The sequence below is a fragment of the Enterobacter sp. UPMP2052 genome (assembly GCF_053709675.1).
This window is the reverse complement of sequence record NZ_JBSKJR010000001.1, coordinates 692,060-748,763: the sequence shown is the minus strand read 5'-3', so window position 1 is coordinate 748,763 and position 56,704 is coordinate 692,060. Positions and strand designations below refer to the sequence as shown.

At 55.8% G+C, this 56,704-nt stretch carries 56 protein-coding genes and 1 riboswitch (2 of these 57 cut by a window edge); of the genes, 26 read left to right on the top strand and 30 right to left on the bottom strand.

Annotated features, from left to right (window positions below):
• Positions 1–1,415: the 3' portion of an alpha,alpha-trehalase gene (locus ACWKX3_RS03415; protein WP_454541268.1), read on the top strand. Its footprint begins 268 nt before the window's first position; the window shows 1,415 of its 1,683 coding nt (coding positions 269–1,683); its start codon lies beyond the left edge, outside the window; the stop codon is at positions 1,413–1,415.
• A gap of 88 nt (positions 1,416–1,503) precedes the next feature.
• Here the strand turns inward: ACWKX3_RS03415 and ACWKX3_RS03410 are convergent, their stop codons facing one another.
• A complete protein-coding gene (locus ACWKX3_RS03410; RefSeq protein WP_454541267.1) occupies positions 1,504–3,606 on the bottom strand; it encodes a TonB-dependent siderophore receptor in 2,103 nt (700 codons plus the stop codon).
• Between the two features lie 114 nt (positions 3,607–3,720).
• Positions 3,721–3,975 carry a GlsB/YeaQ/YmgE family stress response membrane protein gene (locus tag ACWKX3_RS03405; protein ID WP_454541266.1) on the bottom strand — a complete coding sequence of 85 codons (255 nt, stop codon included), beginning with the start codon at positions 3,973–3,975 and terminating at the stop codon, positions 3,721–3,723.
• A 206-nt stretch (positions 3,976–4,181) separates the two neighbouring features.
• Here ACWKX3_RS03405 and ycgR point away from each other — a divergent pair, with 206 nt between their 5' ends.
• Positions 4,182–4,913: a flagellar brake protein YcgR gene (gene ycgR / locus ACWKX3_RS03400; RefSeq protein ID WP_058610225.1), complete on the top strand. Its 732-nt coding sequence runs from the start codon at positions 4,182–4,184 to the stop codon at positions 4,911–4,913.
• Between the two features lie 35 nt (positions 4,914–4,948).
• Here the strand turns inward: ycgR and emtA are convergent, their stop codons facing one another.
• The gene (gene emtA / locus ACWKX3_RS03395) at positions 4,949–5,560 is read right to left on the bottom strand and encodes a membrane-bound lytic murein transglycosylase EmtA (protein ID WP_042320010.1); all 612 of its coding nucleotides are present in this window, start codon (positions 5,558–5,560) and stop codon (positions 4,949–4,951) included.
• 108 nt (positions 5,561–5,668) lie between these two features.
• On the opposite strand from emtA, the gene ldcA reads away from it, so the two are divergent.
• Both ldcA and ACWKX3_RS03385 read left to right on the top strand, forming a co-directional pair.
• Entirely contained in the window at positions 5,669–6,583 is a 915-nt protein-coding gene (gene ldcA / locus ACWKX3_RS03390; protein ID WP_454541265.1) for a muramoyltetrapeptide carboxypeptidase, read from the top strand.
• A 97-nt stretch (positions 6,584–6,680) separates the two neighbouring features.
• A complete protein-coding gene (locus tag ACWKX3_RS03385; protein ID WP_101737491.1) occupies positions 6,681–8,414 on the top strand; it encodes a potassium/proton antiporter in 1,734 nt (577 codons plus the stop codon).
• Between the two features lie 52 nt (positions 8,415–8,466).
• On the opposite strand, the gene dadX is transcribed toward ACWKX3_RS03385, so the two are convergent.
• The gene (gene dadX, locus ACWKX3_RS03380; protein ID WP_454541264.1) at positions 8,467–9,537 is read right to left on the bottom strand and encodes a catabolic alanine racemase DadX; all 1,071 of its coding nucleotides are present in this window, start codon (positions 9,535–9,537) and stop codon (positions 8,467–8,469) included.
• Positions 9,538–9,546: 9 nt separating this feature from the next.
• On the bottom strand, positions 9,547–10,845 hold the full coding sequence (locus ACWKX3_RS03375; protein ID WP_101737490.1) for a D-amino acid dehydrogenase: 1,299 nt from the start codon (positions 10,843–10,845) through the stop codon (positions 9,547–9,549).
• A gap of 321 nt (positions 10,846–11,166) precedes the next feature.
• Between ACWKX3_RS03375 and ACWKX3_RS03370 the strand changes: the two genes are divergently transcribed.
• Positions 11,167–12,699, top strand: coding sequence for a SpoVR family protein (locus ACWKX3_RS03370; protein WP_006175940.1), 1,533 nt, complete (start codon positions 11,167–11,169; stop codon positions 12,697–12,699).
• Between the two features lie 114 nt (positions 12,700–12,813).
• Here ACWKX3_RS03370 and fadR read toward each other — a convergent pair whose 3' ends face one another.
• Positions 12,814–13,533, bottom strand: a complete 720-nt coding sequence (fadR, locus tag ACWKX3_RS03365; RefSeq protein WP_006175945.1) for a fatty acid metabolism transcriptional regulator FadR — start codon at positions 13,531–13,533, stop codon at positions 12,814–12,816.
• Positions 13,534–13,734: 201 nt separating this feature from the next.
• Between fadR and nhaB the strand changes: the two genes are divergently transcribed.
• The gene (nhaB, locus tag ACWKX3_RS03360) at positions 13,735–15,273 is read left to right on the top strand and encodes a Na(+)/H(+) antiporter NhaB (protein WP_454541263.1); all 1,539 of its coding nucleotides are present in this window, start codon (positions 13,735–13,737) and stop codon (positions 15,271–15,273) included.
• Between the two features lie 143 nt (positions 15,274–15,416).
• The gene (gene dsbB / locus ACWKX3_RS03355) at positions 15,417–15,947 is read left to right on the top strand and encodes a disulfide bond formation protein DsbB (RefSeq protein WP_088208285.1); all 531 of its coding nucleotides are present in this window, start codon (positions 15,417–15,419) and stop codon (positions 15,945–15,947) included.
• Between the two features lie 115 nt (positions 15,948–16,062).
• On the opposite strand, the gene ACWKX3_RS03350 is transcribed toward dsbB, so the two are convergent.
• From ACWKX3_RS03350 to ACWKX3_RS03340, 3 genes are all read right to left on the bottom strand, one after another.
• Complete coding sequence (locus ACWKX3_RS03350; RefSeq protein ID WP_454541262.1) at positions 16,063–16,503, bottom strand: YcgN family cysteine cluster protein; 441 nt, start codon at positions 16,501–16,503, stop codon at positions 16,063–16,065.
• Between the two features lie 93 nt (positions 16,504–16,596).
• The gene (locus tag ACWKX3_RS03345) at positions 16,597–17,256 is read right to left on the bottom strand and encodes a fumarylacetoacetate hydrolase family protein (RefSeq protein WP_058610221.1); all 660 of its coding nucleotides are present in this window, start codon (positions 17,254–17,256) and stop codon (positions 16,597–16,599) included.
• A gap of 47 nt (positions 17,257–17,303) precedes the next feature.
• Positions 17,304–17,579: a YcgL domain-containing protein gene (locus ACWKX3_RS03340; protein ID WP_058610254.1), complete on the bottom strand. Its 276-nt coding sequence runs from the start codon at positions 17,577–17,579 to the stop codon at positions 17,304–17,306.
• 124 nt (positions 17,580–17,703) lie between these two features.
• Here ACWKX3_RS03340 and minC point away from each other — a divergent pair, with 124 nt between their 5' ends.
• The 3 genes from minC to minE are packed head-to-tail and all read left to right on the top strand — an operon-like array spanning position 17,704 to position 19,517.
• Entirely contained in the window at positions 17,704–18,411 is a 708-nt protein-coding gene (minC, locus tag ACWKX3_RS03335) for a septum site-determining protein MinC (protein WP_058610220.1), read from the top strand.
• Between the two features lie 23 nt (positions 18,412–18,434).
• On the top strand, positions 18,435–19,247 hold the full coding sequence (minD, locus tag ACWKX3_RS03330) for a septum site-determining protein MinD (protein ID WP_006175954.1): 813 nt from the start codon (positions 18,435–18,437) through the stop codon (positions 19,245–19,247).
• Between the two features lie 3 nt (positions 19,248–19,250).
• Complete coding sequence (minE, locus tag ACWKX3_RS03325; RefSeq protein ID WP_003859937.1) at positions 19,251–19,517, top strand: cell division topological specificity factor MinE; 267 nt, start codon at positions 19,251–19,253, stop codon at positions 19,515–19,517.
• 85 nt (positions 19,518–19,602) lie between these two features.
• Here the strand turns inward: minE and rnd are convergent, their stop codons facing one another.
• The 5 genes from rnd to ACWKX3_RS03300 form a co-directional block, all read right to left on the bottom strand.
• Positions 19,603–20,730, bottom strand: a complete 1,128-nt coding sequence (gene rnd, locus ACWKX3_RS03320; RefSeq protein WP_337285225.1) for a ribonuclease D — start codon at positions 20,728–20,730, stop codon at positions 19,603–19,605.
• A gap of 71 nt (positions 20,731–20,801) precedes the next feature.
• Complete coding sequence (gene fadD, locus ACWKX3_RS03315; protein ID WP_042320022.1) at positions 20,802–22,487, bottom strand: long-chain-fatty-acid--CoA ligase FadD; 1,686 nt, start codon at positions 22,485–22,487, stop codon at positions 20,802–20,804.
• A 203-nt stretch (positions 22,488–22,690) separates the two neighbouring features.
• Complete coding sequence (locus ACWKX3_RS03310; RefSeq protein WP_454541261.1) at positions 22,691–23,272, bottom strand: Slp/YeaY family lipoprotein; 582 nt, start codon at positions 23,270–23,272, stop codon at positions 22,691–22,693.
• A 38-nt stretch (positions 23,273–23,310) separates the two neighbouring features.
• Positions 23,311–24,006 carry a tRNA (adenosine(37)-N6)-threonylcarbamoyltransferase complex dimerization subunit type 1 TsaB gene (gene tsaB, locus ACWKX3_RS03305; protein WP_006175962.1) on the bottom strand — a complete coding sequence of 232 codons (696 nt, stop codon included), beginning with the start codon at positions 24,004–24,006 and terminating at the stop codon, positions 23,311–23,313.
• 66 nt (positions 24,007–24,072) lie between these two features.
• Positions 24,073–25,983 carry an ATP-dependent DNA helicase gene (locus ACWKX3_RS03300; RefSeq protein ID WP_006175964.1) on the bottom strand — a complete coding sequence of 637 codons (1,911 nt, stop codon included), beginning with the start codon at positions 25,981–25,983 and terminating at the stop codon, positions 24,073–24,075.
• Between the two features lie 132 nt (positions 25,984–26,115).
• Here ACWKX3_RS03300 and ACWKX3_RS03295 point away from each other — a divergent pair, with 132 nt between their 5' ends.
• A complete protein-coding gene (locus ACWKX3_RS03295) occupies positions 26,116–26,460 on the top strand; it encodes a RidA family protein (protein WP_042320579.1) in 345 nt (114 codons plus the stop codon).
• A gap of 6 nt (positions 26,461–26,466) precedes the next feature.
• On the opposite strand, the gene ACWKX3_RS03290 is transcribed toward ACWKX3_RS03295, so the two are convergent.
• Positions 26,467–26,649 (bottom strand): YoaH family protein, encoded by a 183-nt coding sequence (locus tag ACWKX3_RS03290; RefSeq protein WP_003859925.1) that lies wholly within the window; start codon positions 26,647–26,649, stop codon positions 26,467–26,469.
• Between the two features lie 60 nt (positions 26,650–26,709).
• Here ACWKX3_RS03290 and pabB point away from each other — a divergent pair, with 60 nt between their 5' ends.
• The 4 genes from pabB (at position 26,710) to ACWKX3_RS03270 (ending at position 31,918) form a co-directional block, all read left to right on the top strand.
• A complete protein-coding gene (pabB, locus tag ACWKX3_RS03285) occupies positions 26,710–28,059 on the top strand; it encodes an aminodeoxychorismate synthase component 1 (protein WP_454541260.1) in 1,350 nt (449 codons plus the stop codon).
• A 3-nt stretch (positions 28,060–28,062) separates the two neighbouring features.
• Positions 28,063–28,641 carry a CoA pyrophosphatase gene (locus tag ACWKX3_RS03280; protein WP_058610213.1) on the top strand — a complete coding sequence of 193 codons (579 nt, stop codon included), beginning with the start codon at positions 28,063–28,065 and terminating at the stop codon, positions 28,639–28,641.
• A gap of 183 nt (positions 28,642–28,824) precedes the next feature.
• Entirely contained in the window at positions 28,825–30,189 is a 1,365-nt protein-coding gene (gene sdaA / locus ACWKX3_RS03275) for an L-serine ammonia-lyase (RefSeq protein ID WP_042320025.1), read from the top strand.
• 130 nt (positions 30,190–30,319) lie between these two features.
• Complete coding sequence (locus ACWKX3_RS03270; RefSeq protein ID WP_102890700.1) at positions 30,320–31,918, top strand: EAL domain-containing protein; 1,599 nt, start codon at positions 30,320–30,322, stop codon at positions 31,916–31,918.
• 6 nt (positions 31,919–31,924) lie between these two features.
• Here ACWKX3_RS03270 and yoaE read toward each other — a convergent pair whose 3' ends face one another.
• Together yoaE and ACWKX3_RS03260 are read right to left on the bottom strand one after the other, a co-directional pair.
• Positions 31,925–33,484: a CNNM family cation transport protein YoaE gene (gene yoaE / locus ACWKX3_RS03265; protein ID WP_006175974.1), complete on the bottom strand. Its 1,560-nt coding sequence runs from the start codon at positions 33,482–33,484 to the stop codon at positions 31,925–31,927.
• Positions 33,472–33,630 (bottom strand): protein YoaL, encoded by a 159-nt coding sequence (locus ACWKX3_RS03260; protein ID WP_407027200.1) that lies wholly within the window; start codon positions 33,628–33,630, stop codon positions 33,472–33,474. The genes yoaE and ACWKX3_RS03260 overlap by 13 nt, the downstream gene beginning before the upstream one ends.
• Positions 33,631–33,946: 316 nt before the next feature.
• On the opposite strand from ACWKX3_RS03260, the gene manX reads away from it, so the two are divergent.
• The 5 genes from manX to mntP all read left to right on the top strand — a co-directional run bounded on the left by manX (position 33,947) and on the right by mntP (position 38,092).
• A complete protein-coding gene (manX, locus tag ACWKX3_RS03255; RefSeq protein WP_454541259.1) occupies positions 33,947–34,909 on the top strand; it encodes a PTS mannose transporter subunit IIAB in 963 nt (320 codons plus the stop codon).
• Between the two features lie 46 nt (positions 34,910–34,955).
• Positions 34,956–35,756 carry a PTS mannose transporter subunit IIC gene (gene manY / locus ACWKX3_RS03250; protein ID WP_006175977.1) on the top strand — a complete coding sequence of 267 codons (801 nt, stop codon included), beginning with the start codon at positions 34,956–34,958 and terminating at the stop codon, positions 35,754–35,756.
• A 12-nt stretch (positions 35,757–35,768) separates the two neighbouring features.
• Positions 35,769–36,620, top strand: a complete 852-nt coding sequence (locus tag ACWKX3_RS03245; RefSeq protein ID WP_006175979.1) for a PTS mannose transporter subunit IID — start codon at positions 35,769–35,771, stop codon at positions 36,618–36,620.
• Between the two features lie 52 nt (positions 36,621–36,672).
• Positions 36,673–37,131: a DUF986 family protein gene (locus ACWKX3_RS03240; protein ID WP_006175981.1), complete on the top strand. Its 459-nt coding sequence runs from the start codon at positions 36,673–36,675 to the stop codon at positions 37,129–37,131.
• A 197-nt stretch (positions 37,132–37,328) separates the two neighbouring features.
• Positions 37,329–37,518, top strand: a riboswitch (yybP-ykoY riboswitch).
• Positions 37,519–37,528: 10 nt separating this feature from the next.
• On the top strand, positions 37,529–38,092 hold the full coding sequence (gene mntP, locus ACWKX3_RS03235; RefSeq protein ID WP_042320580.1) for a manganese efflux pump MntP: 564 nt from the start codon (positions 37,529–37,531) through the stop codon (positions 38,090–38,092).
• On the opposite strand, the gene rlmA is transcribed toward mntP, so the two are convergent.
• The 7 genes from rlmA to mgrB form a co-directional block, all read right to left on the bottom strand.
• Complete coding sequence (gene rlmA, locus ACWKX3_RS03230) at positions 38,089–38,904, bottom strand: 23S rRNA (guanine(745)-N(1))-methyltransferase (RefSeq protein ID WP_153688209.1); 816 nt, start codon at positions 38,902–38,904, stop codon at positions 38,089–38,091. The genes mntP and rlmA overlap by 4 nt on opposite strands.
• A gap of 70 nt (positions 38,905–38,974) precedes the next feature.
• Positions 38,975–40,675, bottom strand: a complete 1,701-nt coding sequence (gene ftsI, locus ACWKX3_RS03225; protein ID WP_454541677.1) for a peptidoglycan glycosyltransferase FtsI — start codon at positions 40,673–40,675, stop codon at positions 38,975–38,977.
• Between the two features lie 236 nt (positions 40,676–40,911).
• Positions 40,912–41,121: a transcription antiterminator/RNA stability regulator CspE gene (gene cspE / locus ACWKX3_RS03220; RefSeq protein WP_001062678.1), complete on the bottom strand. Its 210-nt coding sequence runs from the start codon at positions 41,119–41,121 to the stop codon at positions 40,912–40,914.
• A 39-nt stretch (positions 41,122–41,160) separates the two neighbouring features.
• The gene (locus ACWKX3_RS03215; RefSeq protein ID WP_042320041.1) at positions 41,161–41,277 is read right to left on the bottom strand and encodes a DUF2627 domain-containing protein; all 117 of its coding nucleotides are present in this window, start codon (positions 41,275–41,277) and stop codon (positions 41,161–41,163) included.
• Between the two features lie 525 nt (positions 41,278–41,802).
• The gene (locus ACWKX3_RS03210) at positions 41,803–42,792 is read right to left on the bottom strand and encodes an MBL fold metallo-hydrolase (RefSeq protein ID WP_454541258.1); all 990 of its coding nucleotides are present in this window, start codon (positions 42,790–42,792) and stop codon (positions 41,803–41,805) included.
• A gap of 22 nt (positions 42,793–42,814) precedes the next feature.
• A complete protein-coding gene (locus tag ACWKX3_RS03205; protein WP_454541257.1) occupies positions 42,815–43,105 on the bottom strand; it encodes a YebO family protein in 291 nt (96 codons plus the stop codon).
• Between the two features lie 74 nt (positions 43,106–43,179).
• A complete protein-coding gene (gene mgrB / locus ACWKX3_RS03200; RefSeq protein WP_006175995.1) occupies positions 43,180–43,323 on the bottom strand; it encodes a PhoP/PhoQ regulator MgrB in 144 nt (47 codons plus the stop codon).
• Positions 43,324–43,482: 159 nt separating this feature from the next.
• On the opposite strand from mgrB, the gene ACWKX3_RS03195 reads away from it, so the two are divergent.
• A complete protein-coding gene (locus tag ACWKX3_RS03195; RefSeq protein WP_042320581.1) occupies positions 43,483–43,722 on the top strand; it encodes a YobH family protein in 240 nt (79 codons plus the stop codon).
• A gap of 60 nt (positions 43,723–43,782) precedes the next feature.
• Here ACWKX3_RS03195 and kdgR read toward each other — a convergent pair whose 3' ends face one another.
• Entirely contained in the window at positions 43,783–44,574 is a 792-nt protein-coding gene (gene kdgR, locus ACWKX3_RS03190; RefSeq protein ID WP_006175999.1) for a DNA-binding transcriptional regulator KdgR, read from the bottom strand.
• A gap of 178 nt (positions 44,575–44,752) precedes the next feature.
• On the opposite strand from kdgR, the gene ACWKX3_RS03185 reads away from it, so the two are divergent.
• Positions 44,753–46,126, top strand: a complete 1,374-nt coding sequence (locus ACWKX3_RS03185; protein WP_454541256.1) for an MFS transporter — start codon at positions 44,753–44,755, stop codon at positions 46,124–46,126.
• A gap of 51 nt (positions 46,127–46,177) precedes the next feature.
• Here the strand turns inward: ACWKX3_RS03185 and htpX are convergent, their stop codons facing one another.
• From htpX to ACWKX3_RS03165, 4 genes are all read right to left on the bottom strand, one after another.
• Positions 46,178–47,059, bottom strand: a complete 882-nt coding sequence (htpX, locus tag ACWKX3_RS03180; RefSeq protein ID WP_006176001.1) for a protease HtpX — start codon at positions 47,057–47,059, stop codon at positions 46,178–46,180.
• Between the two features lie 193 nt (positions 47,060–47,252).
• A complete protein-coding gene (gene prc / locus ACWKX3_RS03175; RefSeq protein WP_102890696.1) occupies positions 47,253–49,301 on the bottom strand; it encodes a carboxy terminal-processing peptidase in 2,049 nt (682 codons plus the stop codon).
• A gap of 19 nt (positions 49,302–49,320) precedes the next feature.
• The gene (gene proQ / locus ACWKX3_RS03170; protein WP_014170612.1) at positions 49,321–50,007 is read right to left on the bottom strand and encodes an RNA chaperone ProQ; all 687 of its coding nucleotides are present in this window, start codon (positions 50,005–50,007) and stop codon (positions 49,321–49,323) included.
• Between the two features lie 96 nt (positions 50,008–50,103).
• Positions 50,104–50,601 carry a GAF domain-containing protein gene (locus tag ACWKX3_RS03165; RefSeq protein ID WP_454541255.1) on the bottom strand — a complete coding sequence of 166 codons (498 nt, stop codon included), beginning with the start codon at positions 50,599–50,601 and terminating at the stop codon, positions 50,104–50,106.
• Positions 50,602–50,733: 132 nt separating this feature from the next.
• Here ACWKX3_RS03165 and yebS point away from each other — a divergent pair, with 132 nt between their 5' ends.
• The 4 genes from yebS to ACWKX3_RS03145 all read left to right on the top strand — a co-directional run bounded on the left by yebS (position 50,734) and on the right by ACWKX3_RS03145 (position 56,483).
• Entirely contained in the window at positions 50,734–52,017 is a 1,284-nt protein-coding gene (gene yebS / locus ACWKX3_RS03160; protein WP_454541254.1) for a membrane integrity lipid transport subunit YebS, read from the top strand.
• Complete coding sequence (locus tag ACWKX3_RS03155) at positions 51,986–54,619, top strand: MlaD family protein (protein WP_454541253.1); 2,634 nt, start codon at positions 51,986–51,988, stop codon at positions 54,617–54,619. Before yebS ends, ACWKX3_RS03155 begins: the two co-directional genes overlap by 32 nt.
• Before the next feature lie 56 nt (positions 54,620–54,675).
• Positions 54,676–56,139: a 16S rRNA (cytosine(1407)-C(5))-methyltransferase RsmF gene (gene rsmF / locus ACWKX3_RS03150; protein ID WP_454541252.1), complete on the top strand. Its 1,464-nt coding sequence runs from the start codon at positions 54,676–54,678 to the stop codon at positions 56,137–56,139.
• 104 nt (positions 56,140–56,243) lie between these two features.
• On the top strand, positions 56,244–56,483 hold the full coding sequence (locus tag ACWKX3_RS03145; RefSeq protein ID WP_006176013.1) for a YebV family protein: 240 nt from the start codon (positions 56,244–56,246) through the stop codon (positions 56,481–56,483).
• Between the two features lie 34 nt (positions 56,484–56,517).
• On the opposite strand, the gene pphA is transcribed toward ACWKX3_RS03145, so the two are convergent.
• Positions 56,518–56,704, bottom strand: the 3' portion of a protein-coding gene (gene pphA, locus ACWKX3_RS03140) for a protein-serine/threonine phosphatase (protein ID WP_454541251.1). It continues 458 nt past the right edge of the window; 187 of the gene's 645 nt are visible here — the last part of the coding sequence; its start codon lies beyond the right edge, outside the window; the stop codon is at positions 56,518–56,520.

Below are 56,704 nucleotides of genomic sequence, written 5' to 3'. Positions count from 1 at the left end.
TGCGCCACTTTGTGGAGATGAACTTTACCCTGCCGAAGGAAGGTGAAAAGTATGTTCCGCCTGCTGGTCAAAATTTACGTGAGCATATTGATGGCCTGTGGTCGGTGCTGACCCGCACCACCGATAAGGCCAGTCAATGGGATTCCCTTCTCCCGCTGCCAAAGCCCTACGTCGTGCCCGGCGGACGTTTCCGTGAGGTTTACTACTGGGACAGCTATTTCACCATGCTTGGCCTGGCGGAGAGCGGCCACTGGGACAAAATCAGCGACATGGTGGACAATTTCGCTTACGAAATCGACACATGGGGCCATATCCCGAACGGCAACCGCAGCTACTATCTGAGCCGCTCCCAGCCGCCCTTCTTCTCACTGATGGTTGAACTCCTGGCGACCCATGACAGCGACGCGCTGAAGAAGTATCGCCCACAGATGGAAAAAGAGTATGCCTACTGGATGGAGGGGGTGGATGCCCTGCAACCGGGCAGCGCCAACAAGCGGGTAGTAAAACTGGATGATGGGGCGATCCTCAACCGCTACTGGGACGATAACGATACGCCACGCCCGGAATCCTGGCTGGATGACGTGACCACCGCCAAAAACAATCCTGACCGCCCGGCCACCGAGATCTACCGCGATCTGCGTTCCGCCGCTGCCTCAGGCTGGGATTTCAGCTCCCGCTGGATGGACGATCCGAAAAAACTTGGCACGATCCGTACCACCAGCATTGTGCCGGTTGACCTGAACGCACTGATGTTCAAAATGGAAAAACTGCTGGCCCGGGCAAGCCAGGAGGACGGCGATACCGCCGGCGCCAGCAAATATGACGCCCTGGCTAACGCCCGGCAAAAAGCGATGGAAAGCCACCTCTGGAATGAAAAAGAGGGGTGGTACGCGGATTACGATCTGAAAACCAAAAAGGTCCGTAATCAGCTGACGGCGGCAGCGCTCTTCCCGCTGTATGTTAAAGCCGCAGCACAGGATCGCGCCGACAAGGTTGCAGCAGCGGCCTCATCGCGCCTGCTGAAACCGGGCGGTATCTCCACCACCACCATCAACAGCGGCCAGCAGTGGGACGCGCCGAACGGCTGGGCGCCGCTCCAGTGGGTTGCCGTTGAGGGTTTACAGAACTACGGTCAGGATAAGGTGGCGATGGACGTGACCTGGCGCTTCCTGAAAAACGTGCAGCACACCTACGATCGTGAGCAGAAGCTGGTCGAGAAATATGATGTCTCCTCTACCGGCACGGGCGGCGGCGGCGGGGAATATCCGCTGCAGGATGGCTTTGGCTGGAGCAACGGCGTGACGCTGAAGATGCTGGATCTGGTGTGCCCGAAAGAGAAGCCTTGCGATAGCGTGCCGGAGAATCGCCCTGCGGCAAATGATGATGTGACGCCGGTGAAGGCGTCCGCACAGTAAGTGAGCATTGCCGGGTGGCGGCTACGCCTGACCCGGCTTTCGTTGAATCTGTTGGCCCGGGAAGCGCCCTCGCGCCACCGGGCTTTTTTCAGAAGCTGTAGCTCGCCCCTACCTGCCAGGTACGGTCACGGCCAATCCAGCAGTTGGTCGCGTCGTAGCAGGTTAAGGTCTCTTTATTGGTAATGTTCTGCGCGCTGGCTTTCAGGGTTAACCCCGCCAGCGACGGAAACGCCTCACCCATGCGATACGACGCGGCAAGATCGTACTGCGTGGTGCCCCCCAGTTTGCCCGCATCGTTACTTTGGGAGATTTCCATCGGTCCGGTATAGCGTGCCCCGGCCCCCAGCGTCAGCCCTCTCAGCGGCGAACTGTCGAGGGTATAATCACCCCACAGATTGAACGCATTCTCCGGAACCTGCGTCGGGCGTTTGCCCTGGAATTTATCATCTTCGGTATTGATGGCATGGGTGTAGGCATAGTTGGCAATCAGCGTCAGGTTATCCGTCGGACGGCTGATGGCGGAAAGCTCCGCCCCCTTCGATTCCACTTCACCGGTCTGGCGATAGTTCAGGAAGCCCGGATCGCTGGTGACGACATTTTTCTGACGGATGTTAAACACCGAGGCAGTAAAGGTGGTGGCATATTCTGCCAGAAGGTATTTCACCCCACCTTCCACCTGCTTACTGGTGGTCGGCTTAACGTCTTTGGCCAGGAGCGTGCCCTGCGGCGACACCGGCGCAAAGCCTTCCGAATAGCTGATGAACGGCGAGAGACCGTTTTCAAAGGCGTAGAGCGCGCCCAGACGTTTGGTCACACGGTCCTGAGATACCCAGGCCTTGTCGCCGTTTTGCATGTAGTTGGTATTGACCGACCGGTAGTCGTCATAGCGCAGGCTGCCGAGCAGATTTAACCCGCCAAATTCCACCTGGTCCTGCAGGTAATAGCCGTTCTGCTGATAGCTCAGGCGGTTTTTCTGCGCGGTATACAGCCCCAGCGCATCCTTACCGATCTGCGCATAGTCAGGGTTGCGCATGTCGATGCCCGGCGTGGCCGAGGCGTAACGATAGTGGAAGTGTGAGTTCAGCTTCTGGTAGTCAAAGCCCGCCAGCAGGTGATGTTTCCACTCGCCAAGGGCAACGGTTTTGGTTACCTGGTTGTCGATGTTAACACTTTGCAGATCTTCGTCCGTGGTATAGGCGAAGCGGTTGAGTTGATAAACTTCGCTGCCGGTGCCCGTGGCGTAGACGCTGCGCTGATGGGTGTCGACGTCAAAGTAGCGGGCTTTCTGGTTGACCCCCCAGCCGCTATCAAACTCATGTTCGAAACTGTAGCCCAGCATCCACTGGCGCTGTTTGAATCCCGCCCATTCATCACCCGCATAGGCCCGGCGATCGGCGTATTTCGAGCGCAGGAACGACAGCGGTAGCGGGTTAGAAGGTGAGAGGCTCGGGGTATTTTGCGCGATCGCATCCAGCGTAAGGCGCGTTTTGCTGTCGGGCTGCCAGGTGACGGAAGGGGCGACCAGATAGTTTTCATAGCGCGTGGTGTGCGGCTGGTCATCGTTTTCCGTGGCTTTGCCCAGCAGACGGTAGTTCCAGTCGCTGTCGGCGATTTGCCCGGTCGAGTCAAGGTAGCTCTCTTTCAGGTTGCGGTTTCCGGTGTTGAAACCCAGCTCGGTTTTCGCCGCTTTCTGCGGTTTTTTGCTCTGGATATTCACCAGCCCACCTGGCGATCCGCCGCCGTAAAGCACGGATGAGGGGCCTTTGAGAATGTCGACACTCTCAATCAACAGGGGGTCGATGCGTGCCTTGGTATTCCCGGTCACGTTGTATGGCAGCTGCAGGCCATTATAAAACTCCTGCTCAACCGTAAAGCCGCGGATCTTGTATTCGCTCATGTACGAGGTGTTTCCGCGCACTTCAGTCGACACGCCCGGGGCATAGCGCAGGATTTCGTTTACCGAGTTGGCATGACGCTGCGCGATCTCCTCGGCGGAAAGGGTGTTAATCACCTGCGGCGTTTTGCTTTCAGCGACCGCAGATTTGGTCGCACTGTTGGTCCAGGCCGGAAGGGAACTTCCCTCTTCTGTCCCGGTCACGACTATCGTTGACTCTTCGGCAAATGCCGGTCCCTGCAATGCCAGCGCTACGGCTCCTGCCAACGCACAAAACGCGAAACGTGAGGTGTTCATAGTGTCTTCATTATTATAAATGTTATTAGGAACGACAATTATTATCATTTCAATTCGCAAATCAAGATGACCGCAAAAAAAACGGCCCTCCGAAGAGAGCCGTGTTTAACAGGATTATGCCCGTCTGAGCAATCTGAAGACCACGAGCACGACAATGGTGCCCACGACGGCCACCAGGAAACTGTGCAGGTTAAAACCGCTGATGCTGCCACCCAGGCCAAACATCGTCGCCAGCCAGCCGCCCACAACCGCGCCGATGACCCCGAGCACGCAGGTCAGAATAAAGCCGCCACCATCGTTACCCGGCATGAGCAGCTTAGCGATTGCACCAGCAATAAGACCAAAAATAATCCAGGCGATGATACCCATAGCGATACCCTCTTTCAGGTTTAACGCACGCGCAGAAAACCCTCCGCGCAGCTATCCTGATTATAGGTCACCGTCATAAAACCGTTTTCATCTCACCGACTTAAATTGCCCTTACAGTGAAAAAATCTCATCGGTTTGTATTAAGTTTCACCCCAGGCTGCCGATAACCCACAGACAGTCTGTCACACATCGAGGAGCCATCTGGCGTGAGTAATTACAGTGAGCAGTTCCTGAAACAAAATCCGCTGGCTGTGTTAGGGATATTACGCGACCTGCAAAAAGGAAAGGTGCCGCTGCGCATCAGTTGGCCTTCCGGTCAGTTCATTAGCAATATTCTGGACGCGTCGGCAGAACGCCTGGTGGTCGATCTGGGCAGCCAGGAGTACGAGAACCGTGCCGCACTGCGCGCGGAAAAGGTCTCGGTGCTGGCTGAAACCCAGGGCGCGAAGGTGGAGTTTGTTTTACCGCGTCTTGAGCTGAGCGAGTATCAGGGCCTGCCCGCGTTTGTCTCTTCGATTCCGGATAACCTCTGGTTTGTGCAGCGCCGGGAATACTTTCGTATCCACGCCCCGCTCCATCCCGCCTATTTTTGCAAAGCCAAAATGCCGGACAAAAAAGAGTTCCGCTTCCGTCTGTTCGATCTGTCACTGGGCGGCATGGGCGCGTTGATGGATACCCCTGCGCCTGACGGGCTGGTCGAAGGGATGCGTTTCTCTCAGATTGAGCTGGATATGGGCGGCTGGGGCCGTTTCTGGTTTGATGCACAGTTAATTGCGATCGGCGAGCGGACGGTGGTGGACAGTAAAAACGAAACCGTGAGCACGCCGCGTCTTAGCTTTCGCTTTCTCAACGTTGGCCCGGGGGCGGAACGTGAATTGCAGCGCATTATCTTCTCCCTGGAGCGCGAAGCGCGGGAGCGGGCAAATAAAGTGTTGTAACACGCGTCGGGCAGCAGCGCCGCCCGACACTCGTCTTACATGGCATCCATCGCTTTCTGAACTTTCCAGATATAACGCGGCGCCTGCGGGGCCGGATGGTTTTTCACCACATGTTCAAAGAACTCGTCTTTGTCCATGTCGTTGATCTCTTCAATGGCTTCTTTGCGATCGGAGGAGAAGGTTCTCAGCAGCGCGCCCGCGCCGTTAACGTACGACACCACCAGCGCATACTGCATCACTTCCGGATCCTCGATACCTTTCAGTATGCCGTGTTCCAGAATGCTCAGATAAGCTGTCCCCATGGAGATATTGCGCTCCGGGTTTTTCAGCTCGCTGGTTGATGGCTGACCGCTCCAGCCCATATAGCGATACACTTCTCGCCCGGCCGTAGAGGCCTTCAGCTGCATCAGCCCAACCGCATTTGATTTACTGACCAGCGTCGGGTTCCCGCCGGATTCCACTGCAATAATCGCCGTGACCAGGCGCGGGCTGACGCCCCATGCCTTACCGGCTTGTTCGCTGATCGGCATCCACTGCATCGCCCGTTTCACGGGCACTTCAGGGTTCCAGGGTGGATTTTGATAGTCATGTTTTGAACTACAGCCAGCAAGCAACACAATCAAAAAAGCAAACCATCTCAATTTCACGTCTTCTATCCTTATAGCCGGTCTTCGCGGATACGCTGCCCCTTGAAGCGGGCAGCGGATAAGCGGCATCATATAGACAATTAGCGTCTCATTCAGCAAGGAATTGCCATGCCACAGTTTCATCTCATTGCCCCTTCCGGCTACTGCATCAACCAGGACGCGGCACAGCGCGGGGTTCAGCGCTTACTGGAATCCGGCTATCGGGTAGAAAATCAGACAATTATCCCCCGTCGGTCGCAGCGTTTCGCCGGCACCGAGGCGCAAAGGCTGAACGATATCAACGGCCTGGTGAACCTGCATGGCAGCAATAACATCGTGCTGGCGGTGCGCGGCGGTTACGGTGCGAGCCGGTTGCTGGAGAGCCTCGACTGGGCGGGGCTGGCCAAACGCCAGCAGCAGGATCCGCTGCTGATTTGCGGACACAGCGATTTCACGGCGATCCAGCTTGGCCTGCTTGCCCTGCATAACGTCGTCACCTTCAGCGGCCCGATGCTGGCCGGTAATTTTGGCGCGCCGGAACTCGATGCTTACACCCAGGAACACTTCTGGCGGGCGCTGGAAAACCCCACCTTCAGCGTGGAGTGGCAGGGTAACGGGCCGCACTGGTCGTGCGAGGGTCAGCTGTGGGGCGGCAACCTGGCCATGCTAGTGTCGCTGATTGGCACCCCGTGGCTGCCGCAGATCGAAGATGGCATTCTGGTGCTGGAGGATATTAACGAGCATCCGTTCCGCGTCGAGCGCATGTTATTGCAGCTTTATCATGCCGGAATTCTTGCCCGCCAGTCCGCTATCGTGTTGGGCAGTTTTAGCGGCGCACAGCCCAATGATTACGATGCGGGCTATACGCTTGAAACCATGGTCGACTTTATCCGTTCGCGGCTGGATATTCCGGTGATCACAGGTCTTCCGTTCGGCCACGAACAGCAGACGGTCACCCTGCCGCTGGGGGCGCATGCGCAGCTGATTCATGGAGATTCGGGCAGTCAGTTAACAATGGGCGGCCATCCGGTTATAAAAGCATAAAAAAGCGGTGATACCGCCTTAATTAAACGTTGTCTCTGCCGTTAATATGTTAGGGTTTTAACAGAGACAACAACATTGAGGTGGGAGTAAGAGAACATTGGATGCCACAGCGATAATCAGCCTTTTCATTCTGGGTTCGGTCCTTGTAACCTGCAGTATTTTATTGAGTTCATTTTCATCGCGTCTTGGCATACCTATTCTTGTTATTTTTCTTGCCATCGGCATGCTGGCTGGCATCGATGGCATCGGCGGTATTCCATTCGATAACTACCCTTTCGCCTACATGGTGAGCAACCTGGCCCTGGCGGTGATCCTGCTTGACGGCGGGATGCGTACCCAGGCCAGTTCGTTTCGCGTTGCATTAGGCCCGGCGCTGTCGCTGGCGACCGTTGGCGTGCTGATCACCTCCGGCTTAACCGGGATGATGGCGGCATGGCTGTTTCACCTGAATATGATGGAAGGGCTGCTGATCGGCGCCATTGTCGGTTCCACCGATGCGGCAGCCGTATTTTCGCTGCTCGGCGGCAAGGGGCTTAACGAACGCGTCGGCTCCACGCTTGAGATTGAATCCGGCAGCAACGACCCGATGGCGGTGTTTCTCACCATCACGCTGATTGAGATGATCCAGCAGCATGAGAGCAGCCTGAGCTGGATGTTTGCCTGGCATATCATTCAGCAGTTCGGTCTTGGGATCATCCTCGGCCTGGCCGGTGGTTATCTCCTGCAGCAGATGATTAACCGGATTTCGCTCCCGGCGGGCCTTTACCCGCTGCTGGCGCTGAGCGGCGGCATTCTGATTTTTGCCGTGACGACGGCGCTGGACGGAAGCGGGATCCTCGCCGTTTACCTGTGCGGCTTTTTACTCGGCAACCGCCCCATCCGCAACCGCTATGCCATTTTGCAGAACTTTGACGGTCTGGCGTGGCTGGCGCAAATCGGCATGTTCCTGGTGCTTGGTCTGCTGGTGACGCCGTCGGACCTGCTGCCGATTGCCGTTCCGGCCCTGCTCCTGTCGGCCTGGATGATTTTCTTTGCCCGCCCGCTGTCAGTGTTTGCCGGCCTGCTGCCGTTTCGCGGGTTTAACCTGCGCGAGCGGATCTTTATCAGTTGGGTCGGTTTGCGCGGCGCGGTGCCGATTATCCTCGCCGTGTTCCCGATGATGGCAGGCCTGGATAACGCGCGGCTGTTCTTCAACGTCGCCTTCTTCGTCGTGCTGGTGTCGCTGTTGTTCCAGGGTACCTCGCTGGGATGGGCGGCGAAAAGGGCCAAAGTGGTGGTGCCGCCGGTCGGCTGGCCGGTATCCCGCGTCGGGCTGGATCTTCACCCGGAAAATCCGTGGGAGCAGTTTGTCTACCAGCTCAGCGCCGACAAATGGTGCGTCGGGGCATCGCTGCGCGATCTGCATATGCCCTCCGAAACGCGCATTGCCGCCATGTTCCGCGACAATGTCCTGCTCCACCCCACGGGCAGCACGCGCCTGCGTGAAGGCGATATTCTCTGCGTGATTGGTCGCGAGCGCGATCTCCCCGCTCTCGGCAAGCTGTTTAGCCAGTCGCCGCCCGTTGCGCTCGACCAGCGCTTCTTCGGCGATTTTATTCTTGAAGCCAGCGCCCGGTTTGCCGATGTTGCGCTGATTTACGGCCTGGAAGACGGGCTGGAAAATCGCGACAACCAGCAGACGCTCGGGGACATTATCCAGAAACTGCTGGGCGCAGCGCCAGTGGTCGGTGACCAGGTGGAATTCGCCGGCATGATCTGGACGGTGGCTGAGAAAGAGGATAACGCGGTACGCAAGGTCGGCGTCAGGCCGATGGAAGAAGAATCGGAGTAAGGATTTGCCGGGTGATGCCTTCACCTCACCCGGCCTGTTACAGCGTGGAAGGTTACAGCGTCACGACCGGTACGCGCGGCGCTAACGCACACATCAGCTCATAGCCCACGGTGCCCGCCGCAGAGGCAACATCGTCGATTTTGACCTCGTTACCCCACAGCTCAACCGGGGTTCCAATGCCTGCCTGCGGGCAAGGCATTAAGTCAATCGCCATCATATCCATCGAGACCGTGCCAACGGTTCCGGTGCGCACGCCATCCACCCACACGGGCGTACCGCTGGGGGCAATGCGCGGGTAACCGTCGGCATAGCCGCACGCGACAATCCCGATACGCTGCTCCCCCGTCGCACGGTATCGGCTGCCGTAGCCTACGGTATCGCCCGCTTTCAGCGTCTGGACACCGATGATTTCACTGCGCAGCGTCATGACCGGCTTAAGGCCACTGTTGGCAATATCCTGCCACTGGCCGGACGGTGAGGCACCGTAGAGGATAATGCCCGGGCGAACCCAGTCGAAATGCGCTTCAGGATGCCAGAGCGTCGCCGCCGAGTTTGACAGGGAGCGCGGGCAATCCAGCCCTTCCGCCGCCTGCTCAACGCGCACCATCGCATCAGCAATGCCGTCCGGTTTTTCGGCGTCGGCAAAGTGCGCCATCAGCGTCATTTCGCCAACGTTTTTCAGATTACGCAGCTGCTGCCAGACCGTGTGTACGCGCTCAGGCTGGAAGCCCAGGCGGTTCATGCCGCTGTTTACCTTAAGATAGATATCCAGCGGAGCATGCAGCTTCGCATCCTGCAGGGCTTTGATCTGCCAGTTGCTGTGGAGACTGGTGGTCAGGCGGTATTTATCCAGCAGGGGCAGATCGTCGGCGTGGAAAAAACCTTCCAGCAGTAAAATTGGCCCCTTCCAGCCGCGTTCGCGAAGAAGAATGGCCTCATCAAGGTTCAGTAAGGCAAAGCCGTCGGTCGCGCCAAGCGCGCCCCAGATACGGTCAATACCGTGCCCGTAGGCGTTCGCTTTGACAACCGACCAGACGCGTGAACCCGGCGCAGCACGACGGACAATTTGCAGGTTATCCTTCAGGGCCTGCAAATCGAGCTGCGCCAGAACAGGACGTGACATGGCAACTCCTTATTGATGCGCGCCGTGAAGATGCTGTGGACGCGATGGGGTAAACCCTGATTGATAGCGTGCCACACTCAGGTCGTCAAACGGAATCGCCGGGGTGCGGCCAGAAAGCAGGTCGCTCAACAGCTGGCCCGATCCGCAGGCCATCGTCCAGCCCAGCGTCCCGTGCCCGGTGTTGGTCCACAGGTTTTTATAAGGCGTACGACCCACAATCGGCGTGCCGTCCGGCGTCATAGGGCGCAGACCGGTCCAGAAGGTCGCCTGTTCAATAAACCCGCCGCGCGGGAAGAGATCGCCGACCACCATCTCCAGCGTTTCACGACGCGGTTTAAGCAGCTCGGTATTAAAGCCCACAATTTCCGCCATGCCGCCGACGCGGATCCGGTTATCAAAGCGGGTGATGGCGATTTTGTAGGTTTCATCAAGAATGGTAGAGACCGGCGCGCCGCTGTCCTCTTTCACCGGAATGGTCAGGGAGTAGCCTTTAAGCGGGTAAACAGGAATGTCGAGAATGCCCTTGAGCATCGCGGTGGAGTAGGAACCAAACGCCATGACGTAAGCATCCGCTTTAATCACCTCTTCGCCGCACTTTACGCCGTAAATTTTTTCGCCTTCCGACAACAGCTTATCGACCGACGTATTGAAGCGGAATGTCACCCCTGCCTGCTCGCACATCTGCGCCAGACGCTGGGTAAAGAGCTGGCAGTCGCCGGTTTCGTCGTTTGGCAGACGTAACCCGCCCGTAAGCTTGTGCGCCACTTCCGCCAGGGCAGGCTCGACCTGCCCCAGCTGGCTGGCCTCCAGCAGCTGATAAGGTACGCCCGCGTCTTCCAGCACGGCGATATCGCGGGTGGCGTTTTCATACTGCTGCGCGGTGCGGAACAGCTGCAGCGTGCCGCCCTGCCGCCCTTCGTACTCAATGCCGGTCGAGGCGCGTAAAGCTTTCAGGCAGTCGCGGCTGTATTCTGCCAGGCGCACCATGCGCCCTTTGTTTTCCATGTAGTGGCGCGTGTCGCAGTTGCGCAGCATCTGCCACATCCACTTGAGCTGGAACGGCGTGCCGTCAAGGCCGATCGCCAGCGGCGCGTGGCGCTGGAACATCCATTTAATCGCCTTCAGCGGGACGCCGGGTGCTGCCCACGGTGCCGCATAGCCCGGGGAGATTTGGCCGGCGTTCGCCGCGCTGGTCTCCAGGGCCGGGCCGGATTCACGATCGATAACCGTAACCTCATGCCCTGCCTGACTTAAATACCAGGCGCTGGTTACGCCAACCACACCACTTCCCAGTATGACAACACGCATAGCCACTCCATTATGTGCAAAAGAACAATCATCTGATTACAGATTGATAACCTAGTTGAAAATATTATTCAACATACGACTTTTTTATGGTGACTTGCCTCACATCTTCCCCTGCCCGTGGGGATGGCGCTTATTTGGGATCTCCTGCTGCGCGCTATTTTTAACCAGCATAAAATGCTGCAAGGGCCGCATTTTTTACCTTATTGAAAAGAAGAAATCGCAAAGAAAAAATTTCTCCATCAGCACGCTTTTTAACACGGTGATCTATGCTTGAAAGGAGGCTCTCCAGCCAGAGAGAGCACCAACAATGAGGGCGCGCTAATGGCTACTATTGATTCCATGTCCAGGAACAGCACACGTCTCAGCGATGGACCCGACTGGACCTTCGAGCTGCTGGATGTCTACCTCGCCGAGATAGACCGGGTAGCGAAACTCTATCGTCTGGACACCTATCCGCATCAGATTGAAGTCATTACGTCCGAACAGATGATGGATGCTTACTCCAGCGTCGGGATGCCAATCAATTATCCTCACTGGTCGTTCGGTAAAAAGTTCATTGAAACCGAGCGGCTCTATAAACACGGTCAGCAGGGGCTGGCGTATGAGATCGTCATTAACTCCAACCCGTGTATCGCCTATTTGATGGAAGAGAACACCATTACCATGCAGGCGCTGGTGATGGCGCATGCCTGCTACGGGCATAACTCCTTCTTCAAGAATAACTACCTGTTCCGCAGCTGGACGGATGCCAGCTCGATCGTCGATTACCTGATCTTTGCCCGCAAATACATTACCGACTGCGAGGAGCGTTACGGCGTGGATGAGGTAGAGAAGCTCCTCGACTCCTGCCATGCGCTGATGAACTACGGCGTCGACCGCTACAAGCGTCCGCAAAAAATCTCGTTGCAGGAGGAGAAAGCCCGGCAGAAAAGCCGCGAGGAGTATCTGCAAAGCCAGGTGAATATGCTGTGGCGCACGCTGCCGAAGCGTGAGGAGGAGAAAACCGTGGCCGAGGCGCGGCGCTACCCTTCTGAGCCGCAGGAAAACCTGCTGTACTTTATGGAGAAAAACGCCCCGCTGCTGGAGCCGTGGCAGCGTGAGATCCTGCGCATTGTGCGCAAGGTGAGCCAGTATTTCTATCCGCAAAAGCAGACGCAGGTGATGAACGAAGGCTGGGCGACGTTCTGGCACTACACCATCCTTAACCATCTGTATGACGAAGGCAAAGTCACCGAGCGATTTATGATGGAGTTCCTGCACAGCCACACCAACGTGGTGTTCCAGCCTGCCTACAACAGCCCGTGGTACAGCGGGATCAACCCGTATGCGCTCGGTTTTGCGATGTTCCAGGATATTAAACGCATCTGCCAGTCGCCAACGGAAGAAGATAAATACTGGTTCCCGGATATCGCCGGGTCTGACTGGCTGGAGACGCTGCATTTTGCGATGCGCGACTTTAAGGACGAGAGCTTCATCAGCCAGTTCATGTCACCGAAGATTATGCGCGACTTCCGCTTCTTTACCGTGCTGGATGACGACAGGAATAACTACCTCGAGATTTCGGCGATCCACAACGAAGAGGGCTACCGCGAGATTCGCTCGCGCCTCTCCTCTCAGTACAACCTGAGCAACCTGGAGCCGAACATTCAGGTCTGGAACGTGGATCTTCGCGGTGACCGCTCCCTGACGCTGCGCTATATTCCGCACAACCGCGCGCCCCTGGATAAAGGGCGTAAAGAGGTGCTGAAGCATGTGCATCGCCTGTGGGGGTTCGACGTCATAATGGAGCAGCAGAATGAAGATGGCAGCGTGGAGCTGCTGGAACGCTGCCCGACGCGGTTGAATACGCTCTGATGCAGCCTTTTTGCCCGGTGGCGCTGCGCTTACCGGGCCTGCAAACCCCACAGGTCGTGTCAGGCGAAACCGCCACCCGACGAAAAAAAACCTCTCATCTGAGAGGTTTTTCTTTTAGCGCGACTGAATCGCTAAATCACCCGGCAGGGTTTTCTGCATACGGTGCCAGATCTCCCCGGAATCCCGGCCATAACGACGCACCGTCTCATACACCTGGTCGTGCTGCGCGGTAGAACACAACTCGCTCAGCTTGTGATAAAAACCGAGCGCCAGGCTGCGCGCTTCTGGGTTCGCAAAGTAGTGACGACCAATGCGGGTATACAGCCCTTTCATACCGTTGAGAATCAACCCATAGATTGGGTTACCGGAGGCAAATGCCAGACCGCGGAAGATGTTGTAGTCGAGCGTCGCAAAGGCATCGGCGTGGTCTTCCACCGCGTTAGCGCTGGCCAGGACCGCAAGCGCGTCTTCAGGATGCTGACGGAACGCGGTCCGAATAAAGATGGTGGCGATGTTGGTACGCACGGAAAGCAGATTATCAATCAGCTGCGGAACGCTTTCGTGGTCGAGACGCGCCAGCGTTTCAAGAATATTCAGACCGGACGTTTCCCAGAAGTTATTCACTTTGGTGGGTTTGCCGTGCTGAATTGTCAACCAGCCATCGCGCGCCAGTCGCTGAAGCACTTCTCGCAGCGTGGTGCGGGTGACGCCAATCAGTTCAGAGAGTTCGCGTTCAGCAGGTAGAATGGACCCCGCAGGGAAACGATTATTCCAGATGCTTTCAATGATGTACTCTTCCGCGAAACCCGCCGGGCTCTGCGCCTTAATGACCATAGTGAGATTTCCATTACACAGCTTTTGCAAATTGCACTCATCATACCAGAGGCGTGCAGAGGCAGATAGCGCGTCAAAGTGAGAAAAGAGGGATCGCCGTTTCATTTTAATGAAATTTACATTCCCCTCTTTACGCCGCCTTTCGGGCTAATTATGCGTATACTGGTCACTTAAATTAATTGACGGGGAAGGACGTCTGTCGTGGAAATCTCTTATGGCCGCGCGTTGTGGCGCAATTTTTTAGGCCAGTCGCCTGACTGGTACAAACTCACGCTGCTGGTATTTCTGGTTGTTAATCCTGTTGTGTTTCTGGTGGACCCGTTCGTAGCCGGGTGGTTGCTGGTGGCCGAGTTTATTTTCACTCTGGCGATGGCGCTGAAATGCTACCCGCTTCTGCCGGGTGGCCTGCTGGCCTTTGAAGCCGTCATCATCGGCATGACCAGCGCTGAACACGTTAAAGAAGAACTCGCATCCAACCTGGAGGTGCTCCTCCTGCTGATGTTTATGGTGGCCGGGATCTACTTTATGAAACAGCTTCTGCTGTTTATTTTCACCCGACTGCTGTTGAGCATCTCATCCAAAATGGTCCTTTCGTTGGCCTTTTGCTTCGCGGCGGCCTTCCTGTCCGCCTTCCTGGATGCCCTTACGGTCGTCGCGGTGGTGATTAGCGTCGCCGTCGGCTTTTACGGTATTTATCACCGCGTGGCCTCTTCACAACCGGAAGGCGACCTGCACGATGACAGCGACGTTGATGCCCAGAAGCGCGAAGTGCTGGAGCAGTTCCGCGCGTTTCTGCGCAGCCTGATGATGCACGCGGGCGTCGGGACAGCATTAGGCGGCGTGATGACCATGGTGGGCGAACCGCAAAACCTGATTATCGCCAAAGCGGCGGGCTGGAATTTCAGCGAATTCTTCCTGCGAATGGCCCCGGTGAGCGTCCCGGTACTGGTCTGCGGTTTTGTCACCTGCATACTGGTGGAGAAGTTCCGCGTCTTTGGCTATGGCGCCCAGCTTCCTGAGCCGGTTCGCCGCGAGCTGCAAAAATTTGACCAGCAAAGCCGCAGCCAGCGCACGCGTCAGGATAAATTGCGCCTTGTGGCACAAGGGATTATCGGCCTTTGGCTTATCGCCGCACTGGCGTTCCATCTTGCGGAAGTCGGCTTGATCGGTTTGTCGGTGATTATTCTGGCGACCACCTTCACCGGCGTCACCGACGAGCATGCTATCGGCAAAGCCTTTACCGAGGCGCTGCCGTTCACCGCCCTGCTGACCGTATTTTTTGCGGTCGTGGCGGTGATTATCGATCAGGAATTGTTCTCCCCGATTATCGCCTACGTTCTGAGGGCAGAAGCGGATGCGCAATTGACCTTGTTCTACCTGTTCAACGGGCTACTCTCGTCCATCTCCGATAACGTGTTTGTCGGGACGGTGTACATCAATGAGGCAAAAGCAGCGCTGCAACACGGGGCCATTAACGCTGAACAGTTCGAACTGCTGGCCGTGGCCATCAATACCGGCACCAACCTGCCGTCGGTAGCAACCCCTAACGGGCAGGCCGCATTCCTGTTCCTGCTGACCTCCGCCCTCGCCCCACTCATACGACTTTCGTATGGCCGAATGGTGTGGATGGCGCTGCCTTACACGCTGGTGCTGACGCTTGTCGGGTTGCTGTGCGTCAAAATTACCCTCATTCCCTATACGCAGTGGTTAATACAAGCGGGTATACTGGCCGCGCACTAAGCAGGTTTTAACGGGCAGCGCGCTGCCCGTTTACCTTTTCGCATGATAAACATCCAATTACGTTTTATTTCGTCAGGTACAGGTGGCGCATGAAACGAATTCGTTTACACTGCGCTTTCTAAGCATGTCCCAGGGAAATGATTATGTTGAGATTTTTAAACCAGTGCTCTCGCGGTCGCGGAGCGTGGTTACTGATGGCCCTGACCGCCTTTGCGCTGGAAATGGTCGCGCTGTGGTTCCAGCACGTCATGGGGCTTAAACCCTGCGTGCTGTGCATCTACGAACGCTGCGCGCTGTTCGGCATTATGGGCGCAGGCCTGGTGGGTGCGATTGCCCCGAAAACGCCGCTGCGCTATGTCGGGATCGCCATCTGGCTGTACAGTGCCTGGAAAGGGATTGAGCTTTCCTGGCAGCACACCGTGATGCAGCTGCACCCATCACCGTTTATGACCTGTGATTTTGCCGCCCGCTTCCCGAGCTGGCTGCCGCTGGATAAATGGCTGCCGCAGGTGTTTGTGGCGTCCGGTGACTGCTCCGTTCGTCAGTGGGAGTTCCTGACGCTGGAGATGCCGCAGTGGCTGGTGGGCATTTTTGTCGCCTACTTCGTGGTTGCGCTGCTGGTGCTGATTGCACAGCCGTTCAAGCCTAAAAAACGCGATCTCTTTGGGCGCTAATTTGCCCGGCGGCGTTTCGCTTGCGCGGCCCTGCAGTTCTGTAGGTCGTGTAAGCGCAGCGCCACCCGACACACCCGCGCACATTAAAAAACCCGCCTCAGCGGGTTTTTTAATGTCAACGGTTAGGATGATTCATAATGTGGTCTTCCCAGTCGCGCACCTCGGACTCTTTCACCGCAATGTGCCGCACGGAGATACGCTCGCCGTGCATCGCCGCTTTCGACCCGGTCAGTAAAGGATGCCATTTGGGCAGGTCATGACCTTCCGCCAGCAGGCGATACGCGCAGGTGTGCGGCAGCCACTCAAAGGTGGGCAGGTTTTCACGGGTTAACTTGATGCAGTCCGGCTCATACTCGAAGCGGCGCTCGTAGTTGCGGCACTGGCAGGTTTTGATGTTTAGCTGCCTACAGGCGACGTTGGTGAAGTAAATTTCGTCGGAATCCTCATCCATCAGCTTGTGCAGGCAGCACTGCCCGCAGCCGTCACACAGCGACTCCCACTCTGCGTCGGTCATGTCGTCGAGCGTTTTAGTTTGCCAGAAAGGGATGTCGTTCATCAGGATGTCCACACGTCAAAAGAAAGCGCACCTTATAACGAGTCTGGCACGTTGATGCAAGTTTTGCCGCCCTTTTGAGGCGGCAAGAGGCTTTTACAGTACGCGGGTTTTCAGTGACAGGCCGTTAAAACTGACCTCGAGCTCATCCCCACCGTTCAACGGGCCAACGCCTTCCGGCGTGCCGGTGAGGATCACATCGCCCGGCTTCAGGGTGAAAAAGCGGCTCATGTAGGCGATCAGTGGAACGATCTTGTGGATCATATCTGCGGTGGTACCCTGCTGGCGGATTTCGCCGTTTACCTTCAGGCTAAGCGGCGTGTTCTGCGGATCGTCGGTGAATTCGCTTACCGGGACAAAACCGGATATCGGACAGGCGTTATCAAAGCCCTTGGCTTTTTCCCACGGCTGCCCCGCTTTCTTCATCTTGCCCTGTACGTCGCGCAGGGTCAGATCGAGCGCCACGCCGTAACCGGCAATCGCCTGCTCCACATGCGCTTCGGAAGCCTGACGCAGCGTTGCGCCAATCAGCACGGCCAGCTCCACTTCGTGATGCACCGACCCCAGCCCCTGGGGCAGCGCCAGCGGCTGACGAATGTCGCACAGCGCGGTTTCAGGCTTAATAAACAGCACCGGTTCTTCTGGCGTGGCGCTGCCCATTTCCTGAATGTGTTTAGCATAGTTGCTGCCCACGCAGACCACTTTGCTCACGGGATAATCCAGTAATGCACCTTGCCAGTTATGATGTTGATACATGGTCGCTCCCTAAACGGTTGATGTGTTGTTCCCGAATGCCTTCGGGATTATTTCTTTCCGTTCACCTCAAGATGCTGTTTTAATAAATTCTCGGGTGGGGGTGGAAGTTGTAAATAATAGCCCTGCTCGGTTAATGCTGTTTTCACTTTTTCCAGATCCGCATTAACCAGCGTCTTACGTCCATCCAGCGGCAGCAGCATAGCCAACTGCGGGCGGCCAAAACTTTTCATTAATTCTTCCGGTACGCGGGAAAAATCGTCTTTCTTTTCGACATAAAGGTAAGTCTGGTCACGACTTGAACTTCTGTAGATCACACAAAACATGTTTTTACTCTGAATTAATGGGTGGTTGCTTGCCTCAATATACTCCTGACTATAACATGCCTGATACTCTTCGGAATATCGCAACGGCGGTGTTGCGGTTAATAGCAAATTGAGTAAGGCCAGGATGTCAAACACGCCCATCGAGCTTAAAGGCAGTAGCTTCACCTTATCAGTGGTTCATTTGCATGATGCAAAACCCGAGGTTATTCGTCAGGCGTTAGAAGACAAAATTGCGCAGGCTCCTGCGTTTCTGAAACATGCCCCCGTTGTCGTCAATGTGAGCGACCTTGAAGCGCCGGTGAACTGGAAACTGCTCCAGCAGGCCGTTGCTTCAACCGGGCTGCGTATCGTGGGTATCAGCGGATGTAAAGACGCGACGCTGAAAGCCGAAATTGATCGGGCAGGACTGCCGCTTCTGAACGAAGGCAAAGAAAAAGCCCCCCGTCCAGCTCCGGAAGCCGTGCCAACGCCTCCGCCAGCCGCTCAGAACGAAACGCCTGTCACAAAAACGCGATTGATTGATGTGCCGGTTCGTTCCGGTCAGCGCATTTATGCGCCAAACTGTGATCTGATTGTTACAAGTCACGTCAGTGCGGGCGCTGAACTGATTGCCGATGGCAACATTCACGTCTACGGTATGATGCGAGGACGCGCGCTCGCGGGCGCAAGTGGCGACAGGAACGCACAAATCTTTTGTACTCACCTGACGGCGGAGCTGGTTTCCATCGCAGGGGAATATTGGCTGAGCGACAAGATCCCAGCCGAATTTTATGGCAAAGCGGCCCGCCTGCTCCTGGCAGAAGACGCTTTGACTGTTCAACCGTTGAATTGATCCCTTTTTAACAAGGAATTTCTATGGCACGCATTATTGTTGTGACTTCGGGTAAAGGAGGCGTTGGCAAGACCACCTCCAGCGCGGCCATCGCTACAGGTTTGGCCCAGAAGGGAAAGAAAACCGTCGTTATCGACTTCGATATCGGCCTGCGTAATCTGGACCTGATCATGGGTTGTGAGCGTCGCGTCGTGTATGACTTCGTTAACGTCATTCAGGGCGATGCCACGCTTAACCAAGCGCTGATTAAAGACAAGCGCACCGAGAACCTTTACATTCTCCCGGCATCTCAGACCCGTGATAAAGATGCCCTGACCCGTGAAGGCGTTGAGAAGGTTCTCGACGAACTGAAAAAAATGGAATTCGACTTTGTAGTCTGTGACTCCCCTGCCGGTATCGAAACCGGTGCCCTGATGGCGCTCTACTTTGCGGATGAAGCGATCATCACCACCAACCCTGAAGTCTCTTCCGTGCGAGATTCTGACCGCATTCTGGGCATTCTTGCTTCCAAATCCCGCCGCGCGGAAAATGGTCAGGAGCCGATTAAAGAACACCTGTTGCTGACCCGATACAATCCGGGCCGTGTGAGCAAAGGTGATATGCTGAGCATGGAAGACGTACTGGAAATTCTGCGCATCAAACTGGTTGGCGTTATTCCGGAAGATCAGTCCGTATTACGCGCGTCTAACCAGGGTGAGCCAGTCATTCTGGATGCAACGGCAGATGCAGGTAAAGCTTACGCCGATACCGTTGACCGTCTGCTGGGAGAAGAACGTCCTTTCCGCTTCATTGAAGAAGAGAAGAAAGGTTTCCTCAAACGCCTGTTCGGAGGATAAGTTATGGCATTACTGGACTTTTTTCTCTCGCGGAAAAAAAGCACCGCCAACATCGCTAAAGAGCGTCTGCAAATTATCGTTGCGGAGCGTCGTCGTAGCGACGCCGAGCCACACTACCTGCCGCAGCTGCGCAAGGACATTCTGGAAGTGATCTGTAAATACGTGCAGATTGACCCGGAAATGGTCACGGTACAACTTGAGCAGAAAGACGGGGATATTTCGATTCTGGAGCTGAACGTGACGCTGCCGGAAGCGGAAGAGTCACGTTAATTCATTTGTGGTTTTGTAGGCCGGGCACGCATCGCGCCGCCCGGCACGTTCCCCGGTGGCGCTGCGCTTACCGGGGCTACATTTCTTAGCGCGGATAACCTTCCAGCAGCGTCTTCAGACGTTCGGCCATCAGTTCCCCACGCCAGCCCGACACCATTTCGGGTAAACCATTCTGCTGTTTCAGCTTCCAGTGCCAGTTCAGCAACTGGTTAATCTGACGACGGGACGCCAGCAGTTCTGCACTCAGCTTGCTTTCGCTCGCCACCGTCTGCACCAGGGCTTTGATATCTTTGAACGCCTTACGATAGCCCGGCATGTCCATCAAATTGAGCAACGGCTCCGGCAGTGCGTCGTCCGGTATGTGCTGCGCTTTTTCCACCAGCGCCAGCAGCGTCTTGCCGTGGAAGCGAATTTCACTGCCCGAAAGCCCAATGCTGTCCAGCTCGCCCAGGCTGCCCGGCATGTAGCGTGCTACCGCCCAGAGATGCTCTTCGCGCACCACAAAGTTAACGGCCAGATCGCGCTCACGCGCTTTACGCAGACGCCAGTCGGCGAGCAGCTGCAAACAGGCCAGCTGACGGGTGCGAAGCTGCCAGGCGTTGCTGATATCGCGCCAGGCTTCTTTCGGGTCGACCACTTCCTGACGACGCTGCTGTGCCATGCGGCACTCGTCCAGCGCGGCAGAGAGCCAGCCTGAGGCTTCCGCCTCTTTCATCAGCTGTCCGGCAATCGGCAGCAGATAAAACACGTCTGCTGCCGCATACTCAAGCTGGCGAGCGGTCAATGGCCGGGCCAGCCAGTCCGTGCGCGACTCGCTCTTGTCCAGCGCCAGGCCAGTATACTCTTCGACCATCGCCGCAAATCCCCACGAGAGCGGGCGGTTGCTGAACGCGGCAAGGATCTGCGTGTCAATCAGCGGCTGCGGCATGATGCCAAAGGTGTTGAGAAACACTTCCAGATCTTCACTGCCCGCATGCAGGTATTTCGTGACGGCGGTATCAAGCAGCAGGTCGCGCATTGGCGTCCAGTCGGTAATGCCGAGCGGGTCAATCAGCGAGACGCGTTTGCCGTCGTACATCTGAATCAGCCCCAGCTGCGGGTAGTAGGTCCGCGTGCGGACAAACTCGGTATCCAGGGCGATAGCAGGGAAATCGCGCGTCACTTCGCACAGCGAAGCCAGCTCGTCGTTGGTCGTGATCATCTGGTAATTCAAAGCAGTTTCTCTTTTGTTTGCGCCCATAAAAAACGCCGGCTTAACCGGCGTCTGGGCGATTAGCGTGAAGCTCAGGCCTTATTGTCCACTTTGGCACGGGCTTCGTCACGTAATTCTCGTCGTAATATCTTCCCGACATTGGATTTTGGCAGTTCATCGCGGAATTCAACCAGCTTAGGCACTTTATACCCGGTAAGCTGGCGACGGCAGAAGGTAATAAGCTCTTCGTCAGTCAGCGACGCATCTTTCTTAACCACAAATATCTTCACCGCTTCACCGCTGCTGCCGGAAGGAACGCCCACGGCCGCCACCTCCAGCACGCCGCTGTGCTGCATCACGACGTCTTCGATTTCATTCGGATAGACGTTAAAGCCGGAGACGAGGATCATGTCTTTTTTGCGATCGACAATCCGCAGGAAGCCTTCGTCATCCATCACCGCGATATCGCCGGTATGCAGCCAGCCGTCTTTGATGATTTCATCGGTGGCGTCCGGCCGCTGCCAGTAGCCCAGCATTACCTGCGGCCCTTTCACACACAGCTCGCCCGGCTCGCCGTGAGCCACTTCCTTATCCTCATCATCGACCAGTTTGGCTTCCGTCGACGGCACCGGCAGGCCGATGCTTCCGCTGTGGTAGTCAATATCGTGCGGGTTAACGCTCACCAGCGGCGCGCACTCCGTCAGGCCGTAGCCTTCCAGTAAATACTGGCCCGTCAGTTTTACCCAGCGCTCGGCGACCGCCTGCTGGACGGGCATGCCGCCGCCGGCAGAGAGGTGCAGCGTGGAAAAATCAAGCTGCTGGAACTCTTTGTTATTTAACAACGCATTGAACAGGGTATTCACGCCCGTCATGGCGGTGAAGGGGTATTTCGCCAGCTCTTTCACCAGGCCCGGAATATCTCGCGGGTTGGTGATCAGCAGGTTTTGCCCGCCCAGCTCAATAAACAGCAGGCAGTTCATGGTCAGGGCGAAAATGTGGTACAGCGGCAGCGCCGTGACCACCAGCTCTTTACCCGGATGCAGCAGCGGCCCGTAGGTCGCGTTAACCTGCTCAAGGTTAGCCAGCATGTTGCGGTGCGTCAGCATCGCCCCTTTGGCCACGCCGGTGGTGCCGCCGGTGTATTGCAGGAAGGCGAGATCGTCTGCCACCACTTCCGGTTTGACATACTGCATACGGTAGCCCGCATGGAGCGCACGCCGGAAGGAGATGGCATCCGGCAGGTGATACTTCGGCACCAGACGCTTCACGTACTTCACCACGAAGTTCACCAGCGTGCCTTTGGCCGTCGAAAGCTGATCGCCCATTCGCGTAAGAATGACGTGCTTAACCTGCGTACGCTCGACCACTTTTTCGAGCGTGTGGGCAAAGTTCGATACGATGACGATTGCCGCTGCACCGCTGTCGTTCAGCTGGTGCTCCAGCTCGCGCGGGGTATACAGCGGGTTGACGTTCACCACGATCATCCCGGCGCGCAGAATACCGAACAGCGCCACAGGATATTGCAGCAGGTTCGGCATCATCAGCGCGACGCGGTCCCCTTTTTGCAGCCCTAACCCTTCCTGCAGATAAGCAGCAAACGCCCGGCTACGCTCTTCCAGTTTGCGGAAGGTCATGACCTCGCCCATGTTCACAAAGGCGGGCTGGTCGGCGTAACGCCGTACCGAGTGTTCAAATAATTCAACCAGGGAATGATAACGGTCAGGATTGATCTCCGCAGGAACATCCGCGGGATAACGGTTTAGCCAAACCTTTTTCAATGCATCACCTCTGAAATGAGCGTTCGTCGTCATCACAACCCCGATAATAAACAGTTCGTTAACATTATATTAACTCAGCGTACCAGTTTATTAATTACCCAGATTTAAGGTTGCGAAGCGCGTCACTCTTTTTTTTCGTTTTATCCGTAAAAAAACAGAGACAGCGGCTGAGCCGCTGTCTCTTTCATAATTAAAACAGTAAGTTACTCAGTTACGATCGTTTGAACCTGTGCCGGACCTGGGTTGTACCAGCCCCAGCCGCCGTAGCCATAGCGGTAAGGATGTGGACCCCACATCCACGGATCGATCGGCTGCGGAGGCATGACAACCTGTTGGACAATGCGCCAGCGTTTATAGCCGGTTACCTGCATGGTCATAAATTTGTACGGCGTGCTGCCGATTTTACCCTCAACCGTGCCGGTAATCGGCCCCACCACCGTCACCAGCTGCCCGCGGAAGTCGACCGGGTCGAGGAAGCCGCTAACGTCAGCGTAGATGCGTCCACGAGAAGGCTCACCTAAAATCGGACGTGCGCCGCTGTCCAGTGGCACGGTGGCAATTTCCAGGCGGGTTTTACCCTGCTGGTTCACCATCTCAACCACCTTGCCACCGAAGCGCGCTTCCTGTCCCACGTACAGCTCAGGGGCATTCATTACGCGCACCAGATCTTGCTGAGGCACCGGGCTGCTGCCTTTGATCGCATCAGGAACGGTTACGCAACCGCTCAGTGCTATGGCAACCGCGCCTGCCAGTAAAAGGCGTACTACGTTACTCTGAACCGCCATGATGCGACTCCTTTTTTCTCAGTTCCTGTTACTGAGATTCACTCGCGGCCAGGAAGTTTCTTCCACGCGACGGTGTTTCGTAAATAAACAGGTTCTGCATGCTCAACGGCCACGGTTTTTCCCGCCGCGAGAAGCTGACAGGCGATGGGCAGCATGTCTTCTGCAGCAGGCAGCAGCATGTTGCCCTCGACCAGCGTGATGCCCGTATTGCTTGCCATCTCCGGCCAGGCGGCCCAGCCCGTGCCGACCGTTGCCCACTCGCCGGAGAGCTGCGTCAGGCGCTCGGTCACGGCCTCGGGCTTAAGCACCGCCTCCGTCTCTTCGCCGTGCCACACGCCCTGCTCGTCGCGGGTGTATTCAGCCCAGTAGACTTCGCCCATGCGGGCATCAATGGCTGCCAGCACGCGCGTTGCGCCGGTCATACGGTATGCGCCCTGCGCCATGGTCATCAGCGTGGAGACGCCAATCATCGGCAGTTCTGCACCCAGCGCCAGGCCCTGGGCAATACCAATCCCGATACGCACGCCGGTAAAACTGCCCGGCCCACGGCCATAGGCCAGCGCATCAAGATCGGTTAAGGCGGTGTGTCCTTGGTTCAGGATCGCCTTAACCAGAGGAAGAATACGTTGGGTGTGCTCTCGTGGGCACTCTTCGAAATGGGCACCGATCGCGCCATCGTTCCACAGGGCAACAGAACAGGCTTCTGTTGCCGTATCAATAGCCAGAATTCGCATTAGTCGTCGCGCTCTCGCAAGGGTCAGTCACAAAATGGCGCGCATTTTACCATACTTCGGGGCGAATTACTCCGCCGTCGGGTTCGCCAGGAAGCGAACCGCGCGTTTAATATCCCGCGTTCGGGGTGCGGGCGGCAGGCTGGCGAGGAAGGTCGCGCCGTAAGGGCGCATAACAAGGCGATTGTCGCAAATCACCAGCACGCCGCGATCGGAGACGTCGCGGATCAAACGCCCTACCCCCTGCTTCAGCGTGATGACCGCATCCGGGAGCTGAACGTCATCGAACGGATCGCCCCCGCGAAGGCGGCAATCTTCCATTCGCGCCTTGAGCAGCGGATCGTCCGGCGAGGTAAACGGCAGCTTGTCGATAATGACCAGCGAAAGCGTATCACCGCGCACGTCCACCCCTTCCCAGAAGCTGCTGGTCGCCACCAGCAGGGCGTTACCCGCGCTGACAAACTGCTGCAAAAGCTGCCCTTTGCTGGTCTCGCCCTGCAACAGTACCGGCAACGTCATGGTGGCGCGGAACTGCTCCGCCAGATCGCGCATCATCGCGTGGGATGTGCAGAGCATAAAGCAGCGGCCATTATTGGCCTCGATCATCGGTTTTAACATCGCCGCCAGATGACGGGCCGCCCCCGGCTGGTTGGGGAGCGGCAGGTTACGCGGCACACAGAGCAGCGCCTGTTTTTGGTAATCAAACGGGCTGGGTAACAGCAGAGATTCGGCCTGCTCAATGCCCAGGCGTTCAGTGAAGTGGTGCAGCTCGTCATTCACCGACAAGGTTGCCGAGGTAAAAATCCAGCTGCCCGGCTTTTGCGCCATCACCTCTTTGAACTTGTCCGCCACGGTCAGCGGCGTCAGGGCCAGAGTGAAGTGACGCGAAGTGCATTCGTACCAGTAGCTGTATCCCGGCTGGTTGATCTCTTTGAGTCTTTTGAGCCGTGTACGATAGACCGTCGCGCGCTCAAAGGCGGCATCCAGCAGCGCAGAGCGGCCCAGCGACAGCTTCGCGACGTCGTAGCACAGCTCCAGCGCATCATCGAGCAGCAGCAGCGCACGCTGAATATTGCTGTCCGCCAGCAGTTCACGCAGGTTGCCGCGATAGCCCGGCTCACCCAGCTGCAGGCGGAAATCCTGGGCGCTTTGCGCCAGTCGATCGGCACATTTTTGCAGCTGCTGGGTATCTTTCAGTTCGGTGCGGTAGGCAATGGTGAAATCTTTTGCCAGATCCTGCAACTGGCGGCTGGAGAGCGACTGGCCGAAATACTGGCTGGCAATATCCGGCAGCTGGTGGGCTTCATCGAAAATCATCACCTCGGCTTCAGGGATGAGTTCACCGAAGCCGCTGTCTTTCACCACCATATCGGCCAGGAACAGATGATGGTTGACCACTACCACGTCTGCGTCCATCGCGGTTTTACGCGCCTTGACCACAAAACACTCTTTATACAGCGGGCAATCGCTGCCAAGGCAGTTATCGTTGGTGCTGGTTACCAGCGGCCAGGCCGGGGAATCTTCCGGCACGCTCGCGCAGGTGCTGATATCCCCCTCCTCGGTCTGGTTCGCCCAGGCGCGGAGAATAATGACATCGCTCAGGGTCTGTACCGGCAGATCGCCCCCCGCCAGCGCCTGCTGCTCAAGCCGCTCGAGGCAGAGGTAGTTTGAGCGCCCTTTCAACAAGGCCAGCCGCCCTTTGTATTTCAGCGCTTTTGCCACCGTCGGCAAATCGCGGCTGTAGAGCTGGTCCTGCAGCGCTTTCGACCCGGTCGAGACGATCACCTTCTTCTTTGCACGCAGCGCAGGTGCGAGGTAAGCGTAGGTTTTCCCCGTGCCGGTACCGGCCTCAACCACCAGCGGCTGCGCCTGTTCAATTGCCTTTGCGACGGCGTGCGCCATCTGCCGCTGAGGTTCACGCGGGTTAAAGCCGGGAATGGCCTTTGCTAACTGGCCTTCTGGGGAAAAATCGTCTGCCACGGTGCTCTCTCACTGTATTTTTGCACAGGGATTATGTCAGCCCATCCCTTCCTGTGCCACCCCAAATAGTGACGAAGGAGGAACAATATGGCAGTCTTGCCGCCTGATATGAAAAATAACGAGGAAACGTTTATGTCAATTTTGCGCATTGATGCCGAAGCCCGCTGGTCTGACGTTGTGATCCATAACCAGACGCTCTACTACACCGGCGTGCCGGCCAACCTGGACGCAGATGCCTTTGAGCAGACGGCTAACACCCTGGCACAAATTGATGCCGTGCTGGAGAAACAGGGAAGCGACAAATCCCGCATTCTGGATGCCACTATTTTCCTGGCGAATAAAGAAGATTTTGCGGCGATGAACAAAGCCTGGGATGCGTGGGTTGTGGCGGGTCACGCGCCTGTACGTTGCACCGTACAGGCCACGCTGATGAAACCGGAATATAAGGTTGAGATTAAGATTATCGCGGCGGTTTAAGCCCGATTACTCTTCGTCTTCATCCTCAAAACGCGCCACGATCCGCTCACCGGTATGGGTGGCGCGAAGTTCTTCTGCCACCTGAGAAATAGCCTGTCCGCTGCTCATCCCCTGGGACATCAGCTCCTGAATTCGCTCAACCGCTTTCTGCTGCTGGTCGTGGCTCAGAGAAGGTAAACCTGCAAACATCGTCAACTCCTGCTAAATTATTCGCGCTCATTATTTCACGCTGCCGGTAGTATGCCACACATGAACACGCGCTTGCCCACTGTTATTACCCTGCCCTGGCGTGCTGACGCCGCCGAATTCTGGTTTGCCCGCCTGAGCCACCGTCCGTACGCCATGCTGCTGCACTCCGGCCATGCTGACCATCCTTATAGTCGGTTTGATATCCTGGTCTCTGACCCTCTGGAAACTCTGGTCACGCGGGGAAACCTCACCACGGTGGGAGGGCTGGAATCCACCGACGATCCGCTCACCCTGCTCCAGCAGCGCCTCGATGCCCTTGGCTTATCTGCTTCGCCCCATCCTGACCTGCCCTTCCAGGGCGGCGCGCTCGGGCTGTTTGGCTACGATCTCGGGCGTCGGTATGAAACGCTGCCTGACATCGCGCAGCGGGATATTGCCATTCCGGATATGGCGGTAGGGTTGTACGACTGGGCGCTGATTGTCGATCACCACCGGCAGCGCGTCTCGCTCCTGAGCCATGCAGACGTCCACGCCCGGCTCGCCTGGCTTGAGGCGCAGACACCCGCAACACCACAGCCTTTCAGCCTGACCTCAGGCTGGCGGTCCAACATGACCGCCCCGGCGTATGCCGAGAAGTTCGCCCGCGTTCAGGCCTGGCTGCAAAGCGGCGATTGCTATCAGGTTAACCTTGCCCAGCGGTTCCAGGCGACCTATGAGGGCGACGAGTGGCAGGCGTTTTGCCATCTTAATGCCAGCAATAAAGCGCCCTTTAGCGCCTTTATCCGCCTGGACGAAGGGGCGATCCTGAGCCTTTCGCCGGAGCGTTTTATTCATCTGGCCGATCGGACTATTCAGACCCGCCCCATCAAAGGCACGCTGCCGCGCGTTGCCGACCCGGCTGCCGACCGCCAGCAGGCGGAGAAACTGGCGTCATCCCCGAAGGACCGCGCCGAAAATTTGATGATTGTCGATTTGATGCGCAACGACATTGGTCGCGTGGCCGAGCCGGGCAGCGTGCGCGTGCCTGAGCTGTTTGTGGTTGAAGCATTCCCGGCCGTTCACCATCTGGTGAGCACCATCACTGCACGACTGCCCGCTTCACGCACCGCCTGCGACCTGCTGCGCGCCGCATTCCCCGGCGGGTCGATTACCGGCGCACCAAAAGTCCGGGCGATGGAAATCATCGACGAGCTGGAGCCGCACCGCCGCAACGCCTGGTGTGGCAGCATTGGCTACATCAGCCTGTGCGGCACCATGGACACCAGCATCACCATCCGCACCGTGACCGCCTGGGACGGCAGCCTATACTGCTCCGCGGGCGGCGGCATTGTTGCAGACAGTGAGGTACAGTCGGAATATCAGGAAACCTTTGATAAAGTTAACCGTATCCTGAAGCAACTGGAGAAGTAACGGGTGAAGAATGAGAACCTGACGCTCGATGCGTTTATGTCACGCTTTCAGCTTTTGCGCCCGCAGGTGAGCCGCGAAACACTGAATCAACGTCAGGCCGCGGTGCTGATCCCGGTGGTGCGTCGCGAACAACCCGGTCTTCTGCTGACCCAGCGCTCGCCGCATATGCGTAAACATGCCGGTCAGGTCGCGTTCCCCGGCGGGGCCGTCGACAGTACCGACGCCTCGCTGATTGCCGCTGCGCTGCGCGAAGCGCACGAAGAGGTCGCCATCCCGCCTGAGGCCGTAGAAATCATCGGCGTGCTCCCGCCCGTTGACAGCGTCACCGGATTTCAGGTCACCCCCGTCGTCGGCATTATCCCGCCCGACCTTCAGTATCACGCCAGCGTCGACGAGGTAGCCGCGGTGTTCGAAATGCCGCTGGAAGAAGCGCTGCGTCTTAGCCGCTATCACCCTCTGGATATTCAGCGCCGTGGGCACGAACATCGGGTGTGGTTATCCTGGTACCAGCATTATTTTGTCTGGGGCATGACCGCAGGCATCATTCGTGAGCTGGCTCTGCAAATCGGCCTGAAGCCTTGACTATACTTTACATTCCTGGAAACGGTGACGGTTTGCGAGGCGCGTCTCAGCATTAGTAATTCAGAGGTTAAGCATTAGTTTAATTCATGTGAATAGTTAAGCCGACACCGACGTTCCCTCATACACTATGCGCAGTTATAACATCGTTACTGGAGACCCGGTAACCCTGTCAGGAGTGTAAACGTGATTAGTATATTCGACATGTTCAAAGTGGGAATTGGTCCTTCTTCTTCCCACACTGTAGGGCCGATGAAGGCCGGTAAACAGTTCGTCGATGATCTGGTCGAAAAAGGATTACTGGAAAGCGTTACCCGTGTCGCCGTGGATGTTTACGGTTCACTGTCATTAACGGGTAAAGGCCACCACACCGATATCGCCATTATTATGGGTCTGGCAGGTAACATGCCGGACACCGTAGATATTGATGCCATTCCGGCATTTATCCGCGACGTGGAAACGCGCGGTCGCCTGCTGCTGGCCAATGGTCAGCAGGAAGTGGATTTCCCGCAAAACGACGGCATGCGTTTTCGCAGCGACAACCTGCCGCTGCATGAAAATGGCATGACCATTCACGCCTGGAGCGGTGAAAAAGAGATTTACAGCAAAACCTATTACTCCATCGGCGGTGGTTTCATCGTGGATGAAGAGCATTTCGGTAAAGATACCGCTGGCGACGTGAACGTGCCGTATCCGTTCAAGTCAGCCACGGAGATGCTGGGCTTTTGCAAAGAGACCGGCCTGTCGCTCTCCGGCATGGTGATGCAGAACGAACTGGCGCTGCACAGCAAGAAAGAGATTGAAGACTATTTTGCTAACGTCTGGCAAACCATGCGCGCCTGTATCGATCGCGGGATGAATACCGAAGGGGTGCTTCCTGGCCCGCTGCGCGTTCCGCGTCGCGCCTCTGCCCTGCGCCGCATGCTGGTTACCACCGACAAGTTCTCCAATGACCCGATGAACGTCGTGGACTGGGTGAACATGTTTGCCCTCGCGGTAAACGAAGAGAACGCCGCCGGTGGCCGCGTGGTGACGGCGCCAACTAACGGTGCCTGCGGTATCGTGCCTGCCGTTCTGGCTTACTACGATCACTTCATCGAGCCGGTCACGCCGGATATTTACATCCGTTACTTCCTCGCCTCGGGTGCGATTGGCGCGCTGTATAAGATGAACGCCTCGATTTCCGGTGCTGAAGTGGGTTGTCAGGGTGAAGTGGGCGTGGCCTGCTCGATGGCCGCTGCCGGTCTTGCAGAGCTGCTGGGCGCAAGCCCTGAGCAGGTGTGCGTGGCGGCAGAAATCGGCATGGAGCACAACCTCGGTCTGACCTGCGACCCGGTTGCAGGCCAGGTTCAGGTACCGTGCATTGAGCGTAACGCGATTGCCTCGGTGAAAGCGATCAACGCCTCGCGCATGGCGATGCGCCGTACCAGCGAACCGCGCGTATCGCTGGATAAGGTTATCGAAACCATGTACGAGACCGGCAAAGATATGAACGCGAAGTACCGCGAGACCTCCCGCGGCGGCCTGGCCATCAAGGTTCAGTGCGACTAATACTCCCTATCGCCCATCTGCAACAGATGGGCGAATTTTTGTCTCCCGTCTCGTCTCCTCCCGCAATCCCCACTACACTTTCTCTGTTGCTTCCGGCTTTTGGGGCTGGCAGCGTATCGGGCGACCGTTCATGCAAACTGCACAGACGATCATTAAAGACTATCGCCGAAAACGCGTTATCGTCTGTGTAACGGTTGCGCTCCTTACGCTCATCCTGACGCTGGGCATCCGGTTTATTTCCCAGCGGAACGTCAATCAGGAACGCATTCTGGACTTTACCCGCCATACCGTCGTCTCTCTCGATAACATCCTGATAGCCCTGGACAATCACCGTGAGGTGCTGCAATCCCTGGTAGGCGAACCCTGTCCGCAGGCCCATCTGGTGCTGCGCAAGCAGGCTGCGATGCTTCAGACCGTTCGCTCCATCGCCCTTGTTCAGGACGGGGTGGTCTATTGCTCCAGTATTTTTGGCAGCCGAAACCTCCCCGTGCGCGAGGTTCAGCCGATGCTGCCGGCCAGCGAACCCAGGCTGATTTTATCCACCGACCGCTGGCTGCTGCTCGGCAGCCCGATCCTGATCCAGTGGTACCCGGTTTCTGAAAACGGTGAAAACGGGCTGATGGAAGTCGTCAATATTGAACTGCTCACCCGAATGCTTCTGGAGCCCCAGCGCCCGCTGATCACTGACGTGGTGCTGACCGTAGGCGACCAGTCATTGCGTTACGGCCAACAGGTGACCGATTCGCTGACATTTGATGATAGCGACGTGCTGCTGACGCAAAATTCAGCTCGCTACCCTTTCAGCATCACCGTGAGCGGCCCCGGCCCCGGTGTCATGGCGTTGAAAAACCTCCCCACCCAGCTTCCGCTGGCGTTGATGTTGAGCCTGCTGGTGGGGTACATCGCCTGGCTTGCCACCGCCCGCCGGATGAGCTTTACCTGGGAGATCAATATGGGGCTGGCGGCGCGTGAATTTGAGCTGTTCTGCCAGCCGCTGGTCAATGCCAGAACGCAGGAGTGCGTGGGCGTTGAGATCCTGCTGCGCTGGAATAACCCGCGTCAGGGCTGGATTTCGCCCGACGTGTTTATTCCCCTGGCCGAGGAGCACAACCTGATTGCCCCGCTCACCCGCTACGTCATTTTTGAAACCGTGCGCCAGCTCGGTTATTTCCCGGCGACGCCCGGTTTTCACATCGGCATTAACGTGGCTGCCAGCCATTTCCGCCGGGGCATCCTGCTACAGGATCTCAACCGCTTGTGGTTCCATTCGCACCCCATTCAGCAGCTGGTGATCGAGCTAACGGAGCGCGACGCTCTGCTGGATGTTGATTACCGCATCGTGCGCGAACTCCACCGCAAGGGTATTAAGCTGGCGATTGATGATTTTGGTACCGGCAGTAGCTCGCTGTCATGGCTGGAAAAACTTCACCCGGACGTGCTGAAAATTGATAAGTCGTTCACCACCGCCATCGGCACTGACGCCGTAAATTCGACGGTGACGGATATTATTATCGCGCTGGGCCAGAGGCTGAACATTGAACTGGTTGCGGAAGGGGTTGAGACAGAAGAACAGTCGCGGTATCTGCGCCGTCACGGGGTGCATATTTTGCAGGGGTATCTTTATGCGCGGCCAATGCCGCTGCGGGAGTTTCCGACGTGGCTGGCGGGGAGTAGCCCCCCGCCAGCGCAGCATAACGGGCACATTGTGCCCCTGATGCCGATGCGTTAAACAGCCTTACTCTTCTTCGTCATGCGCGGACTGCTCTTTAACAATACGCACCATATCCACACGATAGTCGTTGGCTTCGACAATGGTGATATGCAGCGGCGGCAGCTCGATAACGTCACCGACGCGCGGGATTTGCCCGTTAACGGCAATCACCAGCCCGGCAACCGTTGCAGAATCTTCCTCGTCGTTGACCACGTTTTCAACGCCCAGCATGTGCGAGAGCGTATGCAGATCGGTGGTCCCTTTGACCAGCCAGCCTTCGCCGTCGTTCACGATCTCCGGCGTTTCATCCGCATCCGGGAATTCACCAGCAATCGCTTCCAGCACGTCAAGCGGCGTGACCAGCCCCTGCACCACACCAAACTCGTTGGTGACGATGACAAAGCTGCCGCGTGCGCGACGCAGTACGCCCAGCAGGTTGATCGGATCCAGCGTTTCCGGCACCACGATCGCCGGGGAGGCGGCAGCCACCGCTTCAACGTTAACCCCATCTTCCAGCGCCACCAGCATCTCTTTTGCTCGCACAACGCCGATAATTTCATCCAGTTCACCACGGCACACCGGGAACAGACTGTGTGGCGAAGAGAGCAGCTGCTGGCGAATTTCGTCGACGCTCAGGTTGGCATCCACCCAGCTGATTTCACCGCGCGGCGTCATAATACCGCGCAGAGAGCGGGAGGCCAGCGAGAGCACGCCGTTGATCATGTAGCGCTCTTCTTCAACAAACGCCCCTTCCGGGACCGGCACCGGGTTACGGTTTTCGCTGTCAGACTGCACGTTCACCTGGCGACGACCGCCCATCAGACGCAGAATGGCGTCGGCGGTGCGGGCGCGCAGCGGCAGGTTCGACTGCTGCTTGATAAAGTTCCGGCGCGCAATCTGGTTAAACAGCTCGATAATGATCGAGAAACCAATCGCGGCGTACAGGTAACCTTTCGGAATATGGAAGCCAAAACCTTCTGCCACCAGGCTGAGACCAATCATCAGCAGGAAGCTCAGACACAGGACCACCACCGTCGGATGCTGGTTGACGAAACGCGTCAGCGGTTTAGACGCCAGCAGCATGACCGCCATAGCAATAACAACCGCCGCCATCATCACCGGCAGGTGGTTCACCATGCCGACCGCCGTGATCACCGCATCCAGGGAGAAGACCGCATCCAGCACCACAATCTGCAACACCACGACCCAGAAGCTGGCATAGCCTTTACCGTGACCATCGTCGTGCTGGCGATTCTCCAGCCGTTCGTGAAGCTCGGTAGTCGCTTTGAAGAGCAGGAAGATACCCCCGATGAGCATAATCAAATCACGCCCGGAGAAGGTGTAGTCCATCACCGAGAACAGCGGTTTGGTCAGCGTGACCATCCACGAGATCACGGACAGCAGGCCCAAACGCATGATCAGCGCCAGCGAGAGGCCTATCAGACGTGCCTTATCGCGCTGCTTAGGCGGCAGCTTGTCGGCAAGGATGGCGATAAACACCAGGTTATCAATACCAAGAACGATTTCGAGCACGACAAGCGTGAGTAATCCTACCCAGATTGACGGGTCCATTAAGAATTCCATGACAAGCTCCTGCTAAAGGAATGACGAAACGGTGCCCCACTCAACGTGGGCAAATCAAAGGCAGACAGAGTCGGTGCGTGGCAAGGATTGCCGGTGTAACAGGCGCAATGTGGCCTGGAGGATGACTGACGTCGGTGACGGTCCATATAGTGGGCTGCTGCCCTATACTCCTGATCGATTAAACGGAGGCTAAACATATCAGAGACAATAAGATTTTGGCAAAGATTTACTTTCTTTTGCAAAAAGGTGTTACGACTAAATTTTCGACGCGTAATTTCTCTTTTTCGAAAGCTAAATTACGGATCTTCATCACATAAATTATTTTTTCACTGTCTAAAATAAATCGCGGAAGTCTTAGTTAATTTAACTCTAACCCTTATCTGAATCGATTCGGTACACGTAAGACGATTCTCAGTACGCCTGCACCGTGGGCGTATCAATGATAATAAAAGGAGGTAGCAAGTGACCATTGCTATTGTCATAGGCACACATGGTTGGGCTGCAGAGCAGCTACTCAAAACGGCAGAAATGCTGTTGGGTGAGCAGGAAAACGTAGGCTGGATCGATTTCGTTCCCGGTGAAAACGCCGAAACGCTGATCGAGAAATATACTGCTCAGCTTGAGAAGCTGGATACCAGCAAAGGCGTGCTGTTTCTCGTTGATACATGGGGCGGCAGCCCGTTTAATGCTGCCAGCCGCATTGTCGTCGATAAAGAGCATTATGAAGTTGTCGCCGGGGTAAATATCCCGATGCTGGTGGAAACCTTCATGGCGCGCGACGACAACCCTGATTTTGACGAGCTGGTCGCGCTGGCGGTTGAAACCGGCCGCGAAGGTGTGAAAGCACTGAAAGCGCAGCCGGTTGAAAAACCCGCGCCTGTTGCCGCAGCCCCTAAAGCTGCCGCACCGGTGAAACCGATGGGGGCTAACGATTACATGGTCATCGGCCTTGCGCGTATCGATGACCGCTTAATCCACGGCCAGGTCGCGACGCGCTGGACCAAAGAGACCAACGTTAAGCGCATTATCGTTGTCAGCGACGAAGTGGCCGCGGACACCGTTCGTAAAACCCTTCTCACCCAGGTAGCTCCGCCGGGCGTCACCGCCCACGTGGTGGATGTTGCCAAAATGATCCGTGTTTATAACAACCCGAAATACGCGGGCGAACGCGTGATGCTTCTGTTTACTAACCCGACAGACGTCGAGCGCATTGTTGAAGGCGGCGTGAAAATTACCTCCGTTAACATCGGTGGCATGGCTTTCCGCCAGGGCAAAACGCAGGTCAACAACGCGATTTCAGTCGATGAGAAAGATATCGAGGCGTTCAACAAACTGAATGCGCGCGGTATTGAGCTGGAAGCCCGTAAAGTTTCCACTGACCAGAAACTGAAGATGATGAATTTGATCGGCAAAGTCGGGAAATAACCCGCGCCGGTTTTTCACATAAAGCTTATGTAATAGGAGAAGTACAATGGAGATTACCACTCTTCAGATTGTGCTGGTGTTCGTCGTCGCATGTATTGCGGGTATGGAATCCGTACTTGATGAATTTCAGTTCCACCGCCCACTGGTGGCCTGTACGCTGATTGGTGCCGTTCTCGGTGATATGAAAACCGGTATCATCATCGGGGGTACCCTGGAGATGATCGCCCTCGGCTGGATGAACATCGGTGCCGCCGTTGCGCCTGATGCCGCGCTGGCCTCTATCATCTCAACCGTTCTGGTTATTGCCGGTCATCAGAGCATCGGTGCGGGTATTGCCCTTGCGATCCCACTGGCAGCAGCAGGCCAGGTACTGACCATCATCGTTCGTACTATCACCGTGGCCTTCCAGCACGCAGCGGATAAGGCGGCGGATAATGGCAACCTGACGGCGCTCTCCTGGATCCACGTTTCGTCCCTGTTCCTGCAGGCTATGCGTATCGCGATCCCGGCGGTTATCGTTGCTATCTCCGTCGGTACCAGCGAAGTGCAGAGCATGCTGAACGCCATTCCAGAAGTGGTCACCGGTGGTCTGAACATCGCAGGCGGCATGATCGTTGTGGTCGGTTATGCGATGGTTATCAACATGATGCGTGCGGGCTACCTGATGCCGTTCTTCTACCTCGGCTTCGTGACTGCGGCCTTCACCAACTTCAACCTGGTTGCACTGGGTGTGATTGGTGCCGTCATGGCGATTCTCTATATCCAGCTGAGCCCGAAATATAACCGCGTTGCGGGTGCGCCGGTGCAGGCCGCTGGTAATAACGATCTCGATAACGAACTGGACTAGCAGGTGAGCGACATGGTTGATATGACAAAAACTACCCCTGAGAAGAAACTGACTCCGGGTGATATTCGTGGCGTGTTCATCCGTTCTAACCTGTTTCAGGGTTCATGGAACTTCGAACGTATGCAGGCGCTGGGCTTCTGCTTCTCCATGGTACCGGCGATCAAACGCCTCTACCCTGAAAACAACGAAGCGCGCCGTCAGGCGATAAAGCGTCACCTGGAATTCTTCAACACCCATCCTTACGTCGCCGCCCCGGTACTGGGCGTGACGCTGGCGATGGAAGAGCAGCGTGCAAACGGTGCAGAGATTGACGATGGTGCCATCAACGGTATCAAAGTTGGTCTGATGGGGCCGCTGGCAGGCGTGGGTGACCCTATCTTCTGGGGAACCGTGCGTCCGGTCTTTGCGGCGCTGGGTGCCGGGATCGCGATGAGCGGTAGCCTGCTCGGCCCTCTGCTGTTCTTCATCCTGTTCAATGCCGTCCGTCTGCTGACCCGTTACTACGGTGTGGCTTACGGCTACCGCAAGGGCGTGGATATCGTGAAGGACATGGGCGGCGGCTTCCTGCAGAAACTGACCGAGGGGGCGTCTATTCTCGGCCTGTTTGTCATGGGGGCATTGGTTAACAAATGGACGCACGTGAACATCCCGCTGGTGGTCTCAACCATCACAGGCCAGGATGGACAGACTCGCGTGACCACCGTGCAGACTATCCTGGACCAGCTGATGCCGGGCCTGGTACCGCTGCTGTTGACCTTCGCCTGTATGTGGCTGCTGCGCAAAAAAGTTAACCCGCTGTGGATCATCGTTGGCTTCTTTGTCATCGGTATCGCGGGCTACGCGGTCGGCCTGCTGGGTCTGTAAGAACGTGTTATAAGCCGGGGGCTTGCCCCCGGTTTTTTTATCTGGAGGATGAATGACTGTCACGGACATCGTACTGGTTTTGTTTATTGTTGCCCTTCTGGCTTACGCGATCTATGACGAATTCATCATGCCTCGCCGTCACGGCGAGACGCTGCTTGCCCTACCCCTTCTGCGCCGTGGACGCGTTGATGCGTTTATTTTCGCGGGCCTTATCGTCATTCTTATTTACAACAACGTCATGAGCCACGGTGCATTATTAACCACATGGTTATTATGTGCGCTGGCATTGATGGCCATTTATCTTTTCTGGATCCGTACGCCAAAAATCATCTTCAAACGCAGTGGTTTTTTCTTCGCCAATGTATGGATAGAATATAACCGTATTAAAGAGATGAATTTATCCGAAGACGGCGTACTGGTGATGCAATTAGAACAGCGCCGCCTGCTTATTCGCGTGAAGAATATTGACGACCTGGAAAGAATATATCAATTACTCCTTAAAACTCAGTAAGTTAACTATATAGCCATGGCTATATCCTGTCTTTATTTCAGGACGTAAATATAGCCAAAGCTATATTCATCGCGTTATTTCCCTTATATTTATTAACGATAAATTCACTAATAAACCTAAATGAAAATCGTTATCAACAAGTTATTAAATTAATAGCGCGCCGTTGTTGTTTTATATTCTCAAATTATGTTAAGGTTGCGCCCGTCGTTGGGGAGTAGCTAATTTTCTGTTTTCAGAAAATGTACGTGTCAACATACTCGTTGAAAAACGTGGCGCGTACGGATCGTTTGTAGCACGGTTTACGTGCGTCACGGTCAGGCGAGACCATAGATACATCAACTGCTGTTTACTGGGGGCAGTGATGTGTCATATGGATATCCCCGGTCTGGATGCTGTCATGAATATCTCCGCCACAATTCTTCTCGCTTTCGGCATGTCTATGGACGCATTTGCGGTTTCCATCAGCAAAGGTGCCACGCTCCACAAACCTAAATTCTCTGAAGCACTGCGCACGGGTCTGATTTTTGGTGCTATCGAAGCGCTCACGCCGCTAATAGGCTGGGGGCTGGGTATGCTTGCCAGCCAGTTCGTGCTGGAGTGGAGCCACTGGATTGCCTTTGTCCTGCTGGTCTTTCTGGGTGGACGCATGGTGATCGAAGGCGTGCGCGGAAACAGCGACGACGCAGAGCCTCAGCACCGCCACGGTTTTTGGCTGTTAGTCACCACCGCGATTGCCACCAGCCTTGATGCAATGGCGGTCGGGGTGGGTCTGGCCTTCCTGCAGGTGAATATCATTGCCACCGCGCTGGCTATCGGCTGTGCGACGCTCATTATGTCTACCCTGGGCATGATGGTTGGTCGGTTTATTGGCCCGCTGCTGGGCAAGCGAGCCGAAATTTTGGGCGGGATCGTGTTGATCGGCATTGGTGCCCAAATCCTCTGGGCACACTTCGCGGGTTAATCTTCGCGCTGCCAGCAGTGGATACTGAAGTCCGTCTGGCAGCAAAAGGTCGTCTGTTGCGCTAATTTTTCCCACACATCCGGCTTTGCTCGCCAGGCAAACGGCGTCATCTGCAGTAACGCCACAGCCTCTTCCCCGTTCAGGTTCATCTCATACGCTACCGCGTGCTCGTCTTTGAGCGTAAAGCCACCCAGCTGCTCCGAGTGCGGCGCATGCAGGCGCACGTCGTCATAGATGAGTCCCTTTAATTCCATGAGATGACGCGGGCCAGGCGTGACGGTTATCACCCATCCCCCCGGTTTCACTACGCGCGCCAGCTCCTCCGCCTTACAGGGCGCGTAGATGCGCACCACGGCATCCATACTCGCATTTTCAAACGGCAGGCGATGGCTTGATGCTACGCAAAACGTCACGGCCGTATAGCGCTTCGCCGCGGCCCGAATCGCCACCTTTGAGACATCCAGCCCCCAGGTTTCTGCCCCTTTTGCCTTAGCAACGTCCGCAAACGCCGTCGTGTAATACCCTTCCCCGCAGCCAATATCCAGCACGGCCGTTGCGCCCTGCATCAGGTTTGCTGCCAGCAGCTGTGAAACGGTATCGCGCAGCGGCTGATAGTGTCCGGCATCAAGGAATGCACGGCGGGCCTGCATCATCTCCGCGCTATCACCCGGATCGCGGGAGCGTTTGTGCTGCACCGGAAGAAGATTCACATACCCTTCTTTTGCCATATCAAATTGGTGTCCCTGCGGACAGGCAAAACTTTTCGCTGAGCGTGTCAGCGGTGCGTGGCAAAGGGGACAGCTGAAAGACATGGTGACTCCGGGGGGCATTCATTAAAGGGCGAAAGTGTACCGCTATTCGCCCTTGTAGAAAACGGCTGGGTTAACGCATGACGATCAGATGGTCAGAATCTGCCGCCAGGCCATCCGGTTTGACGTTTTCGAGGCGCAGGACATTGCCCATGATTTCGCTAAACACCGGGGCTGAAACCGCCCCGCCGTAATAAGCGCCATTTTGAGGATCGTTAATCACAACGACCAGCGCAAAACGCGGATTGCTGGCGGGGGCGACGCCTGCGGTGTAGGCAACGTATTTATCGACATATTTACCGCTTTCATCAATTTTCTTCGCCGTGCCGGTTTTCACCGCCACGCGGTAGTCGCGTACCGCCGCCTTCACGCCGCCTCCGCCCGGAAGCGCAACGCTCTCCATCATATGCTCGACTTCATGGGCAATCTCTTCCGGCATCACCCGTTTGCCGATAACGGGCGGGTCGATGCGGGTGATCGACAGCGGGCGTTCAAGTCCGTAACTTCCGATAGTGGCATAAACATGGGCCAGCTGCAGCGGCGTGACCATCAATCCATAGCCAAAGGCAAACGTCGCGCGATCGAGCTGGCTCCAGTACTTGCGATTTGGCAGAAGGCCGGAACTCTCGCCGGTTAAGCCAAGGCCGGTGCTGGTGCCAAAGCCAAAGTTTTTGTAGGTATCAAGCAACCGCTGAATAGGCATCGCCAGCGACAGGCGGGATACGCCGGTATCGCTGGACTTTTGCAGGATCCCGGTCATGGTCAGCTCCGGGTAATAACCCACGTCGCGGATACGGTGGCCGTCCAGCGTGTAGGGGTGGGTGTCGATCACGCTGTCCGGCTGAACCAGCCCCTGCTGGAGGGCGGTCATGAGCACCAGCGGCTTGACGGTCGAGCCGGGTTCAAAGGTGTCGCTGATGGCGCGATTGCGGAAATCATTCAGCGTCGCCCCCTCGCGGTTGTTGGGGTTGAAGTCCGGGAAATTCGCCATCGCCAGAATTTCGCCGGTCTGGATATTAATTAGCACCGAAGCGCCCGATTCGGCTTTGTTCCAGGCGACGGCGTTGTCCAGCGCATCTTCAGTGATGGTTTGCAAACGCTCATCAATACTCAGCTGGATGTTATGCGCGGGCACTGGCGCGACTTCCGTGAGATTTTCGATAACATGGCCGTAGCGGTCTTCCCGCACCTGCCGGACACCGGGCTTGCCCGTCAGTTGCGCATTGAAGCTTTTTTCTACGCCTTCAATACCCTGACCATCAATATTGGTAAAACCGATAAGATTCGCCGCGACGTGCCCGGCGGGATAAAAACGCCGCGACTCATCACGCAGGTTAATACCCGGTAAATTGAGCTTATCGATCCACTGCGCCTGAGACGGGTCCACCTGGCGGGCGAGATAGATAAACCGCCCATGAGGATTGCTGTTAATTCGGGAGGCAAGCGTTTCGAGAGACAGATGCAGCGCTTTCGCCAGCGCCTGCCAGCGTTCATCGAACCCGACGCCGCCTTTTGCCAGCACCGTTTTCGGATCGGCCCACACGGCTCTGACAGGCACGCTCACGGCAAGGGGCCGTCCTTCGCGATCGACAATCATGCCACGCGGCGCGTCGATCGCGAGCTGTCGCAGGGAGCGCATATCTTCCTGCTTAACCAGATTATCGGGTTTGATAATTTGCAGCCAGGCCACGCGGCCCAGCAGAAAAACGAGACTACCCAGAATGGCGAGACACAGCAGAACAAAACGCACCGGCGTGAAGTTTCCGGTGGTCATTATGGTTTTCTTTTTCACCTGAACCCCAGGGCAATGAATCAACGCCCTGATTTAACGGGAAAACTTTGTCGTGAGGGGGAAAAACAATGCTAATAATGTCGAAGCTTTGCAACAAGTTGCGAACAAGGTCGCCGTCAGTCATATTCTGAAAGAAACGGCGTAAAAAAGCCCCGCACGGTGCGAGGCTTTATGTCTGATGGTGAAGCGCGATAGCACTTCTGTCAGCAGTGGTTCGATCAGATAGCAGTTACGTTAACTGCAGCTGGGCCTTTCTGGCCGTCCTGAATTTCGAACTCAACGTTCTGGCCTTCAGCCAGAGTTTTGAAGCCATTACCCTGGATTGCAGAGAAGTGTACGAACACGTCTTTGCTGCCGTCAGCAGGAGTAATGAAACCAAAACCTTTAGACTCGTTGAACCACTTAACTTGACCTTTAATCTTTGCCATTTGCAAAATTCCTTAGAGTGTTTTCTTTGCCCGCGGGCATTACCTAGATAAAACTGAGACATTACTGCATGAGGCACTAATATAAGGTTCGGCAGAGAAGCGGTATTCAACGACAACGTGTTTACTCAGGACTTCTATACTGAAAATGCCACACATAAACAGAACTGTACCTCGTTTGACCCAAACCGTGTTATCACATACAACGTTTAATATGGCAAGCCATTTTTAAACGCGTCTCGATCCGCCGCACAAATTCTGGCTCTGTCCCTGGCCATTCTGCAAAAATATGCGTCCGGCTATGGACAATGTTGCCAGCCTATACTACCGCGCCGTTGTATTCACAACCGCTGTAATCAAAGACTTTTTTAACATAGTTCACGCGTTTCGATACGTCCAGATTTCAGCCTGTTTTTCTTCATTGCAATGATTGAGTTAGAACTTATTGTGAAAAGTTATGCCGAAATGATTGCAAGGTGCCTGAAAAGTAACATTTCAAAAACAGTTTTAATTGCCTTTGGCAAACTGTATTAAAAACCACCGCTTAATAAAAATACGTTGCACTAAAATAATGAAATATTTATGACGCTGCATCAAAAGAAGGCAAGCAAAACGTTTCGATATAATTAAAACATTCCCGGGCGATGCTCCATACCGAATATAGATAACGAACCGGCGCACGCTTTATACGGATAAATATTCGCCAATTTTCAGTATCCTGAATGAAGTATTAACGGGTGCTACATTATCAAGCGCCCTTCGTAACGCCTGCACGGGTTCATCAAGAGATTCATCGGCCAGTTCGAACACGCCCCAATGAATGGGAAAAGCAGTCGGACACCCCAGGCCTTGCCAGAGCGCCACGGCAGAATGGGGGTCCATATGGTGCACTGCCATGAACCATTCGGGTGCATATGCGCCAATCGGCAGTGCGGCAAAATCAATTGCGCCAAGCCGCTCCGGGATTAACAGCAGTTCCGGCGAATACCCGGTATCCCCGCTAAACCAGAACCGATGCTGTCGCCCCTCGACAACCCAGCCGCACCATAATGACCGATTACGATTCCACGGCGTACGCATGCTCCAGTGCTGCGCCGGTACGGCGGTCAGGGTTATTCCCTGCCAGTTAGCGTTCTGCCACCAGTCGAGTTCAACCACATTTTTCGCTCCCCGCCGGCGGAACCAGTTCCCCAGCCCCAGGGGAACAAACACGGTCAGGCCCGGAAAGCGCCGCAAGAGCTTTCGCACCGTTGAGGCATCAAGATGATCATAATGATTATGGGAAATCAGCAACGCATCCAGTGTCGGAAGGCTTTCGACGGTGATAGCGGGCGGGGTTTTTCGCTGTGGTCCAAGAAAGGGCACGGGAGATGCGCGATGGGAAAAAACCGGATCGGTCAGGAGATACCTGCCGTCCATGCGTAATAACACGCTGGCATGCCCAAGCCACCATGCCCCATCCTCCGGGCGCGCGTTGAGTTCAACAGGCTGCCACCAGGTCTGGATAAAGGCGTCGTATCCTGAAGACGGGGGCTTCGGCAGGCCAGCGGCTTTACGCTCTTTCTGCCAGCGATCGACATCGCCGGGCTGATGTCCTGTGGAATGGGTATTGCGAAAACCATCCGGCGTGTGGTGTTTCAGGGAGGGGTCATACCAGGGATTTTTCCAGACCACGGCCACCTCCCATCATTGCAACCTAGCGTTCGGCCACCAGACGAATGAAATCGTCTTCATCGTCTTTAGCGTCTGGCGCACTCTCTTTCGCTACCGCTTTCTCTTCAGGCTCGTTGGCTTCACACAAACGACGCAGCAGCGCATTCTGACGCTTTTGCAGATCGAGCATCGCTTCCAGCAGCTCAATCTGCTCGTTAGTCCGGGAGCTGGCACGGTTGACGAAAAACCATATGAGAAGCCCTACCACCATAACAATCAACGAGACTGCCAGGGACGCCAGGCTTAGTAGCCCTGAATTCAGTAACTCACCCATTTCACCACCTCAATAAAAACGGCTATTTTACCACTGGCGCGAAGGAAGGGCATCACATTGAGAAAAAATGCGGTCTACCACGGGATAAACTTATTGATTGCGCAAACGCCGCTAAAAAACTGTACATCCTGATCGCACATCACATTGATAGTCTGCGTCCACAATACGACGCATGCTATCAGCACAATAATCAGAATCACCCAGCGTATTTTTTTCACTCCACACTCCGTCTTATGACCATATGTTACCAGGTTAGCACGCTAATCTTAAACAGCGGCTAACTGTAACCGCATCAAATCCTTTTCGGAATAGTTCACTTGTTTCACACCGTAAACCGTTTAGGCTTAGTGCATGACAACAAAGATAAAGAGGTAATGATGCATTTTATCATTCGAACAACTATTGCACTGGCCGTTGTGTGGATTGGCCTTTTATTAACCGGATATGGAGTGCTTGTGGGGAGCACCGAAAATGCAGCGGGATTAGGCATTCAGTGTAAGTACGTCACGGCACAGGGTATGAGTACCGCCCAGTATCTGCACTCCGACAGCGGTATCATTGGATTAACCAACTGCCCGGTACTGCGTAAAACGTCCGTGGTCATTGATAACGGCTAACCGTTTAACAATATAAAAAAACGCCGCAGACGATGCGGCGTTTTTTATGCCTGACAGCATTCAGAACGGGTAGTCGTTGTAACCCATCTGCTCAGAGATTTTACGCGCCGCAGTGTGCAGGATAGCAACATACTCATGCAGGCGTTCTTCCGAGAAGCGCAGCGTCGGGAATGAGATACTCAGGCCCGCAATCACGACGCCAAAGCGATCGAAAACAGGTACGCCAATGCAGCGCAGCCCCTCTTCCTGCTCTTCGTTATCTTCCCCGTAGCCCTGCTCGCGAACGGTATCGAGTACCTTAAGCAGCTCATCGGTACTGGTGATGGTGCGGTCGGTGCTGCGTTTATACTCCACGCCGTCCAGAATTTGCTTCACCTCTTCGCGATCGCGCCAGGCCAGCAGCACTTTACCGATTGCCGTACTGTACAGCGGGTTACGACGTCCGATACGCGAGTACATACGCAGGTTATACATCGAGTCGATTTTGTGGATGTAAACGATACTGTCTTCATCCAGCGCGCCCAGGTGGACCGTCTCTTTCGTCAGGCGTGACAGTTCACGCATCTGAATATCTGCGCTGCGAATAAGATCCACGTTTTGTAACGCGCGGGCACCCAGCTCGAACAGCTTCAGCGTGAGAGAGTATTTCTCAGACTCGCCTTCCTGAGCGACATAGCCCAGAGACTTCATGGTCTGCAAAAAGCGATAAACGGTGCTTTTCGACATCATCACGCGCTGCGACAATTCTGTAATACCAATTTCACGCTCTTCTCCGAGCGCCTGCAAGATGCCAAACACCTTCAGCACGGAAGAAACAGAATCTGGCTGCTTATCCAAATCTGCGATTGCCATTTATCACCTCATACAGAGTGTTTTATAAAAATCAGAACCGGTTTTTATTATAAATTCGAGTCATGCTGCCTGCAATCAATCTGCGTTTACTTCGTTACAAATCTGCGACATAAAACCGAAATAACGATGCTAAAATAGTTACCCTGAGAATAATTTCATCCTGAGCATTTCATTTCCCATGGAAAAACACGCTTCCGATGGCCTGCCGTTGCCCCAGCGGTATGGTGCTATCGCCACCATTATTATTGGTATTTCGATGGCCGTCCTCGACGGCGCGATTGCCAACGTCGCATTGCCCACAATCGCCAGCGACCTCAACGCCTCCCCCGCCAGCTCCATCTGGATTGTGAATGCGTATCAAATCGCGATTGTGATCTCCTTACTTTCGCTCTCTTTTCTGGGGGATATGTTTGGCTACCGGCGGATCTATCAGTGCGGCCTGGTGGTTTTCACGCTGACCTCGCTTTTTTGCGCCCTGTCGGACTCACTGCATACCCTGACGCTGGCCCGTATTGCTCAGGGCTTCGGCGGCGCGGCTCTGATGAGCGTGAATACGGCATTGATACGGCTTATCTATCCCCAGCGCCAGCTAGGCCGGGGGATGGGCATCAACTCGTTTATTGTGGCGGTTTCCTCGGCGGCAGGCCCCACGATTGCTGCCGCGATCCTGTCTGTTGCTTCATGGAAGTGGCTTTTTGCGATAAATGTGCCGCTCGGAATTGTGGCTATTTTCTTCGCACTGCGTTATCTCCCGGCTAATGGCCCCAAAAGCAACAAGCCGCGCTTCGACTTACCCAGCGCGGTGATGAATGCGCTAACCTTCGGTCTGCTCATCACGGCCCTGAGTGGCTTCGCGCAAGGGCAATCTCTGACGCTTATCGCGGCAGAAGTCGCCGCCATGCTGATCGTGGGTTTCTTCTTTGTCCGTCGCCAGCTGGCGCTGCCGGTGCCGTTGCTGCCGGTTGACCTGCTGCGTATTCCGCTTTTTTCGCTTTCTATTTGCACCTCAATCTGTTCGTTTTGCGCCCAGATGCTGGCGCTGGTCGCGTTGCCGTTCTTTTTGCAGAGCATCGTGGGTCGTTCCGAGGTGGAGACAGGGCTGCTGCTGACGCCATGGCCGCTGGCAACCATGGTGATGGCCCCGCTGGCAGGCTATTTAATTGAACGGGTCCATGCGGGGCTGCTGGGTGCGTTAGGGCTGGTAGTGATGGCGAGCGGCCTGTTTGCGCTGGCGCTGCTCCCCTCCACGCCTTCCGACATGGATATCATCTGGAGAATGGTCCTGTGCGGAGCCGGTTTTGGTCTGTTCCAGTCACCCAATAACCATACCATTATGACCGCTGCCCCACGCCATCGCAGCGGCGGAGCCAGCGGCATGCTGGGAACGGCGCGTCTGTTAGGGCAAAGTACCGGTGCCGCGCTGGTTGCGCTGATGTTCAACCTTGCCGGGCAGAACGGCACCCACGTTGCGCTGCTTACGGCCGGAACACTGGCGACGACTGCGGCCATTGTCAGCGGATTGCGGATCACGCAACCCCGCGCGCAGGCATAAAAAAACCGGGCGGAGGTTTACCCCGCCCGGTTTATCTTTAAACGCTCTGCGTTACTTCAGGTATTCCCCGCTGCGCAGTGCTTCGATACGCTTATCCAGCGGCGGGTGAGACATAAACAGCTCGCTCAGCGATTTTGATTTACCGTTAATGCAGAAGGCCATCATGCTGTTCGCTTCCTGCGGCTCATAGCTGGTTTTCAGACGCTGCAGGGCGGCAATCATCTTCTCGCGCCCCACCAGTTTTGCCGAGCCGGCATCCGCGTGGAATTCACGGTGACGGGAGAACCACATGGTAATGATGCTCGCCAGAATACCGAACACCAACTCCAGTACCATCGACACCGCAAAATAGATCAGCGGGTTACCGTTGCTCTCTTCACCTTCGTCACGGTTGCCGCCCATAAATCCTGCCGCAATTTGCGCCAGAATACGGGAAATGAAGATCACGAAGGTGTTCACCACCCCCTGAATCAGCGTCATCGTCACCATGTCGCCGTTAGCGATGTGGCTGATCTCATGGGCGATAACCGCTTCGGCTTCATCGCGGCTCATGTTCTGCAACAGACCGGTACTGACGGCAACCAGGGAAGCGTCACGACGCGCGCCCGTTGCAAACGCGTTGATATCAGGCGCGTGGTAGATAGCCACCTGCGGCATAGCGATGCCCGCCTGCTGTGACTGTTGGGCCACGGTGTTCATCAACCAGCGTTCCATGTCGTTACGCGGTTGTTCGATGACCTCGCCACCCACGGATTTGAGCGCCATCCACTTCGACATCAGCAGAGATATAAAGGAGCCACCAAAACCAAACAGCAGCGCCATGATCAACAAGCCTTGAACGCTGCTCGACTGAATTCCTGTCAGGCTTAGCACAAGCCCGAATACCACCATCACCGCCAGGTTGGTGAGCAGGAAGAGCGCGATTCGCATCATAATTTTCTTTTAACCTCAGTTTAACAAAGCGCACTATGCGATTACCCACATCGTATGGGTATTGTGGCTATTTTCAAGGATTCGGGGGGCGTAAGTCACCAGAAAGACACAACTTTACACAATTGAAGGTCAGTTTGACGGGAGGTTGCAGAACTAAAAAAAACAGGCACAATTTCTTGTGCCTGTTGGGTATTTATTTCGCCGGTGTCGGCTGCAGTGCTGGCTTGCCTTTTTCCAGATTCGCCAGGTCGAGCGCGATATGCACCGTCTCGTCCAGATACGGATCCGGCTCCTGGTAATCTTTCGGCAGATCGTCCAGTTTCTTAAGCAGCGGTTTGCCTTCTCGCTTGAAGCGATCGTTAACCCGCGCCAGACGCGTCGCGTCATCCTCGTTGTTCTCTTTCTCACGCTGAGCGTAGTTCAGAGAGACAATATTCCGTTTTTCTTTCAGGGCATTGAAGCGCGCAATGTCCTTCATGATGTACTGGAATTCCGGATCTTTGGCGATGCGTTCCTGATGGTCCTTAAGCAAGGCCGGGCCAAACTGCGTCATGTCGCCAGACTTGACGAAGGTGGCAGCGTTGATGCTATCCCACGGCAGCGCGTTATCCTCAAACTTCTCACCCGTTTCCGTCTCTTCCGTACCTGTTGGCATCAGAATGTCCGGCGTAACGCCTTTACGCTGCGTACTGCCGCCATTCACACGGTAGAACTTCTGGATGGTGTATTGAACCGACCCCAGTGCAGGCCATTCCGGGCGCAGCATTTGGTCGTAAATACGGTTGAGAGAACGGTACTGCTGTACGGTGCCTTTCCCGAAGGTCGGTTCACCCACAATCAGCGCGCGGCCATAATCCTGCATCGCAGCGGCAAAGATTTCAGATGCAGAGGCACTGAAGCGATCCACTAAGACCACCAGCGGGCCTTTGTAGTACACCACGCCATCGGTATCGGCGTCTTCACGCACTTTACCGTTGTTATCGCGCACCTGAACCACCGGACCAGACGGAATGAACAGGCCAGACAGTGAAACGGCTTCGGTCAGCGCCCCACCGCCATTGCTGCGCAGGTCGATGATGACGCTGCTGACATTCTGCTTCTCAAGCTTCTGCAGCTGCACTTTCACATCATCGGTCAGCCCAACATAGAAGCCCGGGATATCAAGCACGCCCACCTTCTCTTTCCCGACGGTTTTCACCGACATTTTCACCGCGCGGTCTTCCAGACGGATGCGCTCGCGGGTCAGGGTAACGATACGGGTTTTGGTGCCTTTCCCGGCAGGCAGGATCTCAAGGCGCACTTTGCTGCCTTTCGGTCCCTTGATCAACGCGACGACGTCATCAAGACGCCAGCCGATCACATCAACCATTTTTTGTCCGGTTTGACCCACGCCCACGATGCGATCGCCAACGCTAATGGCTTTGCTCTTCGCTGCAGGGCCGCCCGCCACCATGGAGTTGATCATGGTGTAATCATCGTCCATCTGCAGCACCGCGCCGATACCTTCCAGAGACAGGCTCATTTCGGTATTGAACTGCTCGGTATTACGCGGGGAGAGATAGTTGGTATGCGGATCGATTTCATGGGCAAACGCGGTCATCGCCAGTGAGAACACATCTTCACTGTTGGTCTGCGCAAGACGACGGATAGCAAATTTATAGCGACGGTTTAACGTCTCACGAATCTCTTTCTCGTCTTTGCCCGTGAGTTTGAGGCTCAGTTCGTCGTATTTGACTTTACCGTCCCACAGCGCATTCAGCTCGGCTTCGTCTTTCGGCCATGGCGCTTTGCTGCGGTCCAGATTAAAGGTGTCGTTGCCGGTAAAATCCATCGGACGTTCCAGCACTTTTAACGCGTATTGATAGCGTTCAAAACGGCGCTGCTGCGACAGATTATACAGATCGTAAAACAGGTCCAGCTTGCCGGAACGCAGTTCATCACCCACTTCGGATTTACGTTTGGCAAACTTTTCGATGTCGCTGGCCAGCAGCACGTTATGGCTGTAATCCAGCAAGTTCAGATAGCGGTCGAAAATTTTGGCCGAAAAGGCCTGATCGAGATCGAACTGACGATAGTGCGACCGAGTGAAGCGCGACGTCACGCGCTCACTCACCGTCGCGTGCTGCGTCTCTTCCTTCAACACCGGAATTTGATCAGCACGCGTAATATCGTCCACTGCGAAAGCGTGGCCTGCTATAACAAACAGGCCCGCTAACGCGGTGAGCTTAAAAAAAGTGTTCATGCCAGGCTTGGCCTCCGTTTCAGAACAACAAGTGTTCTGCGCGTACAATCATTGACATACCAGAAGTCAGCTGCACACGAACGCCATCTTTGGTGATTTCCAGAACGGTGGCATCCATTGCATTGTTACCCGCTTTCACTTTCAGTGCCTGACCCACGCTCAGCGCGTTGATGTCCGAAACCGGAGTGTGGCGCGGCTCTTCGCGAGGTGCACGCGGGGCTTTAGCTGCTGGTTTATCAGCACGCGGTTTGCGATCGTTATTATCATTGCGACGCGGTGCCGGACGCGGTTTACGCTCACGACGAGGCGCTTCTTCCTGGCCGTTTGCCGCGGCGGCTTCGCGTTTTTTCGCTTGCTGCTCAGCACGCTGTGCCTGAACGCGAGCTTTCGCTTCTTCCAGCTGTTTACGCGCGTGTTCTACGTGCTGCTCGTCCAGCTCACCGCAAGGGTTGCCGTCGAGGTCGACACGTGTAGCGCCCGCTTTGATACCGTACAGGTAACGCCAGCTCGAAGTATAAAGACGTAAGGCAGAGCGAAGCTGGGTTTTGCTGAGATTCATCTCACCCTCAACGCGCGCGACTAAATCCTGAAAAATACCGACTTTCAGGGGGCGAGCTTCACCTTCAGCGCTGAAGCACTGTGGGAAACGCTCTGCCAGAAATGCGATAACTTCTTTACTGCTATTCAACTTAGGTTGATTTTCCATGAAATTTCCTGATTACAACGGACGTTGCCAACAAGCGCAGGCATGAACAGGCGTCATTATAATGACGCTATCAGTAAATGCTACGTTATCCGTTGATTATCCTGCGACGCTCGCAAAGAATTTTTGATAATCGGTTGTTGCCAACACTTTTTCCAGGTTCGCGACCAGCTCGCGCAGCCCCTGCTCGTCCTCAGCGCTAAAGCGGCCAAAGTCGGTACTGTCGATGTCCAGGACACCCATAATCTGCCCCTTCACGACCAGCGGAAGGACGATTTCAGAATTACTGGCAGCATCGCAGGCAATGTGGCCATCAAAAGCATGGACATCTTCTACGCGCTGGACCTGGTTTGTCGCGACCGCCGTCCCGCATACGCCACGGCCAACCGGAATACGCACACAGGCGATTTTTCCCTGGAAGGGACCCAGCACCAGCGTGTTATCTTCAAGAAGATAAAAACCGGCCCAGTTCACGCCAGAGAGACGTTCAAACAGTAATGCACTAGTATTTGCCAGAGTGGCTAAGAAGCTGGTTTCACCTGCCATCAATGCCTGAAAATCGCGATTAAGATCCGCGTAGAATTCTGATTTGTTCATTATTCAATCACTTAGTTGTCTTACAAATTTACCGCATAGGCTATTAAAATAAGCATTAAATGCGCTCATGCTCAAGATGAATCAAATCATGAGTTAATATAACGTTCAACAATACTTATCCGTGCGCGACAGATGGCCATAAAAATACCCAGGATTACGCCGACAAGAAAGATCACCGTCCATACGGTAAGCGAAGCTTTGCCTCGTGCACATTATCAGCGTTGCCCCCAGTGCGATACGCTTTTTATGCTGCCGAAGATGAAATCGCATCAAAGTGCTTTTTGCCCTCGCTGCGATGCCAAAATCCGTGACGGGCGCGACTGGTCGTTAACCCGACTCGCGGCAATGGCGACGGCCATGCTGCTGCTGATGCCGTTTGCCTGGAGCGAGCCGCTGCTGAAACTGTACCTTCTCGGCGTGCGTATCGATGCAAACGTGGTGCAGGGTATCTGGCAGATGACACGTGAGGGCGACCCGCTCACCGCAGCGATGGTGCTGTTTTGCACCATAGGCGCCCCACTGGTGCTGGTGGCCGCTATTGCGTATCTGTGGTTCGGCAACATTCTCGGCATGAATCTGCGGCCCGTGTTGCTCATGCTGGACAAGCTGAAAGAGTGGGTGATGCTGGACATTTACCTGGTCGGCATAGGCGTTGCTTCCATCAAGGTGCAGGATTACGCGTTTCTGCAGCCCGGCATTGGGCTTTTCGCCTTTATCTCGCTGGTACTGCTGAGCATTCTGACCCTGATCCATCTCAACGTTGAGCAGCTGTGGGAACGATTTTATCCCCAGCGCCCCGCAACACGGGCTGATGAAAATCTGCGCGTCTGTCTGGGCTGTCATTACACCGGCCTGCCGGATGCGCGCGGTCGTTGTCCTCGCTGCCACATTCCGTTGAGGCTGCGGCGCAACAACAGCCTGCAAAAATGCTGGGCGGCGCTGATTGCCTCGATCGTGTTTTTGATCCCGGCCAATATGCTGCCTATCTCCGTGATTTATGTGAACGGTGCCCGTCAGGAAGATACTATCCTTTCCGGTATTATCTCTCTCGGCCACAGCAACGTCGGGGTGGCGGCGATAGTCTTTATCGCCAGTATTCTGGTGCCGTTTATCAAGGTGATGGTGATGTTTACGCTACTCATCAGCATTCACTTCAAATGTGAACAAGGATTACGTACGCGCATCTTGCTTCTGCGTTTCGTTACCTGGATTGGCCGCTGGTCGATGTTGGATCTGTTTGTGATTTCGTTGATGATGTCGCTCATCAATCGCGATCAGCTCCTTGCTTTTACTATGGGACCCGCAGCTTTTTATTTCGGCTCTGCGGTGATATTGACTATTCTTGCAGTGGAATGGCTGGACAGCCGCTTACTTTGGGACGCACATGAGTCAGGAAACGCCCGCTTCGCAGACTGAAGCGAGAATTAAAACAAAACGCCGTATTTCGCCCTTCTGGCTGCTGCCCGTCATCGCGTTGATGATTGCAGGCTGGCTCATCTGGACGAGCTATGAAGATCGCGGCAATACCATCACCATTGATTTCCAGTCCGCTGACGGCATCGTGGCCGGGCGCACCCCGGTGCGCTTCCAGGGGGTGGAAGTCGGAACCGTTCAGGATGTCAGGCTCGGTAAGGGGCTGAATAAAATTCAGGTCAGCGCCAGCATCAAGTCCGATATGAAGGATGCCCTGCGCAGCGAAACCCAGTTCTGGCTTGTCACGCCGAAAGCGTCGTTGGCCGGCGTATCCGGCCTGGATGCGCTCGTTGGCGGGAACTACATCGGCATGATGCCAGGCAAAGGGGAACCGCAGGATCACTTCGTCGCGCTGGACACGCAGCCGAAATACCGGCTCAACAACGGCGATTTGATGATCCACCTGCAATCCCCGGATTTGGGTTCGCTGAACAGCGGCTCGCTGGTCTATTTCCGCAAGATCCCCGTGGGCCGCGTTTACGATTACGCGATTAACCCCAACAAACAGGGCGTCACCATTGATGTGCTGATTGAGCGGCGCTTTACCAATCTGGTTAAAAAAGGCAGCCGCTTCTGGAACGTCTCTGGTGTGGATGCAGATCTGAGCCTGAGCGGCGCGAAGGTCAAACTCGAGAGTCTGGCGGCGCTGGTCAATGGCGCGATCGCCTTTGATTCGCCGGAAAACTCAAGCCCTGCCGCCGCCGATGACACCTTTGGCCTGTATGCGGACCTCGCCCACAGCCAACGCGGGGTGATCGTCAAGCTCGCCCTGCCGGACGCTAAAGGACTGAAAGCCGGTTCCACTCCGCTGATGTATCAGGGGCTGGAGGTGGGCCAGCTCACCAAAATGACGCTCAACCCGGGTGGCTCTGTCACTGGCGAGATGACCGTCGACCCAAGCGTGGTCGATCTCCTGCGGGAGAAAACCCGTATCGAAATGCGCAGCCCCAAACTGTCCCTGAACGATGCCAGCCTCAGCAGCCTGCTGACGGGCAATACCTTTGAGCTGATCCCGGGTGAAGGCCAGCCGAGCAATAACTTTGTTATCGCTCCTGCGGATAAAGCCCTTCTGCAAAAACCGGGCGTGGTGACGGTGACGCTGACCGCTCCGGAAAGCTACGGGATCGAAGCGGGCCAGCCGTTGATTTTACACGGCGTGCAGGTCGGACAGGTCCTGGAGCGCAAGCTTACCGAAAAAGGCGTCTCGTTCTCTGCCGCCATCGATCCGAAGTACAGCGACCTGGTGCACGGTGACAGCAAGTTTGTCGTTAACAGCCGCGTGGACGTGAAGGTCGGCCTCGACGGCGTTGAGTTCCTTGGCGCCAGCGCCAGCGAATGGGTTAACGGCGGGGTCCGGATACTGCCGGGTAACAAAGGGCCGCTGCGCGACAGTTATCCTCTGTATGCCAACCTGGATAAAGCCATTGAAAACAGCCTGAGCGATCTGCCGACTACCACGCTGACCTTAACGGCGGAAACCCTGCCAGACGTGCAGGCCGGCTCAGTGGTGCTTTACCGTAAGTTTGAAGTGGGCGAGGTCATTACCGTACGTCCCCGCGCCGAAACCTTTGATATTGAACTGCACATCAAGCCCGAGTACCGCAAACTGCTGACACCAAACAGCGTGTTCTGGGCCGAAGGCGGGGCTAAGGTGCAGCTTAACGGCAGCGGGCTGACCGTTCAGGCCTCCCCTCTTTCGCGTGCGCTGCGCGGGGCAATCAGTTTCGACAATCTGACGGGTGCCGGGGGCAATTTACGCAAAGGTGACAAACGTATTCTCTTCCCGTCCGAAACGGCTGCGCGCGCGGTTGGGGGCCAGATTACGCTTCACGCCTTTGATGCGGGCAAGCTTGCCGAAGGCATGCCGATCCGCTATCTCGGCATCGATATCGGGCAGATCCAGAAGCTGACGCTAATTACGGCGCGAAATGAAGTACAGGCAACCGCCGTACTCTATCCGGAATACGTGCAGACCTTTGCCCGAACCGGTACGCGTTTCTCCGTGGTAACACCGCAAATCTCGGCGGCGGGCGTTGAACATCTCGACACCATTTTGCAGCCGTACATCAACGTCGAACCGGGGCGTGGCAACGCGCGTCGCGATTTTGAGCTGCAGGAAGCCACCATCACGGACTCCCGCTACCTTGACGGGCTGAGTATCGTGGTTGAGGTGCCGGAGGCCGGATCGCTGAACATCGGTACCCCGGTCCTGTTCCGCGGCATGGAGGTAGGCACCGTGACCGGCCTGACGCTCGGCTCGCTTGCCGATCGCGTGATGGTGACGCTGCGCATCAGCGAACGTTATCAGCATCTGGTGCGCAACAACTCGGTGTTCTGGCTGGCCTCAGGCTATTCGCTGGACTTCGGGCTGACGGGCGGCGTGGTGAAAACCGGCACCTTCAACCAGTTCATTCGTGGCGGTATTGCCTTTGCGACTCCGCCAGGCACGCCACTGGCACCGAAAGCGCAGCCGGGTAAACACTTCCTGCTGCTGGAGAGTGAACCGAAAGAGTGGCGCGAATGGGGAACCGCTCTGCCGCGTTAATCCTGCAGGCTCCGGTGTCAACGCGCCGGAGCCTTTATGTTACACTGCGCGCCTGAATGATTCCCTGTGGTGTGCCCGTGGCTCAAAACTCCGTATTTCTTCCTGAACAATTCCTCGCGCAGATGCGCGAGGCGCTTCCTGCTCATCTCTCCTTTGACGATTTTATCGCTGCCTGCCAGCGTCCGCTGCGCCGCAGCATTCGCGTCAATACCCTGAAAATCAGCGTCGAGGCCTTTCTTGAACTGGTTTCGCCCTACCGCTGGCAGTTGACGCCGGTTCCGTGGTGCGAAGAGGGGTTCTGGATCGAGCGCGATGACGAAGAGGCCCTGCCGCTGGGCAGCACTGCCGAGCATCTGAGCGGTCTGTTTTATATTCAGGAAGCCAGCTCCATGCTGCCGGTTGCCGCGCTCTTTGCCGACGGTAATTCGCCTGCTCGCGTGATGGACGTCGCCGCTGCGCCGGGTTCCAAAACCACCCAGATAGCGGCGCGGATGGGCAATCAGGGGGCCATTCTTGCCAATGAATTCTCCGCCAGCCGCGTAAAAGTTCTGCACGCCAATATCAGCCGCTGCGGGATCCATAACGTCGCGCTGACCCACTTCGACGGCCGCGTATTTGGCGCTGCCCTGCCTGAAACCTTTGATGCGATCCTGCTCGATGCCCCCTGCTCCGGCGAAGGCGTCGTGCGTAAAGATCCCGATGCCTTAAAAAACTGGTCAGTGGAGAGCAATCTGGACATTGCCGCCACGCAGCGGGAGCTGATCGACAGCGCCTTCCACGCTCTGCGCCCCGGCGGAACGCTGGTGTACTCCACCTGTACGCTTAACCGCGACGAAAATGAAGACGTCTGCCTGTGGCTGAAAGCTCAGTATCCCGATGCTGTGGAGTTTCTCCCGCTCAATGATCTGTTTAACGCGGCAAAAGAGTCCGCAACGCCGGAAGGCTTCCTCCACGTCTTCCCACAGATTTACGACTGTGAAGGCTTCTTCGTCGCACGGTTACGCAAAACTCACGCCGTTCCTCCGTTGCCTGCGCCGTCGTTCAAGGTGGGGAAATTTCCGTTCGCCCCGCTTAAGGGCCGTGAAACCGCGCAGCTTAAGGAGGCGGCAAGCCAGGTTGGCCTGGTCTGGGACGAGAGCCTGCACCTCTGGTCGCGCGACAAAGAGATTTGGCTTTTCCCGGCCAACATTGAGCCGCTGATTGGCAAAGTGCGTTTCTCCCGCCTCGGTATTCGCCTGGCGGAAGTTCACAACAAAGGCTATCGCTGGCAGCACGAAGCGGTGATCGCTCTTGCCGGAGACGAGAATACCTTTGCCCTGACGCATCAGGAAGCTGAAGAGTGGTACCGCGGACGTGACGTTTACCCGGAAAACACTCCGGCGCGCGATGAGGTCATCGTGACTTATCAGGGCTATCCGCTGGGGCTGGCAAAAAAAGTCGGCTCGCGGCTGAAGAACAGCTACCCGCGTGAGCTGGTGCGCGACGGGCGTTTGTTTACCGGTAACGATCGCACCGACTAAAAAAAGCGCATTTTTTACTGGCGATTTTGCTCTCCTTGGCTACGCTAAAAACTGGGTGACTGTACTGGTCATACCAGATTTTTAACCCAAACCCGGAGAGCACTATGACGAAAACCAGCGTGCGTATTGGCGCTTTCGAAATCGACGACGCAGAGTTGCGCGGCGAAGCACAAGGCGATCGAACGTTAAGTATCCCCTGCAAATCCGACCCGGATCTGTGTATGCAACTCGACGCCTGGGACGCCGACACCAGCGTGCCGGCCATTCTTGATGGCGAACATTCCGTCCTTTACCGCGAGCACTACGACAGTAAAACCGATGCCTGGGTCCTGCGTCTTGCCTGACCTAAAGAGAACCCGCCCGAAGGCGGGTTATTTATTACTGCAACTGCACCAGCGTTAAGTAGCCGTCGAAGACCGCTCCCGTGTCGATGTAATGCAGATTGTGAAAATCATAGCGTCGATCAACAGGCGTATGCCCGAACCAAAAATGGTCCGCGCCGCTAATGCCCTGCCCTTTGCCTGCCATAAACCCCATCAGCCGGTCCCGATCCCACACTATGCGT

Coding starts and splice junctions, on each gene's coding strand:
- mntP (WP_042320580.1), top strand. CDS start 37,529: ATGAATATCTCCGCCACAATTCTTCTCGCTTTCGGCATGTCTATGGAC.
- ACWKX3_RS03165 (WP_454541255.1), bottom strand. CDS start 50,601: ATGAACAAATCAGAATTCTACGCGGATCTTAATCGCGATTTTCAGGCA.
- ACWKX3_RS03155 (WP_454541253.1), top strand. CDS start 51,986: ATGAGTCAGGAAACGCCCGCTTCGCAGACTGAAGCGAGAATTAAAACA.
- kdgR (WP_006175999.1), bottom strand. CDS start 44,574: ATGGCAATCGCAGATTTGGATAAGCAGCCAGATTCTGTTTCTTCCGTG.
- fadR (WP_006175945.1), bottom strand. CDS start 13,533: ATGGTCATTAAGGCGCAGAGCCCGGCGGGTTTCGCGGAAGAGTACATC.
- htpX (WP_006176001.1), bottom strand. CDS start 47,059: ATGATGCGAATCGCGCTCTTCCTGCTCACCAACCTGGCGGTGATGGTG.
- ACWKX3_RS03195 (WP_042320581.1), top strand. CDS start 43,483: ATGCATTTTATCATTCGAACAACTATTGCACTGGCCGTTGTGTGGATT.
- ACWKX3_RS03340 (WP_058610254.1), bottom strand. CDS start 17,579: ATGTTTTGTGTGATCTACAGAAGTTCAAGTCGTGACCAGACTTACCTT.
- ACWKX3_RS03205 (WP_454541257.1), bottom strand. CDS start 43,105: ATGGGTGAGTTACTGAATTCAGGGCTACTAAGCCTGGCGTCCCTGGCA.
- ftsI (WP_454541677.1), bottom strand. CDS start 40,675: ATGACCACCGGAAACTTCACGCCGGTGCGTTTTGTTCTGCTGTGTCTC.
- prc (WP_102890696.1), bottom strand. CDS start 49,301: ATGAACACTTTTTTTAAGCTCACCGCGTTAGCGGGCCTGTTTGTTATA.
- yoaE (WP_006175974.1), bottom strand. CDS start 33,484: ATGGAATTCTTAATGGACCCGTCAATCTGGGTAGGATTACTCACGCTT.
- ACWKX3_RS03405 (WP_454541266.1), bottom strand. CDS start 3,975: ATGGGTATCATCGCCTGGATTATTTTTGGTCTTATTGCTGGTGCAATC.
- ACWKX3_RS03260 (WP_407027200.1), bottom strand. CDS start 33,630: ATGGACCGTCACCGACGTCAGTCATCCTCCAGGCCACATTGCGCCTGT.
- minE (WP_003859937.1), top strand. CDS start 19,251: ATGGCATTACTGGACTTTTTTCTCTCGCGGAAAAAAAGCACCGCCAAC.
- proQ (WP_014170612.1), bottom strand. CDS start 50,007: ATGGAAAATCAACCTAAGTTGAATAGCAGTAAAGAAGTTATCGCATTT.
- ACWKX3_RS03185 (WP_454541256.1), top strand. CDS start 44,753: ATGGAAAAACACGCTTCCGATGGCCTGCCGTTGCCCCAGCGGTATGGT.
- dsbB (WP_088208285.1), top strand. CDS start 15,417: ATGTTGAGATTTTTAAACCAGTGCTCTCGCGGTCGCGGAGCGTGGTTA.
- minD (WP_006175954.1), top strand. CDS start 18,435: ATGGCACGCATTATTGTTGTGACTTCGGGTAAAGGAGGCGTTGGCAAG.
- ACWKX3_RS03350 (WP_454541262.1), bottom strand. CDS start 16,503: ATGAACGACATCCCTTTCTGGCAAACTAAAACGCTCGACGACATGACC.
- ACWKX3_RS03145 (WP_006176013.1), top strand. CDS start 56,244: ATGACGAAAACCAGCGTGCGTATTGGCGCTTTCGAAATCGACGACGCA.
- ACWKX3_RS03215 (WP_042320041.1), bottom strand. CDS start 41,277: ATGTGTGGCATTTTCAGTATAGAAGTCCTGAGTAAACACGTTGTCGTT.
- ACWKX3_RS03240 (WP_006175981.1), top strand. CDS start 36,673: ATGACTGTCACGGACATCGTACTGGTTTTGTTTATTGTTGCCCTTCTG.
- tsaB (WP_006175962.1), bottom strand. CDS start 24,006: ATGCGAATTCTGGCTATTGATACGGCAACAGAAGCCTGTTCTGTTGCC.
- dadX (WP_454541264.1), bottom strand. CDS start 9,537: ATGTCACGTCCTGTTCTGGCGCAGCTCGATTTGCAGGCCCTGAAGGAT.
- ACWKX3_RS03270 (WP_102890700.1), top strand. CDS start 30,320: ATGCAAACTGCACAGACGATCATTAAAGACTATCGCCGAAAACGCGTT.
- ACWKX3_RS03410 (WP_454541267.1), bottom strand. CDS start 3,606: ATGAACACCTCACGTTTCGCGTTTTGTGCGTTGGCAGGAGCCGTAGCG.
- minC (WP_058610220.1), top strand. CDS start 17,704: ATGTCAAACACGCCCATCGAGCTTAAAGGCAGTAGCTTCACCTTATCA.
- ldcA (WP_454541265.1), top strand. CDS start 5,669: ATGCCACAGTTTCATCTCATTGCCCCTTCCGGCTACTGCATCAACCAG.
- rsmF (WP_454541252.1), top strand. CDS start 54,676: ATGATTCCCTGTGGTGTGCCCGTGGCTCAAAACTCCGTATTTCTTCCT.
- rlmA (WP_153688209.1), bottom strand. CDS start 38,904: ATGTCTTTCAGCTGTCCCCTTTGCCACGCACCGCTGACACGCTCAGCG.
- ACWKX3_RS03310 (WP_454541261.1), bottom strand. CDS start 23,272: ATGGCGGTTCAGAGTAACGTAGTACGCCTTTTACTGGCAGGCGCGGTT.
- ACWKX3_RS03345 (WP_058610221.1), bottom strand. CDS start 17,256: ATGTATCAACATCATAACTGGCAAGGTGCATTACTGGATTATCCCGTG.
- ACWKX3_RS03290 (WP_003859925.1), bottom strand. CDS start 26,649: ATGTTTGCAGGTTTACCTTCTCTGAGCCACGACCAGCAGCAGAAAGCG.
- ACWKX3_RS03370 (WP_006175940.1), top strand. CDS start 11,167: ATGGCTACTATTGATTCCATGTCCAGGAACAGCACACGTCTCAGCGAT.
- ACWKX3_RS03245 (WP_006175979.1), top strand. CDS start 35,769: ATGGTTGATATGACAAAAACTACCCCTGAGAAGAAACTGACTCCGGGT.
- yebS (WP_454541254.1), top strand. CDS start 50,734: ATGGCCATAAAAATACCCAGGATTACGCCGACAAGAAAGATCACCGTC.
- pabB (WP_454541260.1), top strand. CDS start 26,710: ATGAACACGCGCTTGCCCACTGTTATTACCCTGCCCTGGCGTGCTGAC.
- manY (WP_006175977.1), top strand. CDS start 34,956: ATGGAGATTACCACTCTTCAGATTGTGCTGGTGTTCGTCGTCGCATGT.
- cspE (WP_001062678.1), bottom strand. CDS start 41,121: ATGGCAAAGATTAAAGGTCAAGTTAAGTGGTTCAACGAGTCTAAAGGT.
- ACWKX3_RS03375 (WP_101737490.1), bottom strand. CDS start 10,845: ATGCGTGTTGTCATACTGGGAAGTGGTGTGGTTGGCGTAACCAGCGCC.
- ACWKX3_RS03295 (WP_042320579.1), top strand. CDS start 26,116: ATGTCAATTTTGCGCATTGATGCCGAAGCCCGCTGGTCTGACGTTGTG.